The organism is Solicola agrisoli, assembly GCF_049059935.1.
GTDB lineage: Bacteria > Actinomycetota > Actinomycetes > Propionibacteriales > Nocardioidaceae > JAURVT01.
The window spans coordinates 1-56702 of sequence record NZ_JBMGQR010000017.1; the positions used below are offsets into that span (position 1 = coordinate 1).

At 74.3% G+C, this 56702-nt stretch carries 50 protein-coding genes and 2 riboswitches (1 of these 52 running past the window's edge); of the genes, 23 read left to right on the top strand and 27 right to left on the bottom strand.

Annotated elements, in window-relative coordinates:
- Positions 1-131 precede the first annotated feature (131 nt).
- Entirely contained in the window at positions 132-632 is a 501-nt protein-coding gene (locus ACI6PP_RS08520; protein WP_421110789.1) for a DUF4304 domain-containing protein, read from the top strand.
- A 74-nt stretch (positions 633-706) separates the two neighbouring features.
- Here the strand turns inward: ACI6PP_RS08520 and ACI6PP_RS08525 are convergent, their stop codons facing one another.
- Positions 707-1153 (bottom strand): DUF1579 family protein, encoded by a 447-nt coding sequence (locus ACI6PP_RS08525; protein WP_421110790.1) that lies wholly within the window; start codon positions 1151-1153, stop codon positions 707-709.
- Positions 1154-1272: 119 nt separating this feature from the next.
- Here ACI6PP_RS08525 and bglX point away from each other — a divergent pair, with 119 nt between their 5' ends.
- Together bglX and ACI6PP_RS08535 are read left to right on the top strand one after the other, a co-directional pair.
- The gene (gene bglX / locus ACI6PP_RS08530; RefSeq protein ID WP_421110792.1) at positions 1273-3510 is read left to right on the top strand and encodes a beta-glucosidase BglX; all 2238 of its coding nucleotides are present in this window, start codon (positions 1273-1275) and stop codon (positions 3508-3510) included.
- 47 nt (positions 3511-3557) lie between these two features.
- The gene (locus tag ACI6PP_RS08535; protein WP_421110794.1) at positions 3558-4007 is read left to right on the top strand and encodes a hypothetical protein; all 450 of its coding nucleotides are present in this window, start codon (positions 3558-3560) and stop codon (positions 4005-4007) included.
- A gap of 73 nt (positions 4008-4080) precedes the next feature.
- On the opposite strand, the gene ACI6PP_RS08540 is transcribed toward ACI6PP_RS08535, so the two are convergent.
- The 6 genes from ACI6PP_RS08540 to ACI6PP_RS08565 form a co-directional block, all read right to left on the bottom strand.
- A complete protein-coding gene (locus ACI6PP_RS08540; RefSeq protein ID WP_421110796.1) occupies positions 4081-5442 on the bottom strand; it encodes an FAD-dependent oxidoreductase in 1362 nt (453 codons plus the stop codon).
- A gap of 130 nt (positions 5443-5572) precedes the next feature.
- Positions 5573-6346: an ABC transporter permease gene (locus ACI6PP_RS08545; RefSeq protein ID WP_421110798.1), complete on the bottom strand. Its 774-nt coding sequence runs from the start codon at positions 6344-6346 to the stop codon at positions 5573-5575.
- Positions 6343-7248, bottom strand: coding sequence for an ABC transporter ATP-binding protein (locus ACI6PP_RS08550; protein WP_421110800.1), 906 nt, complete (start codon positions 7246-7248; stop codon positions 6343-6345). Before ACI6PP_RS08550 ends, ACI6PP_RS08545 begins: the two co-directional genes overlap by 4 nt.
- Positions 7245-7556 (bottom strand): transcriptional regulator, encoded by a 312-nt coding sequence (locus ACI6PP_RS08555; protein ID WP_421110801.1) that lies wholly within the window; start codon positions 7554-7556, stop codon positions 7245-7247. The genes ACI6PP_RS08550 and ACI6PP_RS08555 overlap by 4 nt, the downstream gene beginning before the upstream one ends.
- Positions 7553-8203 (bottom strand): hypothetical protein, encoded by a 651-nt coding sequence (locus ACI6PP_RS08560; RefSeq protein ID WP_421110803.1) that lies wholly within the window; start codon positions 8201-8203, stop codon positions 7553-7555. The genes ACI6PP_RS08555 and ACI6PP_RS08560 overlap by 4 nt, the downstream gene beginning before the upstream one ends.
- Positions 8204-8310: 107 nt before the next feature.
- The gene (locus ACI6PP_RS08565; RefSeq protein ID WP_421110804.1) at positions 8311-9663 is read right to left on the bottom strand and encodes a cation:dicarboxylate symporter family transporter; all 1353 of its coding nucleotides are present in this window, start codon (positions 9661-9663) and stop codon (positions 8311-8313) included.
- Positions 9664-9884: 221 nt separating this feature from the next.
- Between ACI6PP_RS08565 and ACI6PP_RS08570 the strand changes: the two genes are divergently transcribed.
- The 3 genes from ACI6PP_RS08570 to ACI6PP_RS08580 all read left to right on the top strand — a co-directional run bounded on the left by ACI6PP_RS08570 (position 9885) and on the right by ACI6PP_RS08580 (position 15391).
- On the top strand, positions 9885-12512 hold the full coding sequence (locus ACI6PP_RS08570; RefSeq protein WP_421110806.1) for an ATP-dependent Clp protease ATP-binding subunit: 2628 nt from the start codon (positions 9885-9887) through the stop codon (positions 12510-12512).
- Between the two features lie 68 nt (positions 12513-12580).
- Complete coding sequence (locus tag ACI6PP_RS08575; protein ID WP_421110808.1) at positions 12581-13747, top strand: hypothetical protein; 1167 nt, start codon at positions 12581-12583, stop codon at positions 13745-13747.
- A 90-nt stretch (positions 13748-13837) separates the two neighbouring features.
- A complete protein-coding gene (locus ACI6PP_RS08580) occupies positions 13838-15391 on the top strand; it encodes an NAD(P)/FAD-dependent oxidoreductase (protein ID WP_421110810.1) in 1554 nt (517 codons plus the stop codon).
- Positions 15392-15455: 64 nt separating this feature from the next.
- Here ACI6PP_RS08580 and ACI6PP_RS08585 read toward each other — a convergent pair whose 3' ends face one another.
- The gene (locus tag ACI6PP_RS08585; RefSeq protein ID WP_421110812.1) at positions 15456-17375 is read right to left on the bottom strand and encodes an acyl-CoA dehydrogenase family protein; all 1920 of its coding nucleotides are present in this window, start codon (positions 17373-17375) and stop codon (positions 15456-15458) included.
- A gap of 100 nt (positions 17376-17475) precedes the next feature.
- On the opposite strand from ACI6PP_RS08585, the gene ACI6PP_RS08590 reads away from it, so the two are divergent.
- The 4 genes from ACI6PP_RS08590 to ACI6PP_RS08605 all read left to right on the top strand — a co-directional run bounded on the left by ACI6PP_RS08590 (position 17476) and on the right by ACI6PP_RS08605 (position 21954).
- Positions 17476-18303 carry an NAD-dependent protein deacetylase gene (locus ACI6PP_RS08590; RefSeq protein ID WP_421110814.1) on the top strand — a complete coding sequence of 276 codons (828 nt, stop codon included), beginning with the start codon at positions 17476-17478 and terminating at the stop codon, positions 18301-18303.
- A gap of 111 nt (positions 18304-18414) precedes the next feature.
- Positions 18415-18987: a TetR/AcrR family transcriptional regulator gene (locus ACI6PP_RS08595; RefSeq protein WP_421110816.1), complete on the top strand. Its 573-nt coding sequence runs from the start codon at positions 18415-18417 to the stop codon at positions 18985-18987.
- A gap of 43 nt (positions 18988-19030) precedes the next feature.
- The gene (locus tag ACI6PP_RS08600; protein WP_421110818.1) at positions 19031-21325 is read left to right on the top strand and encodes an MMPL family transporter; all 2295 of its coding nucleotides are present in this window, start codon (positions 19031-19033) and stop codon (positions 21323-21325) included.
- Positions 21322-21954 carry a DUF998 domain-containing protein gene (locus ACI6PP_RS08605; protein ID WP_421110819.1) on the top strand — a complete coding sequence of 211 codons (633 nt, stop codon included), beginning with the start codon at positions 21322-21324 and terminating at the stop codon, positions 21952-21954. The genes ACI6PP_RS08600 and ACI6PP_RS08605 overlap by 4 nt, the downstream gene beginning before the upstream one ends.
- Here ACI6PP_RS08605 and ACI6PP_RS08610 read toward each other — a convergent pair.
- Positions 21944-22492 carry a hypothetical protein gene (locus ACI6PP_RS08610; protein ID WP_421110821.1) on the bottom strand — a complete coding sequence of 183 codons (549 nt, stop codon included), beginning with the start codon at positions 22490-22492 and terminating at the stop codon, positions 21944-21946. The genes ACI6PP_RS08605 and ACI6PP_RS08610 overlap by 11 nt on opposite strands.
- A 103-nt stretch (positions 22493-22595) precedes the next feature.
- Positions 22596-24536 carry a PKD domain-containing protein gene (locus ACI6PP_RS08615; RefSeq protein WP_421110823.1) on the bottom strand — a complete coding sequence of 647 codons (1941 nt, stop codon included), beginning with the start codon at positions 24534-24536 and terminating at the stop codon, positions 22596-22598.
- Positions 24537-24720: 184 nt separating this feature from the next.
- On the opposite strand from ACI6PP_RS08615, the gene ACI6PP_RS08620 reads away from it, so the two are divergent.
- Both ACI6PP_RS08620 and ACI6PP_RS08625 read left to right on the top strand, forming a co-directional pair.
- Positions 24721-24846 carry a hypothetical protein gene (locus tag ACI6PP_RS08620; protein WP_421110825.1) on the top strand — a complete coding sequence of 42 codons (126 nt, stop codon included), beginning with the start codon at positions 24721-24723 and terminating at the stop codon, positions 24844-24846.
- A 41-nt stretch (positions 24847-24887) separates the two neighbouring features.
- Positions 24888-25646, top strand: a complete 759-nt coding sequence (locus ACI6PP_RS08625) for a metal-dependent transcriptional regulator (RefSeq protein WP_421110827.1) — start codon at positions 24888-24890, stop codon at positions 25644-25646.
- On the opposite strand, the gene ACI6PP_RS08630 is transcribed toward ACI6PP_RS08625, so the two are convergent.
- The gene (locus ACI6PP_RS08630; protein ID WP_421110829.1) at positions 25558-26049 is read right to left on the bottom strand and encodes a DUF3995 domain-containing protein; all 492 of its coding nucleotides are present in this window, start codon (positions 26047-26049) and stop codon (positions 25558-25560) included. The two genes, ACI6PP_RS08625 and ACI6PP_RS08630, sit on opposite strands and share 89 nt — an antisense overlap.
- Positions 26050-26145: 96 nt before the next feature.
- On the opposite strand from ACI6PP_RS08630, the gene ACI6PP_RS08635 reads away from it, so the two are divergent.
- Positions 26146-27639 carry a cobyric acid synthase gene (locus ACI6PP_RS08635; protein WP_421110896.1) on the top strand — a complete coding sequence of 498 codons (1494 nt, stop codon included), beginning with the start codon at positions 26146-26148 and terminating at the stop codon, positions 27637-27639.
- Positions 27636-28379 carry a cobalt-precorrin-6A reductase gene (locus ACI6PP_RS08640; RefSeq protein WP_421110831.1) on the top strand — a complete coding sequence of 248 codons (744 nt, stop codon included), beginning with the start codon at positions 27636-27638 and terminating at the stop codon, positions 28377-28379. Before ACI6PP_RS08635 ends, ACI6PP_RS08640 begins: the two co-directional genes overlap by 4 nt.
- Positions 28380-28394: 15 nt before the next feature.
- Here the strand turns inward: ACI6PP_RS08640 and ACI6PP_RS08645 are convergent, their stop codons facing one another.
- Positions 28395-29357, bottom strand: a complete 963-nt coding sequence (locus ACI6PP_RS08645; RefSeq protein ID WP_421110833.1) for a cobalamin biosynthesis protein — start codon at positions 29355-29357, stop codon at positions 28395-28397.
- A 56-nt stretch (positions 29358-29413) separates the two neighbouring features.
- Here ACI6PP_RS08645 and cobU point away from each other — a divergent pair, with 56 nt between their 5' ends.
- Positions 29414-29947 (top strand): bifunctional adenosylcobinamide kinase/adenosylcobinamide-phosphate guanylyltransferase, encoded by a 534-nt coding sequence (cobU, locus tag ACI6PP_RS08650; protein WP_421110835.1) that lies wholly within the window; start codon positions 29414-29416, stop codon positions 29945-29947.
- Positions 29948-30206: 259 nt separating this feature from the next.
- On the opposite strand, the gene ACI6PP_RS08655 is transcribed toward cobU, so the two are convergent.
- The 9 genes from ACI6PP_RS08655 to bluB form a co-directional block, all read right to left on the bottom strand.
- Positions 30207-31088 carry an adenosylcobinamide-GDP ribazoletransferase gene (locus tag ACI6PP_RS08655; RefSeq protein ID WP_421110837.1) on the bottom strand — a complete coding sequence of 294 codons (882 nt, stop codon included), beginning with the start codon at positions 31086-31088 and terminating at the stop codon, positions 30207-30209.
- Positions 31085-32140 carry a nicotinate-nucleotide--dimethylbenzimidazole phosphoribosyltransferase gene (cobT, locus tag ACI6PP_RS08660; RefSeq protein WP_421110839.1) on the bottom strand — a complete coding sequence of 352 codons (1056 nt, stop codon included), beginning with the start codon at positions 32138-32140 and terminating at the stop codon, positions 31085-31087. Before cobT ends, ACI6PP_RS08655 begins: the two co-directional genes overlap by 4 nt.
- A complete protein-coding gene (locus tag ACI6PP_RS08665; protein WP_421110841.1) occupies positions 32137-33000 on the bottom strand; it encodes a CbtA family protein in 864 nt (287 codons plus the stop codon). Before ACI6PP_RS08665 ends, cobT begins: the two co-directional genes overlap by 4 nt.
- A gap of 34 nt (positions 33001-33034) precedes the next feature.
- Entirely contained in the window at positions 33035-33259 is a 225-nt protein-coding gene (locus tag ACI6PP_RS08670) for a CbtB domain-containing protein (protein ID WP_421110843.1), read from the bottom strand.
- A gap of 222 nt (positions 33260-33481) precedes the next feature.
- Positions 33482-34570 (bottom strand): uroporphyrinogen-III C-methyltransferase, encoded by a 1089-nt coding sequence (gene cobA, locus ACI6PP_RS08675; RefSeq protein ID WP_421110845.1) that lies wholly within the window; start codon positions 34568-34570, stop codon positions 33482-33484.
- On the bottom strand, positions 34563-37064 hold the full coding sequence (locus tag ACI6PP_RS08680) for a bifunctional hydrogenobyrinic acid a,c-diamide synthase/histidinol phosphate aminotransferase CobBC (protein WP_421110847.1): 2502 nt from the start codon (positions 37062-37064) through the stop codon (positions 34563-34565). Before ACI6PP_RS08680 ends, cobA begins: the two co-directional genes overlap by 8 nt.
- A complete protein-coding gene (cobO, locus tag ACI6PP_RS08685) occupies positions 37058-37672 on the bottom strand; it encodes a cob(I)yrinic acid a,c-diamide adenosyltransferase (RefSeq protein ID WP_421110849.1) in 615 nt (204 codons plus the stop codon). The genes ACI6PP_RS08680 and cobO overlap by 7 nt, the downstream gene beginning before the upstream one ends.
- On the bottom strand, positions 37672-39747 hold the full coding sequence (locus ACI6PP_RS08690; protein ID WP_421110851.1) for a VWA domain-containing protein: 2076 nt from the start codon (positions 39745-39747) through the stop codon (positions 37672-37674). Before ACI6PP_RS08690 ends, cobO begins: the two co-directional genes overlap by 1 nt.
- On the bottom strand, positions 39744-40406 hold the full coding sequence (gene bluB / locus ACI6PP_RS08695) for a 5,6-dimethylbenzimidazole synthase (RefSeq protein ID WP_421110853.1): 663 nt from the start codon (positions 40404-40406) through the stop codon (positions 39744-39746). The genes ACI6PP_RS08690 and bluB overlap by 4 nt, the downstream gene beginning before the upstream one ends.
- A 46-nt stretch (positions 40407-40452) precedes the next feature.
- A riboswitch (cobalamin riboswitch) is annotated at positions 40453-40611 on the bottom strand.
- Between the two features lie 79 nt (positions 40612-40690).
- Here bluB and cbiE point away from each other — a divergent pair.
- From cbiE to ACI6PP_RS08715, 4 genes are all read left to right on the top strand, one after another.
- Positions 40691-41899 (top strand): precorrin-6y C5,15-methyltransferase (decarboxylating) subunit CbiE, encoded by a 1209-nt coding sequence (gene cbiE / locus ACI6PP_RS08700; protein ID WP_421110855.1) that lies wholly within the window; start codon positions 40691-40693, stop codon positions 41897-41899.
- Positions 41896-42663, top strand: coding sequence for a precorrin-4 C(11)-methyltransferase (cobM, locus tag ACI6PP_RS08705; protein WP_421110857.1), 768 nt, complete (start codon positions 41896-41898; stop codon positions 42661-42663). Before cbiE ends, cobM begins: the two co-directional genes overlap by 4 nt.
- 138 nt (positions 42664-42801) lie before the next feature.
- Positions 42802-43356 (top strand): hypothetical protein, encoded by a 555-nt coding sequence (locus ACI6PP_RS08710; protein WP_421110859.1) that lies wholly within the window; start codon positions 42802-42804, stop codon positions 43354-43356.
- Positions 43357-43437: 81 nt separating this feature from the next.
- Positions 43438-43872, top strand: coding sequence for an OsmC family peroxiredoxin (locus ACI6PP_RS08715; RefSeq protein ID WP_421110861.1), 435 nt, complete (start codon positions 43438-43440; stop codon positions 43870-43872).
- Here the strand turns inward: ACI6PP_RS08715 and ACI6PP_RS08720 are convergent.
- From ACI6PP_RS08720 to ACI6PP_RS08730, 3 genes are read right to left on the bottom strand one after another with little or no spacing between them, the layout of a single operon-like run.
- On the bottom strand, positions 43869-45401 hold the full coding sequence (locus ACI6PP_RS08720) for a precorrin-2 C(20)-methyltransferase (RefSeq protein WP_421110863.1): 1533 nt from the start codon (positions 45399-45401) through the stop codon (positions 43869-43871). The genes ACI6PP_RS08715 and ACI6PP_RS08720 overlap by 4 nt on opposite strands.
- Positions 45398-46144 (bottom strand): precorrin-8X methylmutase, encoded by a 747-nt coding sequence (locus ACI6PP_RS08725; RefSeq protein WP_476712927.1) that lies wholly within the window; start codon positions 46142-46144, stop codon positions 45398-45400. The genes ACI6PP_RS08720 and ACI6PP_RS08725 overlap by 4 nt, the downstream gene beginning before the upstream one ends.
- Entirely contained in the window at positions 46141-47043 is a 903-nt protein-coding gene (locus tag ACI6PP_RS08730; protein ID WP_421110865.1) for a nitrite reductase, read from the bottom strand. Before ACI6PP_RS08730 ends, ACI6PP_RS08725 begins: the two co-directional genes overlap by 4 nt.
- A gap of 81 nt (positions 47044-47124) precedes the next feature.
- Here ACI6PP_RS08730 and ACI6PP_RS08735 point away from each other — a divergent pair, with 81 nt between their 5' ends.
- Together ACI6PP_RS08735 and ACI6PP_RS08740 are read left to right on the top strand one after the other, a co-directional pair.
- Positions 47125-47736, top strand: a complete 612-nt coding sequence (locus ACI6PP_RS08735) for a CDP-alcohol phosphatidyltransferase family protein (protein ID WP_421110867.1) — start codon at positions 47125-47127, stop codon at positions 47734-47736.
- A 3-nt stretch (positions 47737-47739) separates the two neighbouring features.
- Positions 47740-48231 (top strand): hypothetical protein, encoded by a 492-nt coding sequence (locus ACI6PP_RS08740; RefSeq protein WP_421110869.1) that lies wholly within the window; start codon positions 47740-47742, stop codon positions 48229-48231.
- A gap of 84 nt (positions 48232-48315) precedes the next feature.
- On the opposite strand, the gene ACI6PP_RS08745 is transcribed toward ACI6PP_RS08740, so the two are convergent.
- The 3 genes from ACI6PP_RS08745 to ACI6PP_RS08755 form a co-directional block, all read right to left on the bottom strand.
- Complete coding sequence (locus ACI6PP_RS08745) at positions 48316-49353, bottom strand: ABC transporter substrate-binding protein (protein WP_421110871.1); 1038 nt, start codon at positions 49351-49353, stop codon at positions 48316-48318.
- A gap of 69 nt (positions 49354-49422) precedes the next feature.
- Positions 49423-50745 (bottom strand): haloacid dehalogenase-like hydrolase, encoded by a 1323-nt coding sequence (locus ACI6PP_RS08750; RefSeq protein WP_421110873.1) that lies wholly within the window; start codon positions 50743-50745, stop codon positions 49423-49425.
- A gap of 83 nt (positions 50746-50828) precedes the next feature.
- Positions 50829-51812, bottom strand: a complete 984-nt coding sequence (locus ACI6PP_RS08755; RefSeq protein WP_421110874.1) for an ArsR/SmtB family transcription factor — start codon at positions 51810-51812, stop codon at positions 50829-50831.
- Between the two features lie 58 nt (positions 51813-51870).
- On the opposite strand from ACI6PP_RS08755, the gene ACI6PP_RS08760 reads away from it, so the two are divergent.
- Both ACI6PP_RS08760 and cobN read left to right on the top strand, forming a co-directional pair.
- A complete protein-coding gene (locus ACI6PP_RS08760; protein WP_421110876.1) occupies positions 51871-53079 on the top strand; it encodes an MFS transporter in 1209 nt (402 codons plus the stop codon).
- Between the two features lie 22 nt (positions 53080-53101).
- A riboswitch (cobalamin riboswitch) is annotated at positions 53102-53178 on the top strand.
- A gap of 58 nt (positions 53179-53236) precedes the next feature.
- A protein-coding gene (cobN, locus tag ACI6PP_RS08765) for a cobaltochelatase subunit CobN (RefSeq protein ID WP_421110877.1) crosses the window boundary here: on the top strand, positions 53237-56702 show its 5' portion. The gene runs 176 nt beyond the window's last position; 3466 of the gene's 3642 nt are visible here — the first part of the coding sequence; it begins with the start codon at positions 53237-53239; the stop codon falls past the right edge of the window.

A 56702-nucleotide genomic window follows, 5' to 3' on the forward strand; every position in this document is an offset into this window, starting at 1 on the left:
GTCGCCAGTCACGACCTGCCCACCGACCTGCTCAACCGCCGTGGGATCAACCACACGCTCGCCGGCGCCTCACAGGGTCATGACCCTGTGAGGCACCGACAACTCTCGGCACGCGGTGCCAGACTCCCCCCATGACGCTCAAGGACGCGCTGCGCGAGGGCGTCAAGGCCGAGCTGGCGCCGATGCTCCGGGGTCACGGCTTCCGCGGGACGCTGCCCACGTGGCGGTTGCGCAACGACGCAGGCGACTGGGCGATCGTCAACCTTCAGTCGTCCCAGTGGAACAGCGCCGACGGCCTCACGTTGGTGCTCAACATTGCCGTCGCGCCCGCCGCGTGGCTCCGATGGTTGAAGGATCCCGGTCGTGCGGCGTCGCGGCCCACGGCGTCGGACGGCGTCTACCAGGAACGGCTGTACCCGACCGGCGCAGCCGACGACGACGACGTCTGGTGGTCGGTCACGAGCGAGGGGGGCGCCGTCGCAGCCGTCCGCGACATGACCGAGCGGCTCCGCGTCGAGGGAGTGCCCAGGCTCGTCCGTCTGCTGGACCACGCTGAGCTGGTCGCCGAGCTCCGGGAGCAGGGCCATCACCCCGACGGCTACGTCGGCGGCTGGCTGCGCTCGCTCGATTGAACCCACCATCTGGCGAGCAACGGCCCGTCCGGCCGGCTCGAACGGGCCGCAGGTCGCCGAATCGTGGGACGCGGTCACCCCAGGCGGGTGAAGGACATGTCCATCCACCGGGTCCAGGTGCCCGACCGCTCCTGCTCCCAGACGGCCGTCATGGAGCCGCCGTCCGCCGCGGGACGCAGGAGGCTGCGGACGGCGTCGCCGACGGCCAGGAGGGTCCCGTCGTCGAGACGCGTCAGCGTCATGGTGCCGAAGTCGCCGGACGCGTCGAAGGCGCGCATCAGCCAGCCCCCGGACGCGGGGTCGCGGTCGCCGATCAGCTCCAGGGCCTCGGCGTGGTCGTCGCCCATCATCACGTCGACCTCGTGCACCAGCCAGGCGCCGCCGGTGAGCCACCGGTAGGTGTCGGTGCCGCGGATCTGCGCGACGACGTCGCCGCCGGCGTCCAGCACCGTGCCCGAGGTGCGCCAGCGACCCACCAGCGGTGCCAGGGCGCGGACGTGCGGCTGGGGGAGCGGGCTCATGGTCTCGTCCTTCCGGGGGTTGCGGGTCAGGGGTGGTTTGTGCCGTCTGCGTCGAGGGTAGAGAGTGCGACGGGTGTGACCTGAGCCACACCGCACCACCTCGCCCCCGGAGGAACGCCATGACCACCACCCCCACCACCGACGGCCTCACCCGCCGCCGCCTGATCGGCACCGCCGGTACCGCCGCCGTCGCCGGAGCCGCCACGACCCTCGTGCCCGGAGCGGCCACCGCCACCGAGCGCACCGCCTCGCGCGACCGGCGCGTCGAGCAGCTGCTGCGGCGGATGACCCAGCAGGAGAAGATCGGCCAGCTGCGCCTGGCCAACACCGTCGAGTCCGCCGAGGAGGCGCTCACCACCACCGGCCTCGGCGGCATCTTCTCGGTCGTCGGCGCGAAGGCGATCAACGCGATCCAGCGCAAGGCCGTCGAGGGCACCCGGCTGAAGATCCCGCTCATCGTCGGGCTCGACGTCATCCACGGCTACACGACCAACTTCCCGATCCCGCTCGGCCAGGCCGCCGCGTTCGACTCCGACGTCGCCGCGGACGACGCGCGCGTCTCGGCCGCCGAGGCGCGCCGCAGCGGCATCCACTGGACGTTCGCGCCGATGATGGACGTCTGCCACGAGCCGCGCTGGGGTCGCATCGCCGAGGGCAACGGCGAGGACCCATACCTGACGACGGTGCTCGCCGCCGTCAAGACCCGGGCGTACCAGGGCAGCAGCCTCGCCGGCGCCACCACGCTCGCCGCGTGCGCCAAGCACTTCGTCGCCTACGGCGCCCCCGAGGGCGGCCGCGACTACAACACCGTCGACGTGTCGATCCAGCGCCTGCACAACCTGTACCTGCCGCCGTTCAAGGCCGCGGTCGAGGCCGGCGTCGCCACGGTGATGACGAGCTTCAACACCGTCGCCGGCGTGCCCGCCCACGGCAACGCCGAGATCGTGCGCGGCATCCTGAAGAACCGCTACCGCTTCGACGGGTTCGTGGTCAGCGACTACACCGGCGTGCAGGAGCTGATCCCGCACGGCCAGGCCGCCGACGGACGCGACGCCGCCCGCGAGGGCATCCGCGCCGGCGTCGACATGGAGATGACGAGCACCACCTACGTCGAGAACGCCGCCGCCCTGCTGCGCTCCGGCGCGATCACCCAGCGCCAGGTGGACGACGCCGTCCGCCGCATCCTGCGCGTCAAGCTCGACCTCGGGCTGTTCGAGAACCCCTACGTCGACGAGGCGCGAGAGGTCACCGCGCCGACGGCCGCCACGCGTCGCGCCGCCCGCGCGGCAGCCGACCGCAGCCTGGTGCTGCTCCGCAACGAGGACGCCACCCTGCCGCTGCCCCGCACGGGACGCATCGCCGTGATCGGCCCGCTGGCCACCGCGACGTACGACCTCAACGGCACCTGGGCCGGTCTCGGCACCGGCGCGTCCACCACCCCGCCCACCACCGTCCTGGCCGCGATCGACGCGCTCGCCACGGGCACCGTCGTCCACGAGCCCGGGTGCGCGGTGACGGGCTCGGACACCTCGGGCATCGCCGCGGCCGTCGCAGCCGCGCGCGCCGCGGACGTCGCGGTGCTCGTGCTGGGCGAGAGCGCCGACCTGAGCGGCGAGGCGTCGGCCCGCAGCGACATCGGGCTGCCGGGCGTCCAGCAGCGGCTCGCCGACGCCGTCGCGGAGGCGCAGCCCAACAGCGTCGCGGTGCTCGTCAACGGGCGTCCGCTGACGCTGACGGCGCTCGCCGCCGCGGTGCCCGCGATCCTCGAGGCGTGGGCGCCCGGGCTCGAGGGCGGCACCGCGATCGCCGACGCCCTGTTCGGGGTGACGAACCCCGGCGGCAAGCTGCCCGTCAGCTTCCCGCGGGCGGTCGGACAGGTGCCGATCTACTACAACCACGAGAACACCGGACGTCCGTACGACCCCGACAACAAGTACACGTCCAAGTACCTCGACCTCGCCGACGGCCCGCTGTACGTCTTCGGCCACGGCCTGTCGTACACGACGTTCGCGGTGTCGGGGGTGCGGCTGTCGCGCGCGACGATGGCGCGCCGCGGCGGCTCGGTCAGCGTCAGCGCGGTGGTGCGCAACACGGGCACCCGCGCCGGCGACGAGGTGGTGCAGCTCTACCTGCGCGACCCCGTCGCGAGCACCGTGCAGCCGGTCCGTCGCCTGCGCGGGTTCGAGCGGGTCACGCTGGAGCCGGGGGAGCGACGCCGCGTCACCTTCGAGCTGACGCCCGCCGACGTCGGCTTCTACGACCGCGACGCGAAGTTCGTGATCGAGCGCGGCGAGGTGGAGGTCTACGTCGGCACGTCGTCCGAGGCGCCGCTCGCCGGCAGCTTCACGGTGCGGTGACGGTGCGCTGACGCCGCGCGTGGGGGCGGGCACGGCACCATGGGGTCGTGCCCGCCCCCCGCGCCGTCCTGGTCCCCGCTGCCGTCCTCGCGCTCGCGCTCGCCGGGTGCGGCGGCGGTGACGACGCCGCGCCCGCGCCGACCGACCCGAGCACGACGGTGACCGCCGAGCCGACCGCCACCGCGTCGCCCTCGGCGGCGGGCGCGGCCGGCATCCCCGGCGTGGCCGCGGACGCCGACGTCTCCGACCTGCTCTGCGCGCGCGACGGGTCGGGTGCCTGGACCGCCACCGGGGCCATCACCAACCCCACGTCGGCGCCCGCGGACTACCGGATCACCGTGGTGGTGGGTGCGCCGGACGGCGGCCAGAAGCCCGGACGACGACTCGTCCTGCCGCAGCTGCAGCCGGGCAAGGCGACGGCGTTCACCGTCGACGCCGTGCCGGTGGGAGAGTCGGCCACCCCCACCTGCCGCGTGCAGGTGGTCCGCCTGCGCTGACCCCCCCGCCGAGCTGTCGGTGCGTCATGATGCCGGGGCATCACCACGCACCGACAGGTCGGCGGGGAGGGGGTCAGCCGCGGCTGATGCGCACCAGGTCGTCGCGGTCGACGACCTTGACGCGGCCGCGACCGGCGGTCTCGCCGAGCGACACCTCGTGGGCGTCGAGGGCCTGCCAGCCCTCCCACGTCGTGTACGCGACGCCGATCTCGTCGAGGTGGTCGGTGAAGCTCTCGCGGTCGGGACGCTCGGCCGGGGTGAGGCGGTCGACGTCCGACAGCAGCATCTCGACGGTCTGGGCGGCGTCGGACTTGGTGTGGCCGATCAGGCCGACGGGTCCGCGCTTGATCCAGCCGGTGACGTACGCGCCGGGCAGCGCGCCGCCGTCGAGGTCGATGACGCGGCCGCCGTCGTTGGGCACGACGCCCTGGGCGTGGTCGAACGGCAGGCCCGCGAGGGTGTCGGACAGGTAGCCGACGGCGCGGTAGACGGCCTGGACGTCCCAGTCCTGGTGGACGCCGGTGCCGCGCGCGTTGCCGGTGCCGTCGAGCTCGGTGACCTCGGTGCGCAGGCCGCCGACCTTGCCGGTGCCGTCGTCGAGGATCTCGACGGGCGCCTGGCACAGGTGCAGGTGGATGCGGTGCTTCTTGCCCTTGGGCTCGGCGGCGACGTAGTTCTGCAGCACGTCGACGACGAGCTTGACCGACTTGCTCGCGCGGATCGCGTCCATCGAGCCCTCGTCGAGCTCGAAGCCCTCGGGGTGCACGATGACGTCGATGTTCTCCGAGTGCCCGAGCTCGCGGAGCTCCATCGGGGTGAACTTGACCTGCGCGGGGCCGCGGCGGGCGAAGACGTGGACGTCCTGCGCGCGGTTGGCGCGGATGCCGGCCTCGACGTTGGCCGGGATCTCGGTGACGAGCAGCTCGTCGGCGGTCTTGGCCAGGATGCGGGCGACGTCGAGGGCGACGTTGCCGGCGCCGAGGACGGCGACCGACTCGGCCTCGAGCGGCCAGTCGCGCGGCACGTCGGGGTGGCCGTCGTACCAGGACACGAAGTCGGCGGCGCCGTAGGACCCGTCGAGGTCGATGCCCGGCAGGTCCAGGTCGCGGTCCTTGTTGGCGCCGGTGGCGAAGACGACCGCGTCGTAGAACGGGCGCAGGTCGTCGAGCTTGAGGTCGGTGCCGAACCCGACGTTGCCGAGGAAGCGGATGTCGTCGTTGGACAGCACGCGGGTGAGCGCCTTGACGATCTCCTTGATCCGCGGGTGGTCCGGCGCGACGCCGTAGCGGATCAGGCCGAAGGGGGTGGGGTCCTTGTCGAGCAGGTCGACGGACACCCCGACCCCCGCCTCGGCGGCGTTCTTGGTCAGGATGTCGGACGCGTAGATGCCGGCCGGGCCTGCACCGACGACGGCGACCCGCAGCTGCCTGGTCATGGACGAACCTCTCCTGGACGACTCGTGAAAGATTTCACGTGACTACTTAGGCCAGGCTAATCCCGATCGCCGCGCGACCCCAGGCGGTCTCACGTCACGGACGTGTGAGTCGCCTCACCGCATCGAGGGCTCAGTGGAAGCGACGACCCTCGTCGCGGCGGTAGGCCCAGACGGCCAGGGCGAACGCGCCGGCCGTCCACACGGCCCAGACCACGACGGTCCGCCAGGTGGCCTCGCCGCCGACCAGCGCCCACACCACGCCGTCGCGCCCGGCGCGGCTGGGCAGCGCCAGCGACACCGCGTCGAGCCAGCCGGGGAACATCTGCGGCGGCAGGAAGATGCCTCCCGCGAACGCCATCGGGAACAGCACCACCTGCGCGATCGGCAGGGCGGCCTTGGCCGTCAGCAGGTAGCCGATGCCGAACCCGAGGAACAGGAACGGCAGCCCGGCCAGCACCAGCGCGACGACGCCGGCGCCGAGCCGCGCGGGCGTCACGGTGGCGCTGGTGGCCAGCCAGCCGATGAGCACCACCGGGACCAGCGCGAGCACGACGAACGTCATGCCGGTGGCGATGCGCCCGACCAGCTGCGGCACGGCGCCGGCGGGCAGCGAGCGCAGGTACCCGTCGAACGGGCGCTCACGGTCCTCGGCGACCCCCACCCCGTAGGTGAACATGCAGGTCGACATCACGGCGAAGACGCTGAGCTGGCCGATCGCGGCGGTCGCGACCAGCGGGTCGGACGCGACGGAGTCCTGCGGCACCACGAAGAAGACGAGGGCGAGCGCGGGGAACAGGCAGTTGCCCACCACCGCGATGGGCACCCGGAGCACCTCGGTCAGCTGGTAGCGGGTGTGCAGCCAGGCCAGCCTCAGGGCGGACGGGGCGGCGGCGGTGGTGCTCATGCGTGGGCCTCCTCGGCCGGGGCGGCGGACTGGTGACGGGTGAGCTGGGTGAAGGCGTCCTCGAGCGACGCGCCCTGCACGCGCAGGTGGCTGAACTCGACGCCGGACGCGACGAGCGACCGGACGAACGCGTCGGCGTCGGGCGTCAGCACCTCGACGCGGTCGCCGGTCCAGTGGCAGTCGGTGACGCCGGCGAGGTCGCCCACGGCGCGGTCGGGGCTGTGCATCGTCACGCGGTCGACGTCGACGTGGGCGATCACGGCGTCGACGGTGTCGTCGACGAGGACGCGCCCCTCGGCCACGACGACGACGCGCTCGGCGAGCTGCTGGACCTCCTCGAGGTAGTGGCTCGTCAGGACGACGGTGCCGCCGTCGGCGCAGTAGCCGCGCACCGCCGCCCACAGGGCGGTGCGGGCGTCGACGTCCAGGCCGGTGGTGGGCTCGTCGAGCAGCACCAGCCGGGGCCGTCCGACCATCGACAGCGCGACGGCGAGGCGTCGCTGCTGGCCGCCGGACAGCCCGCCGCACTGGCGGCGCGCGAGGTCGGCGAGGTCGAACCGCTCGAGCAGCTCGTCGGTGGCGAACGGGTCGGGGTAGTGGCCGCCGACGAACGCGACGACCTCGGCCACGCGCAGGGTCGGCGGCAGCCCGGTGTCCTGCGGCGTCACGCCGAGGTGCACGCGGGTGGACGCCTGGCGGGGGTCGCCGTCGAACACCCGGACCGTGCCGGAGGACGGGGCGCGCTGGCCGGTGACCAGGCTGAGCATCGTGGACTTGCCGGCGCCGTTGGGTCCGAGGACCCCGACGAGCTCGCCGGGGGCGACGTCGAGGCTGACGTCGTCGAGGGCGAGCACGTCGCCGAAGCGACGGGTGACGTGGTCGAGGTGGACGGCCGAGGTCATGAGGTCTGCTCCTGACGGGTCGGGTCGAGCATGGCGCGCAGGGTCGCGAGGTAGTCGTCGTAGGCGCGCCGGCCGGGCTCGGTCAGCCCCACGTAGGTGACGGGGGTGCGTCCGCGGTGGGTCTTGGACTGGGCGACGTAGCCCGCGTCCTCGAGCTTGCGCAGGTGAGTCGACAGGTTTCCGGCGGTCATCTCGAGCACCTGCTGGAGCCGGGGGAAGGTGATCTCCTCGCCCGCCGCCATCGCGGCGAGGGTGGCCATCACCCGCAGCCGGGACTGCGCGTGGATCACCGGGTCGAGGTCGCTCACGCCCGTCGCCCCCGCAGGACCTGCTCCGCGGCCGCACCGACGAGGAAGCCGCCGCCGCCGGCCAGGGCCATCACCAGGTAGAGGTCGGGGACGCCCACGAACGCGGCCGCCGCCGTCACCAGGCAGATCCAGGCGCCGAGGGCGAACTGCGTCCGCTCCTGCCAGGCCGCGCCCTGGCCGAGGTAGAGGACGCCGACCACCAGGCACGGGATCGTGTTCGCGAGCACGCCGGCCATCGGGCCGTCGGCGACCTCGCTGCGCATGACCGCCGCCATCACCGCGAACACCGTCACGAAGGCGACGGCCCACCCGAGCCCGAGCATCGCGCCGATTCGGGACGACTCGCCCCGCACGCCGGCGGTGCGGCGCGAGATGTGGACGACCGTCGTCACGAGGGCTGCGGCGAGCAGGACGCCGAACACCGCGAACCCGAGCCCCGACGGCGACGGTCCGGCCGCCGTCTCGCGGGTCGTCGCGTGGAGGGCGAGGTAGCCGACGAGCCAGGCGACGCCCCAAGCCGCGAAGATGACGCGCCCGTCCACCTCGACCGCGTCGCGGACGCGCGCACGCTGGGCCTCGATCAGCGCGAGCGACTCGGCTGGGTCGAGCCCCTGCTCGTCGGGGGTGGTGGTGGGGTGCGGGTCCATGGCTGCCTCCTGGCAAATCACTTTGTGCTGCAAACCACTCTGCAGGCACAGCAGACGGCCGTCAACCCCCGTGGGGGTCGACGGCCGTCGGTGGTGCGATCGAGGCGCTAGTGCACGCTCTCGGCCTCGCCGCGGGCGAAGGCCTCCTCGTCGAACGGGAGCTCGCCGGCGAGCACGCGGTGGACGCGCTCGTGGTCGACCTGGTGCGTCCAGGTGCCGATCAGGACGGTGGCGACGGCGTTGCCCGCGTAGTTGGTCAGGGCCCGCGCCTCGGACATGAACCGGTCGATGCCGACGATGAGGCCGACGCCGTCCAAGAGGTCGGGGCGGTGCGACGCCAGGCCGCCGGCGAGGGTCGCCAGGCCCGCGCCGGTGACACCGGCTGCGCCCTTGGACGCGATGATCATGAAGACCAGCAGACCGACCTGCTCGCCGATCGAGAACGGCTTGTCGAGCGCCTCGGCGATGAACAGCGAGGCCATCGTCAGGTAGATCGCGGTGCCGTCGAGGTTGAACGAGTACCCGGTGGGCACCGTGACCCCGACGACCGGGCGCGCGACGCCCAGGTGCTCCATCTTGCCGATCAGGCGGGGCAGGGCCGACTCCGACGACGACGTCGACACGATGAGCAGGAACTCGCGCCCGAGGTACTTGAGCAGCATCAGGACGTTGACGCGCGCCACGAGCCACAGCAGCGTCCCGAGCACGATCACCACGAACAGGAAGCACGTGATGTAGAAGGCGATCATCAGCTTGAGCAGGCCGAGCAGGGCCGAGCCTCCCGTCGCCCCGACGACGGCCGCGATCGCGCCGAACGCGCCGACCGGGGCGGCCCACATGATCATCGCGAGCACCTTGAACACGATCTTCTGCAGGTGTCCGATGCCGCGCAGGATCGGCTGGCCAGCCTCGCCCATGCTCTGCAGCCCGAACCCGACGAGCAGCGCGACGAACAGGGCCTGCAGCACCGAGCCCTCGGTCAGCGACGAGACGATCGTCGTCGGGATGATGCTGAGCAGGAAGCCGCTGAGCCCCTCGGCCTCGGCCGGCGCCTGGTCGCGTCCGGCCTGCGCGATGGAGTCGGTGATGTTGAGGCCGTCGCCCGGCTGGATCAGGTTGCCGACGACCAGGCCGATGACCAGCGCCACGGTGGACATCGTGATGAAGTACCCGAGCGCGAGCCCGCCCACCTTGCCGACGCTGGCGGCCTCGCGCACCGAGCCGATGCCGAGCACGATGGTGCAGAAGATGACCGGGCCGATCATCATCTTGATCAGGTTGACGAACGCGTCGCCGATCGGCTTGAGCGCGACGGCGTCCTCGCCGAGGACGAAGCCGGTGAGGATGCCGAGCGCCACCGCGACGATGACGGCGATGTAGAGCCAGTGGGTGCGGTCGCGCTTCTTGGTGGCCGGAGGCGGCTCGTCGCCGGCGGCGCTCCTGCTGTCGGGCTCGGGCATGGTGGGCCTCCTGCGTCGGGGTGGGTGGCCCGCGTCACGCTAGCGCCGACGGTTGGGTGGCGCACGCAACCCCCGGCCCGCCCACGACGCCGGGGTCGGGATCACGGTGAGAATCTGCACCTTGAGCGGAATCGACTCAACCCTGCACTGGTTGAACCAGAGGAACCGTCAGAACATTGGGGGGAACCCGTTCCCTCCGCACGCCCCAGGGGGTCACACACATGGACGCAAGCAAGCTCACCACCCGCACCCGCCAGGCCGTCGAGGCCGCGATCTCGGCGGCTGCGACGGCCGGCAACCCGAACGTGGAGCCGGTCCACGTCCTGCAGGCGCTGCTCGCCCAGGACGGCGGCACCGCCGTGCCGCTGCTGACCGCGGCCGGCGTCGACGCCGCGCAGGTCGTGGAGGACGCCGCGAAGTCCGCCGCCACGCTGCCCGCCGCCCAGGGCCGGGCCGTCCAGGCGCCTTCGTGGTCGCGCTCGACGCTCGAGGCGTTCCAGCGCGCGCAGGACCTCGCCGCCGAGATGGGCGACGAGTTCGTCGCCTCCGAGCACGTGCTCGTGGGGCTCGCCACCGTCGACTCGCCGGTCCGCGACCTGCTCGTCGGGGCGGGCGCGACGCCCGACGCGCTGCGCGAGGCCTTCGGCACCGTGCGCGGGGCCGGCAAGGTCACCAGCCCGGACGCCGAGGACGCCTACCAGGCGCTGGAGAAGTACGGCGTCGACCTCACCGAGGTGGCCCGCGAGGGCGGCCTCGACCCGGTGATCGGCCGCGACACCGAGATCCGGCGCGTGGTGCAGGTGCTCAGCCGCCGCACCAAGAACAACCCCGTGCTGATCGGCGACCCCGGCGTCGGCAAGACCGCCGTCGTCGAGGGACTGGCCCAGCGCATCGTCGACGGCGACGTGCCCGAGTCGCTGCGCGGACGCCGGTTGATCTCGCTCGACCTCGCGGCGATGGTCGCGGGCGCCAAGTACCGCGGCGAGTTCGAGGAGCGGCTCAAGGCCGTGCTCGCCGAGATCAAGGACTCCGACGGCCAGGTCATCACCTTCATCGACGAGCTGCACACCGTCGTGGGTGCCGGTGCCTCCGGCGACGGCTCGATGGACGCCGGCAACATGCTCAAGCCGCTGCTCGCCCGCGGCGAGCTGCGGATGATCGGCGCCACCACGCTCGACGAGTACCGCGAGAACGTCGAGAAGGACCCCGCGCTCGAGCGTCGCTTCCAGCAGGTGCTGGTGGGCGAGCCGAGCGTCGAGGACACCGTCGCGATCCTGCGCGGTCTCAAGGAGAAGTACGAGGCGCACCACAAGGTCGAGATCGCGGACGCCGCGCTGGTCGCCGCGGCCACGCTGTCCGACCGCTACATCCCCGGACGCCAGCTGCCCGACAAGGCCATCGACCTGATCGACGAGGCCAGCAGCCGCCTGCGCATGGAGATCGACTCCAGCCCCGTCGAGATCGACGAGCTGCGCCGCGCCGCCGACCGGATGCGGATGGAGGAGATGCACCTCGACCGCGAGCAGGACGACGCCAGCCGCGAGCGCCTCGCCAAGCTGCGCTCGGACCTCGCCGACGCCGAGGAGCGCCTGCGCGGCCTGGAGGCGCGCTGGGAGGACGAGCGCCGCAGCCTGAACGCCGTCGGCGAGATCAAGGAGCGGATCGACGGACTGCGGATAGAGCTCGACAGGACCGAGCGCGAGTCCATGGTGTTGCCCGAAGGGGAGAGCAAGCACCGCCTTCTGGCGCGACGACTGGAAATTGAGCGCGAAGTGGCCCAGCTTCAGACGCGTTCGGCAGAAGCCCAGGCCGCCGAGGCCGCCGCCAGCGGCGACCGCATGGTGGCCGAGGAGGTCGGCCCCGATGACGTCGCCGAGGTGGTGGCCGCCTGGACGGGCATCCCCACGGGCCGTCTGCTCGAGGGCGAGACCGGCAAGCTGCTGCGGATGGAGGACGAGCTCGGCCGTCGCCTGATCGGGCAGAAGGCCGCCGTCACGGCCGTGTCGGACGCCGTCCGTCGCGCGCGGGCCGGGATCTCCGACCCCGACCGCCCCACCGGCTCGTTCCTGTTCCTCGGACCCACCGGCGTGGGCAAGACCGAGCTGGCCAAGGCGCTCGCGGACTTCCTGTTCGACGACGAGCGCGCGATCGTCCGCATCGACATGAGCGAGTACGCCGAGAAGCACTCGACCGCCCGCCTGGTCGGCGCGCCCCCCGGGTACGTCGGCCACGACGAGGGCGGCCAGCTCACCGAGGCGGTGCGGCGGCGTCCGTACAGCGTCGTGCTGCTCGACGAGGTCGAGAAGGCGCACCCCGAGGTGTTCGACGTGCTCCTGCAGGTGCTCGACGACGGACGCCTGACCGACGGCCAGGGCCGCACGGTCGACTTCCGCAGCACGATCATCGTGCTGACGTCGAACCTCGGATCGGCGTTCCTGGCCGACCCCACGCTCGACCGGGACGCCAAGGACGCCGCGGTGATGGGCGTGGTGCGCTCGTCGTTCAAGCCCGAGTTCCTCAACCGGCTCGACGAGGTCGTCATGTTCGACCCGCTCGGCACCGAGGAGCTGACGCGCGTCGTCGACCTGCAGGTCGCGTCGCTCGCGTCGCGCCTGGAGGCCCGGAGGATCGGGCTCGAGGTGACCGAGGCCGCCAAGGAGTGGCTCGCCGTCACCGGGTTCGACCCCGCCTACGGCGCTCGTCCGCTGCGCCGACTGGTGCAGCAGGCGATCGGCGACCGGCTGGCCCGCTCGATCCTGTCGGGCGAGGTGCGCGACGGCGACGCCGTCCGGGTGGACGTCGACCACGCCGAGGGCGCCGACGGCCTCACGGTGACGCCCGTCGACTGACCTGCCGGCCCGACCCGGGTCCGCGCCTGCCCGTCCGGCAGGCGCGGACCGGGTGGGAGACTGGTGGCATGGCCGACCGGACGACCACCCCGCCCCGACCCCGCCGGGTCACCGTCGCCTGCCTGATCGCAGGGGCGGCGGCCGCCTGGGTCCTCGTGCAGGCGATGGTGCTGATGGCGAGCCAGGGCTCGCTCGAGCAGCAGGAGTGGATCGCCTCGCAGCTGCGCGAGAGCGGCCTGGACGGTCAGGTCACCGTGGCCGAGGCGCTGCCGTGGCTGCGCTGGATCCTGATGGGCGCGGCGGCGTTCTCCGTCGTCGTCATCGTGTTCTCGGTCTTCACCGCGCGCGGCCACCTCGCGTCCCGGATCGGCCTGACGATCGTCGGCGTGCTCGCCGCGCTGGCGTTCGTCCTGCTGCTCAGCTTCGGCGGCGTGCTCCCCGCGGCGCTGATGACGTACGGCGTGGCGTCGCTGTGGTCGCCGGAGGGCCGCGCCTGGTTCGCCGCCGTGCGCGCCCAGGAGCGGGGCGAGCCCCTGCCCGCCGCCGGACGGCCCGACCCGTTCGCGGCCGCGCCGCGCGAGACCGACGCCCCGCGCGCGGACGACACGCCCCGCGACCTCGCCTCGTCGCCGTCCCCGCCCGTCACCTGGCCCACCGCCCGTCCGCAGGCCGACCGGCCGCCCGCCCAGGACGCAGGGCCGCGGCCCGGCGAGCGCCCGTTCGCGGCCGGGCCGCAGACCCCGCAGGGGTGGGGGCAGCCGACGGGCCACCAGCCCTGGCAGCAGCCCCACCAGCGGCCGGCCACCACGTCCACCCCGCGGTCGGTGAACGTCGCGGTGGTCCTCGCGTCGGTGATGAGCGGGCTGATGGTGCTCCTGCTCGGGGCCAACGCGCTGATCTACCTCGCCTCGCCCGAGCAGTACCGCGAGATCGTCTCCAGCCAGTCCGCGATGACCGAGCTGACCGCCCAGACCGGCCTGGAGCTCGTCGAGCTGACCCGCATCATGTTCGTCGCGACGTCGGTGGGCACGCTGCTGGCGGTCGTCAGCCTGGTGTCGGCGCTGCTGCTCCTCGCCCGGATGAAGGCGGCGCGCGTCGTGCTGACCATCCTCTCGGCGGCCACCTTCGCGGTCTCCCTGGCCGCGTTCCCGCTCGGCCTGGTGTGGGCGGCGGGGGCCGCGGCCACCATCGTGCTGATCTGGCGCGCCGACGCCAACGCCTGGTTCCGGGGCTGACTCCCGCCCGGGGCGTGAGACACGCCACGGAGCCGTCCGGAGTTGCCGTGTGATGTGCGCGGGGGCGGGCGACGCGAGTAGTTTGCTGGTATGAGCCTTGCGAACCGTCAGCCTGGTACCCGGCCGCACGTCGTCGTCGTCGGCGGCGGCTTCGGCGGTCTGTCGGCCGTGCGCAACCTCCGCAAGGCCGACGTCGACGTCACGCTGATCGACCGCCACACCTACAACACGTTCCAGCCGCTGCTCTACCAGGTCGCGACCGCCAGCCTGAACCCCGGCGACATCACGTGGTTCCTGCGGGCGGTGCGCTCGGACCAGGACAACGTCCGGTACCTCAAGGGCACCGTGCTGTCGATGGACCACGACGCGCGCACCATCCGCCTCGACGGCGGCCAGCTGGTCTCGTACGACTACCTGGTGATCGCCGCCGGCGTCACCACGAACTACTTCGGCGTCAAGGGCGCCGAGGAGAACTCGATGCCGCTGTACAAGCGCTCGCAGGCGCTCGCGGTGCGCGACAAGTTCTTCGCCAACCTTGAGGACGCGGCCGTCAACGGCCAGGACCGCGACCTGCGCATCGTCGTCGTGGGCGGTGGCGCCACCGGCGTCGAGACCGCCGGCGCGTTCGCCGAGCTGCGCAACAAGGACATGGCCACCACGTACCCCGAGCTCGACCGCAAGCGCACGCACATCACGCTCGTCGAGCAGGCGCCGTTCGTCCTCGCGCCCTTCGCGCCCAAGCTGCGCGACTACGCCAAGAAGTCGCTCGAGAAGCGCGACGTCGACCTCCGCCTCAACACCGGTGTCAAGGAGGTCCGTCCCGACGGCGTCGTCGTGGGCGACGACGAGTTCCTGCCCGCGGGCATCGTCATCTGGGCCACGGGCGTCACCGCGCACCCCGTCGTCAAGGACTGGGGCGTGCCGCAGGGCCGCGGCGGCCGGATCATGGTCGACGACCACCTGCGCGTCCAGGGCTTCCCGCGCGTCTTCGCCGTCGGCGACATCGGCGTCGAGGACGGCGACCGCGCCCTCCCGCAGCTGGCCCAGCCGGCGCTGCAGGGCGGCAAGTACGTCGCCAAGCTGATCAAGTCCGAGCTCAAGGGCCAGGACCACAAGCCGTTCAAGTACGGCGACAAGGGCACGATGGCCACCATCGGACGCAGCTCGGCCGTGGCCGACATCGCGCACGGCCCCCGCCTCACCGGCTTCCTGGCGTGGATGATCTGGATGGCGATCCACATCCTCACGCTGCTGGGCAACCGCAACCGGCTGAACACCCTGATCAACCTCACGGTCAAGTACCTGACGCCGAGCACCAACGCGATCGTCGGCGAGACGCCGCCCGTCGCGCTGCGTCGCCGCGAGCCCGGCCCGGCCCTCACCGGCGGCGAGGCCGGCGAGCTGGACGAGCCCGCGCGCGAGCGCGACGGCGGTGAGCGCGGCGCGGTCGCGGCCGACGACGCGCACCCCGACCACGCGGGCGAGCCCACCCCCGAGGCCGGCGAGGGCGACCAGGACGTCCGCGTGCCGGACGGCGTCCACCCGGAGGGCACCACCGAGCCCGACCCGCAGTTCGATCCCCAGCTCGACCTGGGTGCCGACTCCGACGAGTCGCGCACCGGCGCGTCCACCGGCCACTCCTGACGCACCACGCACGACGGCCCCCGACCTCTCGCGAGATCGGGGGCCGTCGTGCGTGCCCTGCCGGTCAGTCCTGGTGCAGCATGGCGGCGCCGAGCATGCCCTCGGGGACGCCGAGCCCCTCGACGAGCGTCAGCGCGTGCGGGCGCAGCTCCTGGCAGAGCCGGTTGACCAGGGTCGGGATCTCCTTGGCGCGCGAGACCGTCAGGCGCTTGTGCTCGATGAACCACGCGCGGTCGGCCTCGAGCACCGACAGCGCGTAGAGGTCGCAGACCCTCTCCAGCAGGGCCTTGGCCTCGGGGTCGGCGGTGGCCTCGATGCCGGCGACGAACGCCTCCAGCACGACGCGGTCGACGTGCGCGCGACCGACGGCGACGACGTGGTCCTGGGCGGCGTTGAAGATCGCGAACGCGTCGGCGCCGTCCTTGCGGGCGCGCTGCAGGCGCCGCGCGGCCGTCTCGAGCAGGTGCTTCTCGCGCTCCTCGAACAGCCCGATCTGGGTGCCGCGCGACAGCAGGTCGGCGTCGTCGCCGAGCGGCGAGGCGTCGACGAGGCGCTGGATCAGGCTCTGCGCCGCGGTGCGCTCGACGACGACGTCGGCCACCGTCCTGGTCGCGAAGCGGACCATGCCGAGCGGGTCGAGCCCGCCGACCTCGCTCGCGTAGGCGGTGAGCAGCTCCTTGGCCACCAGCTGGGTGAGGACGTGGTTGTCGCCCTCGAACGTGGTGAAGACGTCGGTGTCGGCCTTGAGCAGCACGAGCCGGTTCTCGGCGAGGTAGCCGGCGCCGCCGCAGGCCTCGCGGGCCTCCTGGATGGCGGTGGTGGCGTGCCAGGTGTTGGCCGCCTTGAGCCCGGCGGCGCGCCCCTCGAGCTCGCGCTGCGCATGCTCGTCGGGGTCGTCGGCGCTCTGGACGTCGTGCATCGCCGCGACCAGCTCGTTCTGGGCGAACTGGAGGGCGTACGACTTCGCGACGAGCGGGAACAGCCGACGCTGGTGCAGCAGGTAGTCCATGAGCAGGACCTCGTCATCGCTGCCCGGGGCGCCGAACTGGCGGCGCTGCAGGGCGTAGCGGACGGCGATCGACAGACCGACGCGGGCGGCCGCACCTCCGGCGCCGCCGACGCTCACGCGTCCGCGGATCAGGGTGCCGAGCATGGTGAAGAAGCGTCGGCCGACGTTCTCGATCGACGAGGAGTAGGTGCCGTCGGGGGCCACGTCGGCGTACCGGTTGAGCAGGTTCTCGCGCGGCACGCGCACCTGCTCGAAGACGATGCGGCCGTTGTCGACGCCCGCGAGGCCGGCCTTGGGCCCGCAGTCGGACGTCGTCACGCCGGGGAGGTCGTGGCCCTCGTCGTCGCGGATGGGCACCACGAAGCAGTGCACGCCGTGCGTCTCGCCCCCGGTGACGAGCTGGGCGAAGACCGCGGCGATCGTCGCGTGCTGCCCGGCGCCGCCGATGTAGTCCTTGCGCGCGGACGCGGTGGGCGTCTGCAGCACGAACTCCTCGGTGGCGGGGTCGTACGTCGCGGTGGTCTCGAGCTCCTGGACGTTGCTGCCGTGCCCGGTCTCGGTCATCGCGAAGCAGCCGAGCAGGTCGAGGTCGATGAGCGGCTTGATGTACGCACGGTGGTGACGCTCGGTGCCGAGGTTCTCGATCGCGCCGCCGAACAGGCCCCACTGCACGCCGGCCTTGACCATCAGCGAGAGGTCGGCGTACGCGAGCATCTCGAACGCGGTGACCGACGCGCCCACGTCGCCGCTGCCGCCGTGGTCGACCGCGAAGCCCATCGCGGGCGTGCCGGTCTCGACGAGCAGCTTCATCTGCTCGAGCACCTTGGCGCGGGCGGTGGGGGAGTCCAGGAGGGGGTCGGTGAGCAGCGCCGCCTCGGCGAGCTCCTGACGCGACTGCGCCTTGATGTCGTGCCAACGTCCGTCGAGCGCGTCACGGACGCGCAGCCCGATCGGCTGGTCCTGCGTGGTGTCCATGACCGCGATGTTACTCCGGGGTAGCTCGATGTGCCGTCGATCGTGTCACGTCCCACGCCGCACTCGGTGGGGGTGGTGCGGGCGACCTAGGCTGGACGGCGTGAGCACCACGACGTCCGCGGGAGCGACGGTCGACGACGCCTGCGAGCTGCTCGCCGGGCGGCGGCTGTTCGTGCTGACGGGGGCAGGGGTCTCGACGGACTCCGGCATCCCCGACTACCGCGGCCCGGGGTCGGTGCCGCGCACGCCGATGACCTACCAGGAGCTGCTCACCGGACGCGCCGCGCAGCAGCGCTACTGGGCGCGCGCCCACGTCGGGTGGGCCCGGATGCGGGCCGCGGCGCCCAACGAGTCGCACCACGCGCTGCGCGCGATGGAGGTCGACGGACGTCTGGCCGGTCTGGTCACGCAGAACGTCGACGGCCTGCACGAGGCGGCCGGTCACGACGACCTCGTCGCGCTGCACGGGCGCATCCACGAGGTGGTCTGCCTGCGCTGCGACGAGGTGACGTCGCGCCGGTCCCTGCACGAGCGGCTCACCCACCTGAACCCCGGCTGGTCCGAGCAGGACGCCGCGGTGGCGCCCGACGGCGACGCCGTCCTCGAGGACACCGCGGGCTTCGTCCTCGCCGACTGCCTGCGCTGCGGGGGCGCGCTCAAGCCGCACGTCGTGTTCTTCGGCGAGAACGTCCCCAAGCCCCGCGTGCAGCGCGCCTTCGACATGCTCGAGGCGTCGGACGCGGTCCTCGTCGCGGGCTCGTCGCTGCAGGTGATGTCGGGCCTGCGCTTCGTCCGGCGCGCGGCCAAGGACGGCACGCCGGTCGTCATCGTCAACCGCGGTGCCACCCGCGGCGACGACCTCGCGACGCTCCACGTCGACGCCGGCTGCAGCGACGCGCTGACGACGCTCGCCACCGCCCTGCACTGAGCCGCGGCCGCCCCTGCGGCGGACGTCACACCCCTCCACCTGGCAACCACCTGGGGATCGGCGTAGCGTATCCATCGAAACGAAACCGTTTCGTTCAGTTGGAGGGACGCGATGACGAGCAGGATGTCGACCGAGCGGGTCGCCGAGCTGCACGCCGCGGTCCTCGCGATCCTCGCCGAGGACGGCTACGACCGGTTGACGATGGACCGGGTCGCCGCCGACGCCCGCACCAGCAAGGCCACGCTCTACCGCCAGTGGGGCGACAAGGAGACGCTGGTCGTCGACGCCCTCGGCACCCTGCTGCCGGTCGAGCCCGAGGTGCCCGACACCGGCTCGGTGCGCGGCGACCTCGAGGCGCTGATGTGCGACCACGCCGACAAGCCCGACATCGAGATGACGATCGTCGGCGCCATCGTGCACGCCTGCCGCACCAACCCCGACCTCGCCGCGGGAGTCCGCGACAACGTCGTCGCCGCCCAGCGCGCCACCTTCGACACCATCGTCGAGCGGGGCGTGCAGCGCGGGGAGATCGAGCCCGACCGCCCCGCGATCGAGTTCGTGCTCCCGCTGCTCATCGGCCCCGCCCTGCTGCGCGAGGTCATCGACGGCGAGCCGTCCGACCCCGTCTACATGCTCCGCTTCGTCGACGCCGTGCTGCTGCCGGCGCTCGGCATCACCTCCTGACCCGCACCACCCCACGCACCACCCGCACCGTCGAAGGATCCTCATGGCCTGGTACCTCTACCGGCTCGGACGCTGGTCGTTCCGCAGCCGCAAGCTCGTGCTCTCGCTCTGGCTCGCCCTGCTCGTGCTCGCCGGAGCCGGCGCCGCGACGCTCTCGGGCCCGACGTCCGACCAGTTCAGCGTGCCCGGCATCGAGTCGGTCAAGGCGTTCGACCTGATCAAGGAGCGCACGCCCCAGGCCGCGCCCGACGGCGCCACCGCGCGCGTCGTGTTCGAGGCGCCCGCGGGCCAGAGCGTCACCGAGGGGGCTAACAAGGCGGCGATCGACGCCACGCTGAAGAGCCTGGAGTCGCCCGACGCCACGATCACCAGCCCCGAGGCGGGCGGCACGATCTCCGAGAACGGCCGCGTCGCCTACGCCACCATCTCCTACGCCGAGCAGGCGACGTCGCTGAGCTCGGCGGTGAAGTCGTCGCTCGAGGACGCCCCGCAGATCGGCGAGGACGCGGGCCTGCGCGTCGAGGTCGGCGGCGACGCGCTCACCGAGCTGCCCGAGACCGGCAGCAGCGAGGCCATCGGCGTCGGCCTGGCCCTGGTCATCCTCGTCATCACCTTCGGCTCGCTGGTGGCCGCCGGCATGCCGCTCGTCACCGCCCTGGTGGGCGTGGGCATCGGCGTCGCGGGCATCACCACGCTCACCGGGTTCATGGACCTCGGCTCGACGACGCCCATCCTCGCCACGATGCTCGGCCTGGCGGTCGGCATCGACTACGCGCTGTTCATCGTCTCGCGCTACCGGCACGAGATCCGCACCGGACGAGAGCCCGAGGACGCGATCGGACGCGCCGTCGGCACCGCCGGCTCCGCGGTGGTCTTCGCAGGCCTGACGGTGATCATCGCCCTGCTCGGCCTGTCGATCGTCGGCATCTCGTTCCTCACCGAGATGGGCATCGCCGCCGCCGCGACGGTCTTCGTGGCCGTGCTCATCGCCCTGACGCTGCTGCCCGCGCTCGCCGGGTTCGCCGGGAAGCGGATCCTCTCGGGCCGCATCCCCGGCCTGCGCGGCCGCGACCCCGAGGACGGCTCGGGCAAGCCCACCGCCGGACGTCGCTGGGTCGACTTCGTGACCAAGCGCAAGCTCCCGGTCTTCCTGGTCGGCATCGTCGCGGCCGGCGTGGTCGCCGTCCCCGCGCTGTCGCTGCAGCTCGCGCTGCCCGACGACGGCACCGCCCCCGCGGAGAGCTCGGCCCGTCAGGCCTACGACCTGATCTCGGAGAACTTCGGGCCCGGGGCGAACGGCCCCCTGCTCGCGGTGGTCGACACCAAGGGTGCCGACGACCCGGCAGCCGCCGTCCAGGACGTGACCGACCGGATCGGTGCCATCAAGACCGACATCGCGACCGTCGTCCCGGCGTCGCCGGCCGACCCGTCCGACACCGAGGCCGTCCAGGCCTACGAGGGCCAGCTGCAGCAGGCGCAGTACGCGATCGTCACCGTCATCCCCAAGAGCGGGCCGTCGGACGCCGACACCCAGCAGCTCGTCGACACGATCCGCGCGGACGTGCGCGGCGTCGAGGCGCAGACGGGCGCCGAGGTGCTCGTCACGGGCCAGACGGCCGTGGGCGTCGACGTCTCGGAGTCGCTGCAGGACGCGTTCCCGCGGTACCTGCTGGTGGTCGTCGGGCTCGCCTTCATCCTGCTGATGACCGTCTTCCGCTCGATCCTCGTGCCGCTCAAGGCCGTGCTCGGCTTCCTGGTGACGGTCGTGGTGTCCCTGGGCGCCACCACCGCGGTGTTCCAGTGGGGCTGGCTGTCGGGCGTGCTCGGCGTCGACAACCCCGGTCCGGTGATCAGCCTGCTGCCGCTGCTGCTCACAGGCATTCTGTTCGGCCTCGCGATGGACTACGAGGTGTTCCTGGTCTCGCGCATGCGCGAGGAGTACGTGCACGGACGGCCCGCGCAGGAGGCCGTCACCCACGGCTTCCAGTACGGCGCCCGCGTCGTGACGGCCGCCGCGGCGATCATGGTCGGCGTCTTCGGCAGCTTCGCCTTCAGCGACCAGGCCATCGTCAAGTCGATCGGCTTCGGTCTCGCGATCGGCATCCTGGCCGACGCGTTCCTGGTGCGCATGACGCTGGTGCCCGCCGTGATGGCGATGATCGGCGACAAGGCCTGGTGGCTGCCGCGCTGGCTCGACAGGATCCTGCCGAACCTCGACATCGAGGGCGAGCGGCTGCTGAAGCACCTCGAGCCCGAGGCCGACCGGGACAAGCCGGACGGCCCGCCCCACGGTCCGCACGGCACGCACGAGGCGACGTCGGGCGCCCACGCCAGGTGACCACCGCACCTGCGGCCGGTCGCGGCCGCCTCCTCACGGGGGCGGCCGTGCTCGTTCTCGTCGCGCAGTACGCCGTGGCCGAGGTGGTCGCGGCCCTGGCCTGGACGGGCGGCCGCTACGACTGGGCCGACGACTACGTCAGCGACCTCGGCGCCGTGCCCTGCCGACCGGGCGGCTGCTCGAGCCTGTGGTGGCTGTTCGACGCGTCCCTGGTGCTGCACGCCTCGCTCGTGCTGACGGCCGCGCTGCTGCTGTCGCCGCTCGTCGGACGCGGGCGGCGTGCCGTCCTCGCGCTGTTCGTCGTCACCGCGCTCGGCAACGCGCTCGTCGGGTTGTTCCCGCTTGGCGCCGACGGCGGCGACACCACCCACTACGTCGGCGCCGTGCTCGCGATCGGCGGGGCGAGCCTCGCGGTGGGGCTGGTCGGCGTGCTCTGCGTGCGCCGTCCGGGACGCCGGGCCTACGGGTGGGTGACGCTCGCCTGCGCCGCCACCGGTCTCGCCGGCATCGTCGCCCTGGGCCTGGACGCCCCTCCCGGTCTCGGCGAGCGCGTCGCGATCTGGCCGATCGTCGCCTGGTACGTCGGCACGGGCGTGCTGCTCCTGCGCGGGAGGCGGGTCAACGCCTGAGTCGGGCGTCCTCGACGAAGGCGCGAGCCGGACGGGCCCAGAGCAACGCGGCCGCGGCGATCGTCACGACGCCCGTGACTCCCGCGGTCACGAACGTCCACGGCGAGTACTGCGGCATCGGCGCCGCGAATCCTGCCGCGGACCCCGAGACCATCACGACCAGCGGCAGCGTGACGGCCGACGAGGCCGCCAGGGCGGCCAGGATCGTCGCGACGGCACGCGGCCACGCCTGGCCGTCGGCGGTGGCCCAGGCCGCGACGCCCCACACGGTCGCGTTCGCCACCGCCGAGAGACCGATGGCCACCTGCATCCCGCGGAACGCCACGTCCAGGACGGCCAGGAACGCGGCGCGTGCCTCCTCGCTGCTGAGGTCGGGTCCGGTGACCAGGGTCGGCCCGAACCACGAGTCCGCGGTGGCGACGGTGACCGCTGCGCCGGTCAGCCCCACCGCCACCTGCAGCAGCATCAGGCCCGCGGCGACCGTGACCACCGTCGGGCGACCCGACGGGGCGTCCGAGCCCGGTGTCGTGCGCGTCATCGTCGTCCCCCGAGTCCGTGCCGCGCCTCTCCCGTGGACGCGGACCGGTGCGCACACCGTAGTGGCGGGGCGCGGGTCGCGCGCGCCGGCGAGGAAGGCCCGCCTAGGGTGCGGCGACCAGCACGTCGTCGAGCGACAGGACGAGCGGGGCGTTCGTGGCCGAGCTCGACAGGTAGCTGCTGACGCCCACGGCACCGGGTGCCTGCAGGGCCGCCGTGGAGTCGGTGGCGGTGCGCTGCCAGGCGGTCGGCTCGGTGGTGCCGGCCTTCCACACCCGGGCCTGCAGCGTGGTGGGGCTCGTGCCGGTCACCCGCAGCCGCACGAGCAGGCGGTCGCCGGGGGCGTAGGTGACCCCTGTCGACACCGGGGTCGCGAGGACGGTCGTGGTCGACCCGACGACGCGCACGAGCCGCACCGTGACCGCGCCGTTGGCCGTCACGACGACGGGAGCCGCGTAGGTGCCGCCGGCGTTCCGGCGACCGACCACGTCGGTGTACAGGCCCGAGCCCGTGACGGCCTTGTCGGTCGACAGGCTGAGCGAGAGGTCGGCGGTCGTGGTGGAGACCTGGTTCAGCATGCCGGACAGCGTGAGGCCCGGCGTGGGGAACGTGAGCCGCCCGGCGCCGCCGGACACCGCGTAGCGCGACGCCGTGCCCGAGACCGTCCACGCGCCTCCGACGTCGGCGGTGCCGAGACCGTTCGCGACCGTGCGCCCGAAGCCGTCCTGCGCGATCGGGGTCGCTCCGGCGGCGACGGTCACCGTGCGGGTGGTCGTGCCGGTGGCCCCGTCGTCGTCGGTGACGGTGAGCCGCGCGGTGTACGTCCCCGCACCCGCGTAGGTGTGGGAGGGCATGGCGCCCGTGCCGCTGTCGCCGTCACCGAAGTCCCAGGCGTAGGAGGCGATCGTCCCGTCGGTGTCGCTCGACCCGCGACCGTCGAAGGTGCAGTCGAGCGCGGCGCACGACGAGGTGAAGGACGCCGCCGGCGGCTGGTTGGTCGGTGTCGCGTCCTGGTCGATGGTGAAGGCGTCGGCGAAGGTCCCGCCGGCGGCCCGGTCGAAGGAGGCCGAGAGCCTCGTGGCCGTGGCCCGGACGAGCAGGTTGCCCCACGTCGGGTCGGCGTTGAGCGCCGAGTAGGTGGCGAAGTAGGGAGCCTCGGGGTCGTCGGGGTTCGCGTCACGGTAGGTCTGCCCGCCGGTGCCGACGGTCGCGATGACGGTGCCGGCACCCTTGCGGAGCGCCGACCCCGCGTCGGCCACGCAGGCCGGCGTGTAGGTGGCCGGGACGATGGCCGTGCATCCCGTGCCGAGCGCGAGCTGCTTGGTGCGCTGGTACATGTGCTCGTGGCCGTTGAGGACGAGGTCGACCTTCTTCTGCACCAGCAGGTTGGTGATGTCGGGGCCGGCCGGGCACGCGTAGACGCCGATCGTCAGGCACGGCATGTGGGTGCCGACCACGACCCACGGCACCTGCGCGGCGCGCGCGCCGTCGATGGCCGCGGCGGTCCAGGCGTACTCGGGGGTGCCGCTGGCGTAGGTCTGCAGGCCGCTGGGATAGGTGATGCCGGGCGAGATCATCACGAACCGCACCACGGGGTCCTCGCGCGGGACGTCGACGTAGTACTGACGGCCGTAGGTGCCGACCGCGCCGGGGAGCTGGTTGGGCAGGCAGGCCGAGAAGTCGTTGATGTTGCCGTTCTGGCCGTTGGACTCGTGGTTGCCCGACACCAGCTCGAAGGCGAAGCCCTGCCCCACGCGGGCCTTCACGAAGTCGCACCACTGCTGCTCGGCGCCGGTGGCGCCGTAGGACAGGTCGCCGACCGCGAGGTGCAGGTCGGGTGCGAGCTCGCGCACCCGGTTCAGCGTCGCCGAGGAGTTCGTCCCCGCAGCGATGTCGCCCGACGCGGTGAACGAGACGGTGCCTGCGACGGCCGCGGCGTCGACGGCGGCGGGCGCGGCGGTGCGTCCGAGGTCGGCGGTGGCGAGGCCGCCCGCCGTCAGCAGCAGCGCGGTGAGGGCGGTGGCGGTGCGGCGCAGGTTCGGCATGACGGTGGCTCCTCGGGAATGGTGTGACCCACGTCACGCTAGGACCGAGCGGGGTCCCGTGGCGCCGATCGGGGGCGATCTCGTCCGTCCGTGCGCAGAGACCGTCCAGGTGGACGATCGTCCCGGCGAGGTTCGTGGCACGAGACGCGTGCGTGTGAGCCGTCCGTGTGGTACAAAGTGAGGCATGACCAACTTGAGCCTGCACCTCCCCGCCGAGACCTCCCCGGTCGCCGTCGGCGTGGTGCGTCTGCTGGCCTTCCTGGTCGCGTTCGTCGGCGCCGTCGCGCTGCTCGCCGCCCTCGCCGGCTGAGCGCATCGCCTGAGGTCACCCTCAGCGCCTAGGCTGGGGTCGTGACCATCGAACGCCCCGGTGCGGCCACCGAGGACTACCTGAAGACGATCTTCGCCCTGACCGAGTGGGACCCCGACGCCACCGTCACGACGGCAGCCGTCGCCGCCGGTCTCGAGGTGTCGGCGTCGTCGGTCTCGGCGATGGTCCGCAAGATGGGTGGCAACGGCCTGGTCGACCACCGTCGGTACGGCGCGATCGCCCTGACCGAGCGCGGTCGCACCGAGGCCCTGCAGGTCGTGCGACGCCACCGGCTGATCGAGACCTACCTCGTCGAGGCCCTGGGCTACACCTGGGACGAGGTGCACGACGAGGCCGAGGTGCTCGAGCACGCCGTCTCGGGCACGCTCGTCGACCGGATGGACGACGCGCTCGGCCACCCCTGGCGCGACCCGCACGGCGACCCCATCCCGACGCCCGAGGGGACGCTGCACCAGCCCGTCTCGCGCCGCCTGAGCGAGCTCGACGTCGGGGAGCGCGGGTTCGTCGCACGCATCAACGACGACGACCCCGAGCTGCTGCGCCACCTGTCGGGCGAGGCGCTGCACCTCGACGACCAGGTCACCGTCCGTGAGCGGCACCGCTTCCGTGGGTCGGTCACCCTGGAGGTCGGCAGCGACGCCACCGCGCGCGAGCTGTCGCTCGGCGACGACGTGCTCGCCGACGTCTGGGTCACCGACGCCCCGCCCACCCGCCCGCGAGGTGCCGCCCGGGGCTGTGCGTATCCGCGCTGCCGCCACCTCGAGCTGGCCGCAGGCTGAGCAGCAGCGCCGCACCCCACAGCGCGAACCACGGGTCCCACAGCAGCGTGTGCCAGGCGATCGCCCGCAGGTCGGCGTCCGGCGCCGACGGCACGACGCCCGTCAGCACGCCCGCGCCGACGAGGGCCACCACGGTGCCGTAGGCGAGCAGCACCCAGCCGGCGAGCAGCGCCGGCGGTCGCGCCCAGCGGTGCGGCACGAGCGGCAGCAGCGCCACCGCGGCCTTGACGCCCGCCGCGCCCAGCGTGACCAGCGAGGCGGTGAGCCCGCTCGTCGCGCCCGCCGGACCGCCGACGGTGTCGACCAGCCAGGTCGCTCCCAGCGCCCACGAGAGGCTCAGCGCGGCCGATGCGAGGCCGAGCGCGACCGCTGCGCGTCGGGCGTGCTGCCGGAGGTCCGTCATGGGTCCAGCCTGGCCACCGCGGCGCCGTCCGTCGTCCGGGTCGACCCCTGACCGGACCCTGGGACGGCCTAGCCTGGACCCGTGGCCGGGACCCTGATGATCGCCGGGGCGAGCTCGGACGCCGGCAAGAGCATCGTCACCACGGCGCTGTGCCGGGTGCTCGCCCGCCGCGGGGTGTCGGTGGCGCCGTTCAAGGCGCAGAACATGTCGAACAACTCGATGGTGACGCCCGGCGGCACCGAGATCGGCCGCGCCCAGTGGGTGCAGGCCGTGGCCGCTCGCGCCGTCCCCGAGGCCGCGATGAACCCGGTGCTGCTCAAGCCCGGCAGCGACCGCCGCAGCCACGTCGTCGTCATGGGCGAACCGGCGGGCGTGCTCGAGTCCGGTGAGTACGCCGGCGGACGGGCCGCGCTGGCCGAGGCGGCGTTCGCGGCGTTCGACGACCTCCGCAGCCGCTTCGACGTCGTCGTCTGCGAGGGAGCCGGCAGCCCGGCCGAGATCAACCTCCGGCGCTGGGACTACGTCAACATGGGGCTGGCCCGCCACGGCGACGTCCCGGTGCTGCTCGTCGCCGACATCGACCGCGGCGGCGTGCTCGCCCAGCTGTACGGGACGCTCGCGCTCCTCGAGCCCGCCGACCAGGCGTTGCTGGCGGCGTTCTGCGTCAACAAGTTCCGTGGTGACGTCGACCTGCTGCGCCCGGGCCTGGACACCGTCGAGCAGCTGACCGGGCGGCCCGTCGTCGGCGTGCTGCCCTGGGAGACCGGCCTGTGGCTCGACTCCGAGGACGCGCTCGACCTGCAGAGCCGGCCCGTCCCCACCGGCGGCGACCGGCGCGGACGACTGGCGGCGGCCGTCGTCGCGTTTCCGCGGATCAGCAACTTCACCGACGTGGACGCGCTGACGCTGGAGCCGTCGGTGGACGTGACGTTCGCCCGCGACCCTGCCGCGCTCGCGGGAGCCGACGTCGTCGTGCTGCCGGGCACGCGCGCGACGATCGCCGACCTCACGTGGATGCGCGAGCGCGGCCTGGACCGCGCCGTCCTCGACCACGCGGCCCGCGGTGGCGCGGTGCTCGGAGTGTGCGGCGGCTGCCAGGTGCTCGGCCGCCGGGTGGAGGACCCCGACGGTGTCGAGGGTGCTCCCGGGGCCTCCGTGGAGGGGCTCGGGCTGCTCGACCTCGTCACCGTCTTCGGTCGCGAGAAGGTGCTCGGCCTGCCCACGGGCCACGGGCTCGGCGCGCCGGTCGGCGGGTACGAGATCCACCACGGACGGGTGACGCGCGGGCCGTCGGCCGAGGAGCTGCCCGGCGGCGCACGGTCCGGCGGTGTCTTCGGCACGATGTGGCACGGGAGCCTGGAGAGCGACGAGTTCCGTCGCGCGTGGCTGCGGGAGGTGGCGGCGCACGTCGGGCGCGACGACTTCGCCCCCGACCCGTCGCTGCGGTTCGAGGACCACCGGCAGGGCCGCGTCGACGCCCTCGCCGACGCCCTCGAGGAGCACGTCGACGTGGACGCGCTGCTGCGGCTCGTCGAGCAGGGCGCCCCGGTGCTGCCCGTGCTGCGTCCCGTGCTCGAGCCGCCGACGTGACCGTCCTGGTGCTCGGCGGCACCGGCGAGGCGCGGGCCCTGGCCTCCGCCCTGGTCGCCGCCGACGTCGACGTCGTGTCGTCCCTGGCCGGACGCGTCGCACGTCCCGCCCTGCCCGAGGGGCGCACGCGCGTCGGTGGGTTCGGTGGCGTCGAGGGCCTGTCCGGCTGGCTGTCGGCGCACCGGGTCGCCGTCGTCGTCGACGCCACGCACCCGTTCGCGGCGAGGATCTCGGCGAACGCGGTGGCCGCGTGCGCGGCGACGGGCGTGCCGTTGCTGCGGCTCGCGCGCCCCGGGTGGGGGGCGCGTCCCGACGCCGGAGCGTGGCACTGGGTGGACGACACCGCCGCGGCCGCCTCCGTCGCCGCGCGGCTGGGGGGAGGGGTGCTGCTGACGACGGGCCGGCAGGGGCTCGAGGCGTTCGTCCCCGCGCTGCGCGACGCCGCCGTGGTGGCGCGCGTCGTCGACCCGCCGGAGGTCGAGCTGCCGCCGTCGTGGACGGTGCTGCAGGACCGCGGGCCGTACACGGTCGAGGGCGAGACGGCGCTGCTGCGCGCGCGCCACGTGCGGGTGCTCGTCACCAAGGACTCCGGCGGCTCCCTCACCAGCGCCAAGCTCGACGCGGCCGCGGCCCTGGGGGTCGAGGTGGTGGTGGTGCGCCGTCCCGACCGCTCCGGCGCCCCGTCCGTCGCGACCGTCGACGAGGCCGTGGCCTGGGCCCTGACGGGAGTCTCTGGATAGTGGTGCGTCTCTGGATCAGGGTCGCCGGGGCGACCACGATCCAGAGTCTCGCGTGCTGAGGGTCGCGACGACGGCCGCCGCGACCGTCGCGCCCACCCCGACCGCCGCGGCGAGACGCGTCGCGCGCCGCACGTCGGCCACGCCGGGGGAGGGGCCGTCGCCGAGCGTACCGCGGTCCTCGGCCACGCCGCCGTAGACGTTGCTGCCGCCGAGCGTGCGTCCGAGCGCGCCGGCGAACGCCGCCTCGACCGGGCCGGCGTTGGGGCTGGGGTGCTGAGGCGCGTCGCGGCGCCAGGCGCGCACGGCGTCCGACGGGTGCCCGCCGACGAGCGGGGCGCAGGCCGCGGCGAGCAGCGCCGAGACGCGGGCGGGCACGAGGTTGAGCAGGTCGTCCAGCCGTGCCGACGCCCAGCCGAAGTGCAGGTACCGCTCCGAGCGGTGGCCGACCATCGCGTCGAGCGTGTTGGCCGCGCGGTAGGCGAGCAGCCCGGGCACGCCCGCGACGGCCCCGGCGAGCAGTGGCGCGACGACCGCGTCCGAGGTGTTCTCGGCGACCGACTCGACGGTGGCGCGCGCGACGTCGTCGGGCCCGAGGCGGGACGGGTCGCGTCCGACGAGGTGCGTCACCTGCTCGCGCGCGGCGGCGAGGTCGCCGGCGTCGAGGTGGCGTCCGACGGCGACGGCCTCGCGCTCCAGGGAGCGTCCACCGAGCACCGTCCAGGTGGCCGCGGCGGTGACGATCGCGCGGGCGACGGGGTGCGCCCCGGTGGCCCGTTCGGCGGCCAGGCCGAGTGCCGCGGCAGCGCCGACGAGCGTCGCGGCATGGACGACGCCGTGCGCGCGGTCGTCGGCCCAGGTGCGCCGCTCCAGCGCGGCGGCGGCGGTGCCGAAGCCGGCGACGGGGTGAAACCGGCGGGGGTCCCCGAGCGCGCGGTCGAGGACGAACCCGAGGACGAGCCCGGCGGCGCGGGGTTGCATAGGCTGCACCCTACGGATGGTCCGCCCGGCCGGGCGGCGACGGGAGGGACCTGACGATGACCGCACGTCGCGTGCTCGTGACGGGGGGCGTGCGCTCGGGCAAGTCGCGCCACGCCGAGGGGCTGTTCGACGCCGAGGAGCCCGTCGTCTACGTGGCACCCGGGCCGTCGCCCGAGGGCGACCCCGAGTGGGGCGAGCGGGTCGCGGCGCACCGGGCGCGACGTCCGTCGGCCTGGACGACCGTCGAGACCACCGACGTCGCCGCGGCCGTCCGCGACCATCCCGGCCCGCTGCTCCTGGACTGCCTCGGCACCTGGGTGACGGCCGTCCTGGACGAGCTCGACGCGTGGGAGGCGCCGCGCGACGCGTGGGCCGGCGCCGTCGACGCGCGCGTCGAGGACCTCGCGCTGGCGTGGTCGCAGGCGCCGGGCGTCGTGGTGGCGGTGACCAACGAGGTCGGCATGGGCGTCGTCCCCGCCCACCGCTCCGGCCGCGTCTTCCGCGACGTCCTCGGCCAGGTCAACCAGCGCGTCGCCGCCGCGTCCGACGAGGTCGCCCTCGTCGTCGCTGGCCGCGTCCTCCACCTCTGACCGGTGGGACCAAACACCACGTTCACGTGGTGATTGGTCCAGACCATGGGAGATCTCCCGTGCATCGGATCAGTTACCACGTGAACGTGGTGTTTGGTCCATCCGCGCGGTGCGACCGTACCCCCATGACGATCGGCGCCGTCCCCGATCGTCACCGGGTCGGAAGTTTCCCAGGTATACCTGGGAATCCGTCCGAGCACCTGGAGAATTCTCCGTGCCTGGCGCAGTTTCCCAGGTATACCTGGGAAATTGCGGACGGTCAGACGAGCAGGGCGACGAGGATGGCGGCGAGGCAGAGCTCGACCGCGGCGCCGCAGACGTCGCCCGTCACGCCGCCCACGGCTCGCACGGCACGACGCACCAGCAACGCCACCACGACGACGCCGACCGCCGCACACACCAGGCCCGACCACCCGTCGAAGGCGAGCAGGTCGAGGATCAACCGGAAGGTGGACGGCTCGTAGTAGCTCAGGGCGGCCGGAACGGTCCGGGACCCGCCGAAACCCATGTCCTCACCCGGCGGGACGAGCGAATGGGCGAGAGCCAGTGCCGCGCCCACCGCGACCCACACGGTCAGCGAGACGGTCCGCGGCACGGTGCCCGCCACCGCCGCACCGAGGCCCGACCCGCGAGCAGCGGGCACGCCACGGACGCAGACGACCGCCAGCGCGGCCCGCGAGACGCAGACCGCGACCCCGACGACCAGCCATCCACTCACCAGCTGCACCAGGACGCTGAGCGCCGCCACCTGCACCCCGAGCACGAGCACGAGCGCAGCGGCTCCGACGGGGCCGACGTCGCCGGTGCGCATGATCGCGAGCCGGCCCTCGGCGTCCTTGGGGGCGGCGAGGCCGTCGGCGGTGTCGGCGAGGCCGTCGAGGTGCATGCCGCGGTTGGCCAGCGCGAGCACGGCGACGACGAGCACCGCCACCACCGCGCCGGGCAGCGACAGCCACGTCCCCGCCCACGCGACCGCCCCGGCGAGCACGCCCAGGGGCAGCGCGGCCAGCGGGGCGACGGACATCGCGACGGCGGCGCGCGGACGGTCGACGCGCGACGGCGGCGTCACGGGCAGGGCGGTGAGCGTGCCCAGCGAGAGCCGGAGCCCGTCGAGCCAGACCGGCGACGGCTGGTCGGTCACTGCCCGAGGACGTCCGCGAGCAGTGCCGTCTGCGCCAGCAGGAGGGTGGACGACCGCAGCAGCGGGAGCGCGGCGAGGGCTCCGCTGCCCTCGCCCAGACGCAGCCCGAGGTCGAGCAACGGCACCAGGCCGAGCTTGTCGAGCGCGAGCGACTGCGCGGGCTCGGTGGAGCGGTGGCCCGCGGCCAGCCACGCGACGGTGCCCGGCGCGACCCGCTCGGCGACCAGCGCGCACGCCACCGACACCACCCCGTCGAGCAGCACCGGGACGCGCAGGCGGGCGGCGGTGACGAGGAACGCGACCGTCGCCGCGAGGTCGGCGCTGCCGAGCGCGGTGAGCAGGTCGATCGGGTCGTCCACGCGGTCGCCGGCCCGCTCGAGCGCGCGCTGGACGACGTCGAGCTTGCGGACGAGCCCGTCGGCGTCGACGCCCGTCCCGCGGCCGACGACGTCCTCGGCGGGCAGGCCGAGCGCACCGGCGACGAGCGCCGCGACGGGGGTGGTGTTGCCGATGCCCATGTCGCCGACGACGAGCAGGTCGGCGCCCGCCTCGACCTCCTCGGCCGCGATCGCCGCACCGGCGGCCAGCGCGGCAGCAGTCTCCTCGACCGTCAGGGCGTCCTCGAGGTGGATGGCGCCGGACGAGCGCCGCACCCGGTGCGCGCGCACCTCGTCGGGCACCCCGTCGAGCGCGTCGTCCACGGCGATGTCGAGCACGCGCAGGTGCACGCCGTGCTGACGGGCGAGGACGGCGGCGCCGGCGCTCCCGTCGACGAAGGCCCGCACCATCAGGCCGGTGACGGCGCTCGGGTAGGCCGAGACGCCGTGGGCCGAGACGCCGTGGTCACCGGCGAGGACGACGAGCCGCACCGCGTCGAACGACCGCGGCGGGCAGGCGCCCTGCACCGCGGACGACCACACGGCCGCCTCCCCGAGACGTCCGAGGGCGCCGGCGGGGGTGGCCAGCCCCGCGAGCCGCTCGCGCGCCGCGGCGGCGACCGTCGCGTCGGGCGCCGGGACGGGCGTGCCGGGGGCGAGCCTCGGGACGCTCACCGTCCGGCGCCGACGAGCTCGGCGCGGTCGCGTCGTTCGCCGGCCTTGCGCCAGTCGCGGTCGAGCAGCCCGGCGAGCACCAGCCCGAGGACGCCCCACAGCGCGGCCTGCGTCATCAGGGACGCGAGCCTGAACTCCCACAGCAGCGACGCCGGGAAGGTGTCGGGCACCTCCTGGTGGGTGCGCAGCAGGACGCCCGCGAGCACGACCACGACGACGTAGCCGAGCGCGGCCACGGCGATGCCGGTGAAGGCGCCGCGACGCGCGGCGATCGCGCGGGCGACCGCGACGGCGGCGACCACGGCGACCACCGAGACCACGACCATCGAGAAGTAGTCGGCGGTGCGGGCGCCGATGGTGTCGCCACTGCCCACGGCGGGCGGGTTCGGCGGGTACTTCGTGTACGGCACGAGGTAGTAGGCCAGGAAGCCGAGCCCGGTGACGACGCCCGCCGAGGCCGCGGGGCCGAAGCGGCCGAGCCGCCCGGTCGCGAACGCGGTGACGACGCCGACGACGCCGCCGAGGGCGGTGCCGAAGACGACGGTCGCCGTCAGCAGGCCGCCGGTGGCCTGCTCGCCGCGGCTGACGACCGCGTCGTCACCGTGCGAGTGGCCCGCGGTGGCCGCCCCCTCGTCGTGGGAGTGGGCCTCGGTGCCCTCGGCGTGGCTGTGCGCCTCGGTCTCGGCGGGAGCCGCGGCCGAGCCGGACTCCTCGATCTGGATGGCGGAGTCGACGGGCGGCTCGCCCACGACGTACGCGACGGCGAAGGCGGCGAACCCCGCGAGCAGGCCCGCGACGAGACCGCGGACCAGGAAGGTGCGCACCGCCAGCGGGGCGCGCGGGATGGCAGACGTGGTCATGGGTGTCCCCTGAGGCTGCTCGGCGCGCGGCGGATCAGTGGCAGGGGAAGCCGAGCAGGTGCCGGCCGTCGTGCGTCCACTCGTGGATCGCGGTGCCGGAGAACAGCGAGGTCGCGCCCTGCTCGGCGCCGACGAAGTACACCGCGAGGACGGCGACGAGCGCGAGGAGCAGGAGCCAGGGCAGGACCTGGCGGCCGGAGATCGCCGGGACGACGACCTCGGACGAGGGGCTGACGGCGGGGGCGTTGCTGGGGGCCATGGGCTGGACCTTCCTTCACGGGATGTTGCGTCCCTGTGGGGTGGAGGACTCCGTGTGGAGCCCGGGCACCGAGGCGGGGTCTGACTCGACCGCGGAGCGGCCATCGCAGTAGCGCAACTGTGCCGGGTTCTCACCGGCTTCCCGTGACTCAGGTGTCAGCGCACTGTAGCCCCATGGCTCGGGCGATGTCACGGCGTCCCGGCATGCGGCTCCGGGCGCGGCTCACGCCAGCGGGTCGAAGGCCGCCACGGCGCCCACGACGGTGATCGCCGGCGCCCGCAGACCCTCGGCGGCCGCGGCATCGGCGAGCGTCGTCAGCGTGGCCCGGACGACGTGCTGCGACGGCAGGGACGCGTCGGCCACCATGGCGGCCGGGGTGTCGGCCGGCATGCCGCCGGCGACGAGGGCCGCGGCGATCGCGGGCAGGTTGGCGACGGCCATCAGCAGCACCAGGTCGGTGCCGGCGCGGGCCAGGTGGCCGTAGTCGACGGTGCAGCGCTCGTCGTCGGGGGGCACGTGGCCGGACACGACGGTGAAGCCCTGGTTCAGGCCGCGGTGCGTGACGGGGATGCCGCCGAGCGCCGGGCCGGCCAGCGCCGAGCTGATGCCGGGGATGACGCGGGTGGCGATGCCTGCCGCGGCGCACGCCTGCAGCTCCTCGCCGCCGCGACCGAAGACGAAGTTGTCGCCGCCCTTCAGCCGCACGACCCGTCGGCCCGCGCGCGCGTGCTCGACCAGGATCTCGTTGATCCGCTCCTGCGCGGTGAACTCCCCGCGCGGGATCTTGGCGACGTCGACGACCTCGGCGCCGTCCTTGAGCCCGGTGAGCGCGGCCAGCGGGGCGAGGCGGTCGCAGACGACGACGTCCGCGGCACGCAGCGCCTCCAGGCCCGCGACGGTCAGCAGCCCGGGGTCGCCGGGGCCGCCGCCGACGAGGACGACCTCGCCCGCCGCGCCGGGGGCGTCGACGAGGCCGTCGGCGGACGGCGCGTCGGCGGTGACGCAGAGCAGGCCCGCGTCCTCGGCGTCCTTGGCCACCTGGGCGTCGACGGCGGGGTCGCCCGAGGCGGCGACGACGAGTCGTGCGCCCTCGAGGTCGGCGGGGCTGTACCCGCGGTGGCGCCAGGCGACGACGCCGCGGTCGGCGAGGTCGGCGATCGCCGCGACGGCCTCGGTGGCGACGACGGTGACGCGCGCGTGGGCGTCGCGCAGCGCGGCGACGTGGCCGATGGCCTGGGCGCCGGCGCCGACCACGACGACGGGTCGGTCCTGCAGCGCGAGGCCGACGACGTAGCGGCGGGGCTCAGCCATGGGACGGCTCCTTGACGACGGTCGGCGACTCCACGCCGGTGCGGACGAGCGCGGCGAGCAGCTCGCGGGTGGTGGCGGGGTCGCGGACGGCGATGCGCACCCACTCCGGCCCGAGCCCCGGGAAGGAGTCTCCCCGACGCAGCGCGTGGCCCTCGGCCCGCACCCGCTCGCGGACGCCCTCGCCGACGCGCACGAGCACGAACGGCGTGGCGGGGGAGCCGGCGACGGGGAGCCCGAGGTCGGCCAGGCCCTGCACGAGGACGGCGCGGTGGCGGGCCACCAGGACGGCCCGGCGCTCGGCCTCGGCGACGGCGGTGCCGGTCGAGCAGGCGAGCATCGTCGCGGCGGCGCTGGACGAGACGGACCACGGCGGCTGCTGGGCGGCGAGCTCGGCGACCAGGCCCGCCTCGCCGACGACGTAGCCGGCGCGCACGCCGGGCACCGACCAGGTCTTGGTGAGGCTGCGGACGACGAGCAGCCCGGGCACCACCTGCGCGGTGAGCGACTGGCGCTCGCCGCTGACGGCGTCCATGAACGCCTCGTCGACGACGACCACACGTCCCGGTCGCAGCAGCTGCCGGATCGTGGCGGCGGTGTGCAGGGCGCCGGTGGGGTTGGTCGGGTTGCCCACCATCACCAGGTCGGCGTCCTCGGGCACGTCGTCAGGGTGCAGCGCGAACCCGCCCTCGGGCCGGCACAGCACGTGGCGGACGTCGTGCCCCGCGGCGCGCAGCGCGGCCTCGGGCTCGGTGAACTGCGGGTGCACGACCACGGGCGCCCGCCACGGACGCATCCGCGCCACGAGCGTGAACGCCTCGGCGCCGCCCGCCGTGGGCAGCACCTCGTCGGGGTGGCGGACGTGGCGGTCGGCGATCGCCTGACGGGCCTGCGACGCGTCGGGGTACTCGTGCGTGTCGCGGATGCTGTCGGCCAGGGCGCGCTCCAGCCAGTCCGGACGCGGCAGGCGCTGGACGTTGACCGCGAAGTCCGTCAGCCCGGAGCCCTGGTCGGAGTCGCCGTGGTGGTGCAGGTCGGGCCCGACGCGCGCCGGTGCGGGACGGGGCGCGACGGTCGACGTCGCGACGCGTCCGTCGGCGACGGCGGCGTGGACGGCGTCGGCGAACCGGGTGGCCGAGCGGGGGTGGCCGGCCCAGTGGGTGTGCAGGTAGGCCGCGTGCAGCGTGGGGCTGCCGGTGCCGGCGGGGTCGGCGCTGAACCCGTGCTGCCTGCCGTCGACGATCCACGCGGCGCTCGCGCCGTCGGCGGAGTCGTGGGGCGGGTCGACGGTCGTGCGGTGGAACTCGTGGCCGGTGATGCGTCCGCCCGCGGGGGCGAGCAGCGTGTCGGCCGGTGCGACGGCGGTGCGGTAGCCGAGCGTCAGGCGCGGCGTCATCACGGCGGTGGCGTCGATCGCGCCCACCATGGACGCGCCGTCGACCGAGCGCGTCAGGTACAGCAGGCCGGCGCACTCGCCGACCGTGGGCACGCCGCGACGCACGGCCTCGCGCAGTGCGTGGCGCAGCGGCTCGTTGGCGCTGAGCCCGGCGGCGTGCACCTCGGGGAAGCCACCGCCCAGGTAGATGCCCGCGGTGCCGGGGGGCAGGGCCTCGTCGGTGGTGGGGTCGACGTACGCGGTGCGCAGGCCGGCGGCGTGCAGCAGCTCGGTGGTCTCGGCGTAGCGGAACGTGAACGCGCGACCGCCGGCCACCGCGACGAGCGGTGCCTCGCCGCCGGAGGTCTGCTCGCGTCCGACGGCCTCGGCGGCCGACCACGGCTCGGCGTCGAGGTCGGGGGCGGAGCGGGCGATGCGCAGCACCTCGGCGAGGTCGACGTGCTCGGCCACCTGGGCGGCGAGCCGGTCGAGGGCCGCGGCGGCGTCGCCGCGCTCGGCGGCGGGCACCAGACCGAGGTGGCGCGACGGCGCGCTGACGCCGTCGTCGCGCGCGAGCACGCCGAGCACCGGGACGCCGGTGGCCTCGAGCGCCGAGACCACCTCGGCACCGTGGCGGGGCGAGCCGACCTTGTTGAGGATGACGCCCGCGATGCGCACGCGCGGGTCGAACGTCGCCATGCCGTGCACGACCGCGGCGATCGAGCGCGACGCCGACGACACGTCGACGACCAGGACCACCGGCGCCTGGATGAGCCCGGCGACGTGGGCGGTGGACGCGAACCCCTCGCGTCCGAGCGCGCCGTCGAACAGGCCCATGACGCCCTCGACCACGGCGACGTCGGCCTGCCTGGGCGTCGCGGCGCCGTGGAGCAGCAGCGGGACGAGCCGCTGCTCGCCCACCATGTGCGGGTCGAGGTTGCGGCCGGGACGGCCGGTGGCGAGCGCGTGGTAGCCGGGGTCGATGTAGTCCGGGCCCACCTTGTGGCCGCTGACCTCGTGGCCGGCGCGGCGCAGCGCGGCCATCAGCCCGGTGGCGACGGTGGTCTTGCCGTGGCCCGACGCGGGCGCGGCGACGACGACACGGGGGAGCGGGGTCACCACTCGATCCCCCGCTGGCCCTTCTGGCCCTGCTCGAAGGGGTGCTTGACCTGCGTCATCTCGGTGACGAGGTCGGCGAGCTCGACGATCTTGGGGTCGGCCCGGCGTCCGGTGATGACGACGTGCTGCTGCCCGGGGCGGTTCGCGAGCGTCTCGACCACGTCGTCGACGTCGATCCAGCCCCAGTTGATCGGGTAGGTGAACTCGTCGAGCACGTACATCCGGTGCGTCTCGGCGGCGAGGCGGCGCTTGATCTCCTGCCAGCCCGCGAGCGCGTCGGCGGCGTGGTCGGTCTCGTCGCCGTCCTTGCGCGACCACGACCACCCGGCGCCCATCTTGTGCCACTCCATCGGCCCGCCGACGCCCTCGCGCTCGTGCAGGTCGGCGAGGGTCTCGACGGCGGTCTGCTCGCCGATGCGCCACTTGGCGGACTTGACGAACTGGAACACCCCGACCGGCCAGCCCTGGTTCCAGTGGCGCAGCGCGAGGCCGAACGCGGCGGTGCTCTTGCCCTTGCCGTCGCCGGTGTGGACGATCACGAGCGGCCGGTTGCGGCGCTGCTTGGTGGTGAGGCCGTCGTCCGGGACGGTGGTGGGGACTCCCTGGGGCATCAGGCGGCCCTTCCTGCGACGGCGTCGGCGCCCTGGCGGACGACGGCGGCGAGCTGCTCGGCGGCGATCTCGCCGAGGGGGACGTACGCGGCCTGGAGGTGGTCCGACAGCGTCCTGGCCAGCCCCATCCGGAACCGGCCGGTCTCGCAGTCGACGACCATGCTGGCGACGCCCTGCGCGGCAAGGTGGTCGGCCATCTGCCGCGAGCGGCCGACGGCGTCGGCGCCCGCGGTGGCGCGGCCGTCGGTGACCACCACGAGGAGCGGGCGGCGCCGGGGGTCGCGGATGCGCTCCAGGCGCAGAGTCTCGCTGGCGGTCCACAGGCCCTCGGCGAGCGGCGTGCGTCCACCGGCGGGCAGCTCGCGCAGGCGGGCGGCGGCGATCTCGACCGAGCCCGTGGGCGGCAGGTCGAGCGCGGCTCCCTGACCGCGGAACGTCACCAGGCCCACCTTGTCGCGGCGCTGGTACGCGTCGAGCAGCAGCGACAGGACGGCGGTCTTGACCTGCTCCATCCGGCGACGCGCGGCCATCGAGCCGGACGCGTCGACGCACAGCAGCACGAGGTTGGACTCGCGTCCCTCCTTGACCGCCAGGCGCAGGTCACCGCCCCGCAGGGACAGGCCCGGGCCGGAGGCGCCCCGCGAGCGCTGGTGCGGCGCGGCCGCGCGGATCGTCTCGAGCAGGTGGATCGCGCCGGGCTCGCCGTCGGGGCGGCGCGCGCCGACGGTGCGTCCGCTGGTGGTGAGGGCGCGCGAGCGTCGTCCGGCCTCGCCGGCGCCTGCGCCGGGCACCTGGAACAGGCGGGTGCGGTACGCCTCCTGGGGTGCGACGACGCTCGTCGGCGACTGCCCGCCCTGCTGGTCGCCCTGCGGCTCCGGCTCGGGCTCGGGGGCGGGCTCCTGCTCGGCCTCGGCGGTCTGGTTCGGCGGCTGGTCGGTGGGCTCGGTGGTCTCCGGCGGTGCCTCGCCCGGCTGATGCGGGGGAGCGTCGGCCTGCTCGGGCTGGTCGTCGTCGGCGTCGCCGCCGGGCTCGTCGTCCGGCGCGGGCGACGGCGGGTCGGGCTCGGGCTCGTCGTCGCCGAGGATCGCGTCGAGGAGGTCCTCGTCGATGCCCGGGGCGTCGAACGGGTTGCGGCGGCGGCGGTGCGGGATCGCCAGTCGTGCGGCGGCGCGGACGTCGGCGCGGGTGACGGCGAGGCGTCCCTGCCAGGCGGCGTGGGCGACGGCGGTGCGCGCGGTGACGATGTCGGCGCGCATGCCGTCGACCTCGAACGCCGCGCAGACCTCGGCGATCTTGGTGAGCACGTCGAGGCCGAGCTCGACGTCGTCGAGGACCGCCTGCGCCGTGGCGATCCGCTCACCGAGCTCGCGCTCGGCGCCGGCGTAGCGGGCGGTGAAGGCGGTGGGGTCCTGCTCGTAGGCCAGGCGGCGGCGGACGACCTCGACGCGGACCGACGGGTCGCGCGGCGCGGCCACCTCGACGGTGAGGCCGAAGCGGTCGAGCAGCTGCGGGCGCAGCTCGCCCTCCTCGGGGTTCATCGTCCCGACGAGCACGAACTGGGCGGCGTGGCTCACCGAGACGCCGTCGCGCTCGACCGTCGAGCGGCCCATCGCGGCGGCGTCGAGCAGGAGGTCGACGAGGTGGTCGTGCAGCAGGTTGACCTCGTCGACGTAGAGGATCCCGCGGTGCGCGGCGGCGAGCAGGCCGGGCTCGTACTCGCTGACGCCGCTCGTCAGGGCCTTCTCCAGGTGGATCGAGCCGAGCACGCGGTCCTCGGTGGCGCCGACGGGCAGCTCGACGAGGCGCACGGCGCGCGTCGACGTCGGGGCGTCGGCGGCGAACGGGCCGTCGGGGCTGAGGGGCGACGGGTCGGCCGGGTCGCTGGAGAACCGGTCGGCGGTGATCACGTCGATGGGCGGCAGCAGGTCGGGCAGCGCGCGGACCATCGTCGACTTGGCGGTGCCCTTCTCGCCGCGCACGAGCACGCCGCCGATGGCCGGAGAGACGGCCGACAGCGTCAGGGCGAGGGCCATGTCGTCGGCGCCGACGACGGCGGTGAACGGGAAGCGGTTCATCGGGTCGCCTCCGGGCGTCGGGTCCAGCGCTCGGCGTGGACGGCGTGACCCAGCGGACGGCGCTCGCGCCAGCCGTGCCGGAGCAGGTCGGGGGTCTCCTGCAGCTGCTCGACCGGGCCGATGCACAGCCACGCGACGGGGCGGACGTGCGTGGGCAGCCCGACGAGGGAGGACAGGAACGGCTCGCGGTAGAACGACACCCACCCGACGCCGAGGCCCTCGGCGGTGGCGGCGAGCCAGAGGTTCTGGATGGCCAGGCACGTCGAGTACAGGCCGGTGTCGGCGATGGTGTGGCGCCCGAGCGGCGACGGACCGCCGCGCGTGGGGTCGTACGTCACGACGACGCCGGCGCTCGACTCGCGGACGCCCTCGACCTTGATCGGCGCGAACGTGGTGGCGCGGTCGTCGTCGAGCGAGTCGGCGTACGCGGTGCGCTGCTGGACGACGTGGTCGGCGAACGTCCCGCGGGTGGCGGGGTCGCGGACGACGACGAAGTCCCACGGCTGGGTGAGCCCGACGCTCGGCGCCTGGTGGGCAGCGCCGAGGACGCGCATCAGCACGTCGTCGTCGAGCGGCTCGCCGGAGAACTCCGCGCGGACGTCGCGGCGCCTGCCGATGACGTCGTAGAGGTCCGTGGAGAGGTGGGTGGTGCCGATCACTGAACAGGCTCCCGCTGTCGTGGACGGTTCGGTGGCAGCGTCCCGGGGCCGGTCTTCGGACTTCCTGATCGTCACCCACCGACCGCCTTCCCGGGGCTCTCGTCCCAGTGGCTGCGCTCTCGCGCCGGTCGGCGGCTCCCAGGTCACCGCAGCGGGCCTGTGCCGGACTCCCACCGGCTTCCCGATTATCCCCTGACGGGGCACCTCGGTCGTGCTGCCGCCCTCATCGTAGACCCGGGACCGGGGCTGCTCGCGAGCCCGTCCACGGCCTAGGGTTGCGGGCCATGGCCCCGCTCGTGCACGTCGTCGGGATCGGTGCGGACGGCTGGGAGGGCCTGGCGCCGGGTCCGCAGGCACTCGTCCTCCACGCCGACGTGCTGCTCGGCGGCGCCCGGCACCTGGCGCTCGTCCCCGACGTCGCCGGTCAGCGGCGCGAGGCGTGGCCGTCGCCGCTGCGCGAGGGACTCCCCGCGCTGCTCGCCTCGACCGAGGGCAGGGCCGTCGTCGCGCTCGCGTCCGGCGACCCGTTCGTCTCGGGCATCGGCGCGACGCTCGTCGACCTGCTGGGCACCGCCGGCGTCGTCGTGCACCCGCACGTGTCGTCCGCCGCCCTCGCCGGCGCGCGGATGGGCTGGCCGTCAGAGACGTACGACGTGGTGACGCTCGTGGGCCGCGACCCGTCCGTGCTGTCCCGCTGGGTGGCGCCCGGACGCCGGTTGCTGCTGCTGTCGTCCGACGGGTCGACGCCCGCCGTCGTCGCCGACCTGCTGACACGCCTCGGGTACGGCGCCAGCGCGATGACGGTGCTGGGCGACCTCGCCGGGCCCGCGGAGTCGCGCACCGACCACGCCCGCGCCGACGCCCTCGACGGCGACTCACCGCCGCTGAACGTCGTGGCGCTGACGTGCGCGGTGGACGACCCGGCCGTCGTCCACGCGTCCCTGCCCGGCCTGCCCGACGACGCGTTCGAGCACGACGGCCAGCTGACCAAGCGCGACGTCCGCGCGTCCGCCCTGGCCCGGCTCGCCCCGACGCCGGGCGAGCTGCTGTGGGACGTCGGCGCGGGCGCCGGGTCGCTCGGCATCGAGTGGATGCGGGCGCACCCCCGCAACCGGGCCGTCGCCGTCGAGGGCGACCCCGTCCGCGCCGAGCGGATCGCCCGCAACGCGTCGGCGCTCGGCGTCCCCGCGCTGCAGGTGGTGACCGGTCGCGCGCCCGACGCCCTGGCCGGGCTGCCCGCACCCGACGCCGTCTTCGTCGGCGGCGGCGCGACCGTCGACGGGCTGCTCGAGGCGTGCGTCGCGGCGCTGCGTCCGGGCGGTCGGCTGGTGGCGCACGGCGTCACGCTGGAGACCGAGGCGCGGCTGCACCGGGCGTACGTCGAGCACGGCGGGGAGCTGACCCGGCTGTCGGTGGAGCACGCCGACGCGATCGGCGGGTTCACCGGGTGGGCCCCGGCGCGCGCGGTGGTGCAGTGGAGCATGAGGGCGTGACCGTCCACTTCGTCGGCGCGGGCCCCGGGGCCGCCGACCTCCTCACCGTCCGCGCCGCCCGGCTGCTCGGCTCGACGCCCGTCTGCGTCTACGCGGGCACGTACGTCGACCCCGAGGTGCTCGCGCTGTGCCCCGACGACGCCACGCTCGTCGACACCCAGCACCTCGACCTCGACCAGATCACCGCCACGCTGGTCTCGGCTCACGAGGCCGGCCAGGACGTCGTCCGCCTCTGCTCGGGCGACCCGTCGGTCTACTCCGCGATGACCGAGCAGGCCCGCCGCCTCGACCTCGCCGGCGTGCCCTGGGACGTGACGCCCGGCGTCCCCGCCTACGCCGCGGCCGCCGCCCTCGTCGGCGCCGAGCTGACCGTGCCCGAGGTGGCGCAGACCGTCGTCCTCACCCGCACGCAGGCGCGGTCGACGAGGATGCCGGCCACCGAGGCGCTCCCGCAGCTGGCCGCGACCCGCGCCACCCTCGCCCTCCACCTCGCCATCACCCGCATCCGCGTGCTCGTGGACGACCTCGTCCCTGAGTACGGCGCCGACTGCCCCGTCGTCGTGGTGCACCGCGCGTCCCAGCCGGGCGAGCTGGTCCTCGTCGGGACGCTCGCCGACATCGCCGACGCCGTCGAGGAGGCCGGCCTGCGGCAGGCCGCCGTGATCCTGGTGGGTCGCGCGCTGGAGTCCGCGCAGGCCGTCGGCCAGTCCGTCGACGTCCGCGGCTCCCACCTCTACGACCCGGCCCGCCCCCGCCCCTCCTGACCCGGCGGTGGGTACGGCACCACGTCAGCGGCCCAGCGGTGGGTGTGCCCCCAGGATCGGCACGAAAGTGGGGCCATACCCACCGCCGGGCGCCGCGGTTCGGCCGCGGCGCGACCAGGGGTCCGGGAGGATGGACGCATGCCGCCCCGCGCCGTCCGAGCCCTCAAGCTGTTCGTCTGGACGGCGGTGCCGTTCGGCGTGGTGATGGGCCTGGTGTACGCCCTGGTCGACCTCACCGGCAGGGCGCCCGAGAACGCGTGGCGCACCGGCCTCGTCCTCGGCGCCGCGGTCGGCGTCGCGTTCGGGGTCGTGCTGACGGCCGTCACCCTCGTCGCCGACAAGCTGCGCCGCGACGCCACCGGCATCCCCCTCTCGGTGGGCACCCGGCCGACGCACCGGATGCGCGTCGAGCGCCCCGTCGAGCAGGTGGTCCAGCAGGCGCGCAGCGTGCTGTGGCACGTCACCGGCGCGACCGCCGCCGAGGACCCGCGCGCCGGGACGCTGAGCGCGACGACCCGCCCGAGCTGGTGGAGCTGGGGCGACGTCGTCACGGTCACCGTCCACCCCGACGGGCCCCACGCCGCGCTCGTCGAGGTGGCCAGCCGCCCGCGCCTGCGCGCCACGCTCGTCGACTACGGGTCCAATGCGGGCCACGTCCGCCAGGTCGCGCAGGGTCTCGTCCCACCCGCCTGAGGTCCCCGGGTTGCCGCTCCGGGCGCCCGGCGGGACGATCACCACGGAGCCCGCCGGGTCGCGGAGGGCACGAGCAGACAGGTGAGCCCGGTGGCGATGCGCGAGGCACGAGCACGGTGGACCGGATCGCTCCCCGACGGCGAGGGCGCCGTCACGCTGGCGACCTCCGGCGCCGCCGAGCTGGGGTTCAGCCTCGACCGGCGGGCCTCGGACACCCCCGACGGCACCGGCCCCGAGGAGCTCCTCGGCGCGGCCCACGCCGCCTGCTACGCCATGCAGCTGTCGGCGATCCTCACCTTCGGCGGCACCCCGCCGGAGTCGATCGACGTCAGCGCCCAGGTCACCCAGGGCGGCCCCGACGTCGACTTCGGCATCACCGGCATCACGCTGACGGTCCGCGCCGTCGTGCCCGGCCTGGAGGCTGCGGGGATCGGCGAGGCGGCCCGCCAGGCCAAGGAGCAGTGCCCCGTCGGCCGCGCGCTCGGCGGCGTCCCGGTGGAGCTCGAGGTCCTCTAGACCGGGGTCGACCGCGGCGTCCACGCCGCGCCGGTGGGCCCGACGCGCGTGGTGGACGAGCCGACCACGAGCAGGCACTTCATGTCGATGGTCGACGGGTCGAGGTCGCCGAGCGTCGTGACGGTGAGCGACTCCTCGGCGCGGCCCACGTCGCGTCCGACGACCACGACCACGGACGGGTCGTGCACCTCGAGCAGCACGCGCTGCATGTCGGCCACCTGCGTGGTGCGCGAGCGCGACGCGGGGTTGTAGACGGCGAGCGCGAGGTCGGCCTCGGCGACGGCGCGCAGGCGGCGCTCGATCAGCGACCAGGGCTTGAGCCGGTCCGACAGGCTCATCACGGCGAAGTCGCCGCCCACCGGGGCACCAGCACGGGCCGCGACGGCCTGCACCGCCGAGACGCCGGGCAGCACGCGCACGGCCACCGAGGCGTAGCCCGCGTCCTCGGCCACCGCGACGTCGAGCGCCTCGTAGACCGCCGACGCCATGCCGAACACCCCCGCGTCGCCACCGGACACGACGGCCACCCGCTCGCCGGAGCGGGCGAGGTCGAGGGCCAGCCGGGCGCGGTCGACCTCGACGGAGTTGCCCGACGAGTGCCGGACGAGACCCTCGCGCTGCGGCACGCGATCGACGTACGGCGCGTACCCGACGACGTGGCCGACGCCCGCGAGCGCCTCGGTCACCTCGGGCGTCACCCAGCGGTCCGGGCCGGGGCCGAGGCCCACCACGAGCACCTCGGCCGGCTCGGCGCCGGTGGCCGTCTCGGCGTCCGAGGCGTCGGTCTCGTAGCGCGTGCGCTGCGGGGCGGTGTCGCCCGGGACCAGCACGATCGAGAAGTACGGGACGGTGTCGGGGTCGACGTCGGCGGCGCGCCGCGTCACCTCGCGGTCGGTCGACGCGCGCTCCACGTACAGCGCCTCGTCGAGCCGCCCGGCCGCCGCCAGGGCGCGGCGGACAGCGGCGAACGTCCGTCCGAGCTTCATGATGACGGCGCCCTCGGTGTCGGCCAGGCGTCGCGCCAGCTCGGGCTCGGGCAGCGTGCCCGGCAGGATCGTCAGCACGTCGGTCTGGCGCACCAGCGGCGACGCGACGGCCGCCGACGCCGCGGACACCGACGTCACGCCCGGGACGACGTGCGTCTCGTAGCGGTCGGACAGCCGGTCGTGCAGGTACATGTAGGAGCCGTAGAACAGCGGGTCGCCCTCGGCGAGGACGACGACGGTCCGCCCCGCGGCGAGGTGCGTGTCGAGCCGGTCGGCGCACTCGGTGTAGAAGTCGGCCATCGCGCCGGCGTACCCGCCGGGGTGGTCGGTGGTGCCGGTGGTGACGGGGTAGACGAGGTTCTCCTCGACCTGCCCGTCGTGCAGCAGCCCGGCCGCGTCGGCGATGCTCCGCGCGATCGACGAGCGGTGCGTGCCGGAGTGGTAGGCGACGACGTCGGCACCGCGCACCAGCTCGGCGGCGCGCAGCGTCACCAGGCCCGGGTCGCCGGGACCCACCCCGACGCCGAACAGCCGGCCGCTCACTCGCGCTCCTGCGCGATCGCGTTGACGGCGCCCGCGGCCATCGCCGAGCCGCCGCGACGCCCGCGCACCGCGAGGTACGGGACGGCCGGCGCGAAGGCGGCGAGCGCCTCCTTGGACTCCGCGGCGCCGATGAACCCGACGGGCACGCCGATGATCGCCGCAGGACGCGGCGCACCGTCGGCGAGCAGCTCGAGCAGGTGGAACAGCGCGGTGGGGGCGTTGCCGATCGCGACGACGGCCCCCTCGAGCCGGTCGGCCCACAGCGACACGGCGGCGGCGGACCGCGTCGTGCCCCAGGCGCGGGCGAGGTCGGGGACGCGCTCGTCGCGCAGCGTGCAGACGACGTCGTTGTCGAGCGGGAGCCGGGCGCGGGTGACGCCCGAGGCGACCATGTTGGCGTCGGTGAGGACGGGCGCGCCGGACTGCAGGGCGTCGCGGGCGGCGGGCACCAGGTCGGGGTGGACCAGCAGGTCGGGCGCGAGGTCCACCTGGCCGCACGCGTGGATCATCCGGACGGCGACCTTCTCGGCCGACGCGGGCACGCCCGACAGGTCGGACTCGGCGCGGATCATCGCGAACGACGCCTCGTAGATGTCGGCGCCGTGCGGCACGTAGTCGTAGCGGCGGGTCGGACGGACCGGCTCGACGCCGGGCGTCGCGCCCGTGGGCACGGCGCCGACGGGCGCCGCCCCGGTCATCGCCGTCTCGGCCGGCGTGGGGTGGTCGGTGGTGGAGCGGGTCACCGCAGGTCCTCCAGCGCGTCGCGCGCGGTCTCGGGCTCGGGCAGGGACGGCAGGACGAGCCCGCGGTCGGGGGTCAGGACGACCTCGACGCCCGCGACGGACGCCACGCGGCGGGCCGCGTCGGACGTCAGCGCGGCGCCGGGGACGCCCAGGCAGAGGTAGTGGCCGCCGTCGTCCTGGGGGTGCAGGCCGGTCTCGACAGGATCGCGGCCGGCCGGGCGGTCCCAGGCGGGACGGTCGCCGACCAGCTCGCGGCCGCGCTCGGGCAGCTCGGCGACGTGCCACGGGGCGTCGTCGCCGTCGCCGCGGGCGGCGAGGAACGCGTGGGCGAGCCCGACGAGCGTCTCGACCACCGCCGTCAGCCGGACGGTGCCCGCGTCGAGGTCGCCGACGACGACGCGGGCGGTGGTCGCGTCGAGCACGACGGCGGTGAGGTCGGCGCCGTCGACGGCGACGTCGAGGCGTCCGTCGTCGAGCGCGAGCAGGAACTTGCCGGGCAGGCCGGCCAGGGCGGGCGTGGCGAGCAGGCGTGCGTCGAGGTCGGCGAGCGTGTGGCGCAGGTCGACCAGCCCGCCGCGGTAGCCCGTCAGCGGGGAGCAGGCGAGGTTGCGGACGAGGTCGTGCGCCGGTGACGGCAGCAGGCCGGCGTCGCGCAGCGCGTCGACGAACGTCGCGACGGGGGCGCCGTCGTCGTCGGTGTGGACGCCGCGCAGCTGGACGTTGGCGCGCGACGTCAGGTGCAGGTACCCGTCGGCGTGCACCTCGGCGAGCTCGGCGAGCGCCTCGAGCTGGGCGACCGAGAGCCGTCCGCCGGGAAGCCGGAGGCGCACGAGGGCGCCGTCGTCGGCGGGCCAGGGTCGGAGCACGCCCGGGCACCGGTCGGTCCTCGTCCGCAGCACGTCGTCATGGTCGCACAGCCGTTCGAGGCCTCCCGGCGTGCTCCTCGGCGGCCCGGGCGGGGTGCGGTCTACCGTGGCGGCATGACCTCCAGCGCCACCACGGCACGACCCCGTCTCACGTGGGGTGGCGCGCCGGTCAACACCGCGGCCAACTACATCACCGGCGTGCGCACCGTCGCCGCGATCACCATCGGCTTCGCCGGGATCATGCAGGAGTCGTGGGTGCTGCTCGCGGTCGCCTACGCGGTGTACTGGGTGGGCGACTCGCTCGACGGCAACGTCGCCCGCTGGTTCGGGCACGAGACGCGCCTCGGCGCCGTCTTCGACATCCTCAGCGACCGCGCGTGCTGCGCCGTGCTGATCTCCGGCCTGCTGATGCTGCGGCCCGAGCTCGCGCCCGCGCTGCTCATCTACTTCCTGCAGTTCATGGTGCTCGACTCGGTGCTGTCGCTGTGCTTCCTGCGCTGGCCGATCGTCAGCCCGAACTACTTCTACGAGGTCGACCGCACCATCTGGCGCTGGAACTGGTCGGTGCCGATCAAGACGATCAACACGATGGCGCTCGTGCTGGCCGTCGCCGCGGGCTCGCTGCCCGTCGCGCTGGCCATCGCGATCGTCCAGCTCGCGATCAAGATCTGGACGGCCCGGGCGGTGCTGCGGCTCGTCACCGCCGAGGACGCCGCGGCCGCGTAGACCGTGCTGGAGTGGCTCGGCGTCGTCGCGGCGTCCGTCGGCACCGGTGTGCTGTCGGCGCTGGTGCCCGTCGTCAACGCCGAGGCCGCGCTGGCCGTGACGGCCGCCGCGTCGCCCGCCGCGCTGGCCTACGTCGCCGCGGTGTTCGTCGGCGTGGGGCAGACCATCGGCAAGATCATCCTGTTCGAGGCCGCGCGCCGGGGCCGGGAGTGGCGCAAGGACAAGCCGAAGAAGCCCCGCGAGGAGCTGCCCCGCTGGCGACGGAGGCTGGCCGAGTGGAGCGACCGCTGCCTGGCCGCCATGCACGGACGCTGGCGCTCCAACGGCGTCGTCCTGCTGTCGGCGTCCGTCGGCATCCCGCCGCTGCTGGCCGTCGCCGTCCTCGCCGGGGCGGCGCGCAACCGTCGCCTCGACTTCGCGATCTGCTGCCTGGTGGGCCGCATCGCCCGCTTCCTGGTGGTCGTCTACCCGTTCGTCCTCGCCCACCGCAGCTGAGTCGTCCCCCTCGTCCCGGGAGTTGTCGGTGCCTCAAGGGGCTGTAGGCCCCTGAGGCACCGACAACTCCTGGGTCGGACGGGGTCAGCCCTGCAGCTCCTGCGGCGACTCGCCCGCGACGGCCTTCTCGAGCAGCGGGGGCAGGCGGTCGGCGACGTACGCAAGGGACAGGGGGGTCATGAAGTAGATGGCGCCGGCGAGGGTCGCGTCGGTGTAGACGGCGCGCTTCTCCGCCACGGCGGGCAGCGACGCGTAGGTCTCCAGCGACCTCAGCGCCGTGAAGTTGTCCTGCTCCTCGGTGGCGAACAGGACGACGTCGGCCTCGATCTCGTCGAGGTTCTCCGCCGAGATCTGCGCCTGCTCACCGGCGGCGGGGGAGTACTCCTCCAGGCCCGCGGTGATGGTGAAGCCCATCATCGTGAGGAAGTCGGTGCTCAGGCCGTTCTGGTAGACGTACAGCACCCCCTCGTACGGCGCGCCCTGGGCGAACGTCGCGGTCTTGCCGTCCCAGTCCGGGTGGGCCTTCGCGATCTCGGCGTACTGCGCCTTCACGTCGGCGACGAGCTTCTCGCCCTCGGCCTTCCTGCCGAGCGCGGTGGCCACCAGGACCGTCTGGTCGTCCCACGGCGAGAAGTACTGCGGGGTGCCCTTGGCGCCGGCGAGGGTCGGCGCGATCGCGGCGAGCTTGTCGTAGTCGGCCTCCTCGAGGCCGCCGTTGACGGCCACGATCAGGTCGGGCTCCAGCGACGCGATCTTCTCGAACTGCAGGCCGTCGGTCTGGCTGAGGACGGTCGGCTTCGCCCCGTCGAGCAGCTCGGTCGCCCAGGGCCAGACCGCATCGGGCTGCTCGCCGTACCACTCGGTCGTGGCGATCGGGACGACGCCGAGCTGCAGCAGGACGTCCTGCTCGGTCAGGCCGGCGACGACGACGCGCCGGGGCTCCGAGGGGATCGTGATGGTGCCGAACTTGTGGGTGATCTCGACGGGGAAGGTGCCGTCGGACGTCGCGGCGGGCGAGGCGTCGTCGGACGAGCCGCTCGCGCCGCACGCGGTGAGCGCGAGGGCGGCGGCACCCGCGAGCAGGGCACGGCGGGACAGGGCGGCGGACGGGGGGACGGGCACGACGGACTCCTGGGCGGTCAGTAAGGGTTGCCTGACCTTACTAGGAGTCGAGGTGTCGCTGTCCAGCCGTCAGCCGAAGACGGTGTCCCGCTGGTCGGGGATGATCCGGCCGTCCAGTCCGCGCACGGGCCCGAGCGAGCCGTCGCGCCTCTCCCGCCCCGTGGTGGAGCAGGGGTAGCGGCCGGGCATCTGCGGCAGCGGCTGGATGAACATCGGCGTGACGAGCCACTTCCCGTCCTGGTTCGCGTACGCCTGGCACATGATCTCGGCGCCGTTGCGGTTGAGGACGACGTGCGCGCGGGTGGCGTCGGCGACCATCGTGACGTCGGTGGACGCGTCGCCCGCCGCGATCACCGGCCGCACCCTCGCCGGGGCCAGACGCAGTGCTGCGCGTCCCTGGATGCCGCGGATCTCCTGGTTGATCCAGCACCGCTTGCCCTCGACGAACGGCATGATCTGGTCGCTGCCGTCGGCGTACCCGCCGCAGCCCAGCAGGTGGCCGACGACCCGGCCGTCCTTCACCTGGGTCCGGATGCCGACGACGTGCTTGCGCGGCACGCCGATGCCAGGTCCCCACACGTCCGCCCAGAGCTCGGGCGACGCCGAGATCACCCACGGCTCGATGCCGGCCCGCTTCAGGGTGCGGACGAGGTCCTTCATCGGCCGGTAGTACCGGGTCCACTTGATCTGGGTGGTGCTGCCGACGCGCCAGGTGTCGCCGACCTTCGCCCGGAGCGCGACGCGTCGCGCGTCCGCGGCGATCTTGCGCACCTGCGCGGGCGTGCGTCCGGCCATCAGCTGAGCCATCCAGGCGTAGCCGGCGTTCATCCGGCGGTGGTCGTAGTCGCCGGCGAACCCGGGCTGACCGCCGGTGGTCTCCTGGTCGAGCCGCATCGAGAGGATCTCGTCGGCGCAGGCCACGGACTGCGCGTCCTTCTTCCCCGTCGACAGCCGCCTGCCCGGCTTCGCGATCGGGCCGCACGCGGTGCGCAGGGCCTTCGCCGCGGCCGGGGTCATCCAGCGGCTGGTGGTGCTCCAGTCCTTGCCGGCGGGCTGGCGCAGCAGCGACCTCCGCAGCAGCCAGAACGTCGTCTGGTCGCTGATGTCGTTCTTCATCATCGTGTTGTCCCAGTCGAAGACCGCGACGGGACGCACCCCGCGTCCCGGCGATCCCTTGCACCTCCCGACGCGGTCGATCACCTTCTGCAGGCGCTTGCCCGTGGTGCCGTACCACTGGTCGGTCAGGCGCAGCTGCGGGCAGCGGGCCGAGGCGCGGGCGGACGACGACGCGCGCGTCGTCGTGCTCGTGGCGCTCGCCGGCAGCGAGGTGGTGGCCACGGCGGTGACGAGCGCCAGGCCGATCGTGGCAGCGGACAGGAGGCGACGGTTCATGGGACCTGGTGACCCTTCGGCAGGCGGGTCGGGCGGGTGCGGCCCGGCCCTGCGACAGTGCCAGGGTGTGACGCAGGTCGCAACTACCCGTTGCCGCCCGACGCGACGAGCCCGTCGCCGAGCGCGGTGCGCCAGTACAGGACCTCGCGGCCCGACCGCCGCCGGACGACGAGCCCGGCGCCGAGGAGGACGCCGAGGTGGCCGCTCGTCGACGCCAGCGACAGGCCGGTGAGGGCGGCGAGCTGGCTCGTGCTGTGCGGCGCGTCGAGGAGCGACAGGACGAGCGCCCGGTTCGCGCCGAGCAACGGCGTGAGGCCGCGGGGGCCGGACGGCGCCACGTCCGCGAGCCGCCCCGCGAGCGGGTAGTAGACGGCATAGGTCGGGGGCTCGCCGTCGTCCCAGCCGACCCACCGGCCGTCGCTGGTCGGCACGAGCAGCAGGCGGGCGCCCTCGGGGAGGGTGCGGGTCGGGCGGTCGTACCGGTTGATCCGGAGCATCCCGCCGCCTTCCCACTCCCGGTCGGGGCCGAGGTCGCGCAGCACCGACGCCCAGCCGTGGCCCGCGAGCTGGGCGGTCCGCGCGACGACGTCGGCGCGCAGCAGCCGTCGCCGTCGCGGCCAGTCGCTCGCGACGGTGTGGTCCCACAGCCACCGGGCGAGCCCGTGCGCCACCCCGCCGAGCCCCGGGCCGTGCAGCGACGCGGGCAGCTCCCGGCGGGTCGTCTCCCGCAGGTCGTCGCGCAGGGCGTCGTCGGAGGTCCCGAGCAGGGGCTCGAGCTCGTCGTCGATCGTCGGGTCGGGGGACGTCGGCGGGCGCGCGAGGTAGTCCGCGATCCATCCCGTGAGCCCCGGCGAGGACGGACGGAAGCTCGACCGGGCGAGGTCGTGCGCCACCGGGTTCTCCTCGAGCCACCCGTCGAAGGCCGCACCGTGCGCCGCGGCGAAGGCGCGCTGCTCGGGACCTCGTGGGTGGGTGAGGGAGGCGAGCGCGCAGACCACCTCGGCGAGCGGGGAGACGGCGAACCGGCTCTGCGCCAGCACGTCGGCCGGCACCTGCCAGTAGCCCATGTTTCGCCTCCACCCGAAACATTAGACGGTGTAAGTCGGCGCGGCCCAGGATCGTCCGGTGAGGACCTACCGCGAGCTGTTCTCGGTGCGTGAGTTCCGCGTGATCTTCGGGTCGACGTCCCTCAACGTGGCCGCGGCGTCGGCGGGCAGCCTGGCCCTGGGCACGCTCGCGTACGCCGAGACCGGGTCGCCGCTGGTCACCGCGTTCGTGATGTTCGGCGGCCCGCTGGTGCGTGTGCTGGCCGCGCCGCTGCTGCTCTCGTTGGCCGACCTGTGGCGTCCGCGCTCGGCGATCACGTTCTCCTCGGCCGTCAACACCGCCGCGTTCGCCGCCCAGGCGATCCCCGGACTCCCGTTCGCCGCGCGGGTCGTGCTGCTGGTGGTGCCGTGGGTGGTCCTGTCGGCGGTCGGCGGCAGCGCCATCGCGCTCGTGGCCGACGTCCTGCCCGACGGGTCGTTCGTGTTCGGCCGGGCGACGCTCAACATCTCGATCGGCGTCATGCAGGTGGTCGGGTTCGCCACGGGCGGGGTCCTGCTGGGCGGGTTGTCGACGAGCGAGCTGTTCCTCGCCGCGGCGGGGTGCGCCGCGCTCGCCGTCGTCCTGGTACGACTCGGTCTGCGCGACCGACCGCCACGCGCCACCGGGCGGGCCGTGCGGCGGAGCCGGGCGGTCAACCGGCTCGTCCTCGGCTCGCCGGTGCTGCGGCCGGTGCTGCTCGCGCTGTGGGTGCCCAACGGCCTCGTCGTCGGCTGCGAGGCACTGATCGTGCCGTACGCCGGCACCGGCGCGGGCTACCTGTTCTCGGCCACCGCGCTCGGCATGCTCACCGGCGACGTCGTGATGGGACGGCTGGTGCCGCCCCACGTCCGTGACCGTCTCGTCGAGCCGGCACGCCTGCTGCTGGCCCTGCCCTGGCTGCTGTTCCTCCTGCAGCCGCCGCTGCCCGTCGCGTGCGGGCTCGCGGCGCTCGCGTCCGTCGGGTACTGCGCCGGCCTGCCGCTGCAGGAGCGGCTGGTGACGCGCACCGCCGCCGACGTCCGCGGTCACGTGCTGGGGCTGAACGGCCTCGGCCTGATGGCGATGCAGGGCGTGGGCGCGCTGCTCGCCGGCGGCGTGGCCACGCTGCTCGGGGCCGACGCGCACGCGGCGGGCCTCGCGATCGGGGTGATGGCCGCGGCGTCCGTCGTCGTCACCGTGTCGCTCGTGCCGGGGCTCCGTCGGAGCCGGCAGGACCAGCCGGTCGTCGTCCACCGCCTGACGACGTAGGCTGCGAGGCACGTCGTGTCCCCAGGAACCCGGTGCGAGTCCGGGGCGGTTCCGCCACTGTGACGCCGTCGCCACCGGCGACGGACCAGCCAGACACTGAACGCGACGTCTCCCACCGTCGACGGGGCGCGAACCCCGGCAAGGAGCACATCGCCCCATGGCACGCATCGCCCTGCTGTCCACGTCCGACACCGACCTGCTGGCCGCCCGCGCCAGCGGCGCCGACTGGCTGCTCGCCAACCCCGGCCGTCCGGGTCACCAGGAGATGGCCGCCGCCATCGAGGCCGCCGACGTCGTCGTCGCCCGCATCCTCGGCACGCCGGACGACCTCTGCTCGGGCTTCGCGCGCATCCGCGCGACCGGCAAGCCGATGGTCGTCGTCGGCGGCGAGCAGCAGCCGTCCGCCGAGCTGATGGAGCAGTCGACGGTGCCGATCGGCGTCGCCGCCGAGGCGCACCGCTACCTGGCCGAGAGCGGCCCGGGCAACCTCGCGCAGCTGCACCGGTTCGTCTCCGACACCGTGCTGCTCACCGGAGAGGGCTTCGACCCGCCGGCCACCATGCCCACCTGGGGCTGGCTCGACCGCCCCGACGTCGACGACGCCGACCGCCGCGCCCGCATCGGCGTGCTGTTCTACCGCGCCCACGCCACCAGCGGCAACGACGCGTTCGCGCACTCCCTGGCCGACGCGATCGACGCGACGGGCGACGCCGTCGGCCTGCCGCTGCACTCGTCCTCGCTGCGCACCGCGAGCCCCGACCTGCTCGAGGCCCTCGGCACGCTCGACGCGCTCGTCGTCACCGTGCTCGCGGCAGGCGGCTCGCGTCCGGCCACCGCCAGCGCCGGCGAGGAGGACGAGGCGTGGGACGTCGGCGCCATGGCCGCGCTCGACATCCCGATCCTGCAGGGCCTGTGCCTGACCTGGTCGCGCGAGGAGTGGGCCGAGTCCGACGACGGCCTCTCGCCGCTCGACTCGGCCAACCAGATCGCCATCCCGGAGTTCGACGGCCGCATCATCACCGTGCCGTTCAGCTTCAAGGAGACCGACGAGGACGGCCTGCCGCACTACGTGGCCGATGCCGAGCGCTGCGAGCGCCTCGCCGGCATCGCCGCCTCGCACGCCCGCCTGCGCAAGGTGCCCGCCTCGGAGCGCAAGGTCGCGCTGATGCTGTCGGCGTACCCCACCAAGCACGCCCGCATCGGCAACGCGGTCGGCCTCGACACCCCCGTCAGCGCCATCCGCCTGATGCGCCGCATGCGCGACGCCGGCTACGACCTCGGCGGCCCCGGCGAGCTGCCCGGCCTCGACCCGCTGCCCGTCGTCGAGGGCGAGGAGCCCGACACGACGTCCGGCAACGCCCTCATCCACGCGCTCATCGCGGCCGGCGGCCAGGACGAGGAGTGGCTGACGCACGCCCAGCTCTCCACGAGCACCGTGCGCATCCCGGCCGCGGACTACCGCCGCTGGATCGCGCACCTGCCCGCCGAGCTGACGGACGCGATGGAGGAGGCCTGGGGCCCCGCCCCCGGCAAGCTCTTCGTCAACGACGACGACGAGATCGTCATCGCGACGCTCCGCGCCGGCAACGTCGTCGTCCTCATCCAGCCGCCCCGCGGCTTCGGCGAGAACCCCGTCGCGATCTACCACGACCCCGACATGGCGCCCTCGCACCACTACCTCGCTGCCTACCGCTGGCTCGAGGAGTCGTTCGGCGCGCACGCCGTCGTGCACCTCGGCAAGCACGGCTCGATGGAGTGGCTGCCGGGCAAGAACGCCGCGCTCTCGGCGTCGTGCGCCACCGACGCCGCCATCGGCGACATGCCGCTGATCTACCCCTTCCTCGTCAACGACCCGGGCGAGGGCGCCCAGGCCAAGCGACGCGCGCACGCCACCGTCGTCGACCACCTGGTGCCGCCCATGGCGCGCGCCGAGACGTACGGCGACATCGCCCGCCTCGAGCAGCTGCTCGACGAGCACGCCAACATCGCCGCGATGGACCCGGCCAAGCTGCCGGCCGTCCGCCAGCAGATCTGGACGCTCATCCAGGCGGCCAAGCTCGACCACGACCTCGGCCTGGACGACCGTCCGCACGACGCCGAGTTCGACGACTTCATCCTGCACATCGACGGCTGGCTCTGCGAGATCAAGGACATGCAGATCCGCGACGGCCTGCACGTGCTCGGCGCCCCGCCCGCGGGCGAGGCGCGCGTCAACCTGGTGCTCGCCATCCTGCGCGCGTCGCAGGTGTGGAGCGGCCAGGCCGGCGCGCTGCCGGGCCTGCGCTCGGCGCTCGGCCTCAAGGAGAACGACACCGGCGAGGGCCTGCACGCCATCGACGCGATCGAGGAGCGGGCCCGCGGCCTCGTCCAGGGCATGGAGGACGCCGGCTGGACGGTGCCCGCCGCGGCCACCGTCGTCGCCGAGCGTCTCGGCCAGGCCGACCCCGTCGTCCAGCAGGTGCTCGAGTTCGCCGCCCGCGAGGTCGTCCCGCGCCTCGAGCGCACCACCGACGAGCTCGACAACGTGCTGCACGCTCTCGACGGCGGCTTCATCCCCGCCGGCCCCTCCGGGTCGCCGCTGCGCGGCCTGGTCAACGTGCTGCCGACGGGTCGCAACTTCTACACCGTCGACCCCAAGGCCGTGCCGTCGCGCCTGGCCTACGACACCGGCGCGGCCATGGCCGCCTCGCTCGTGCAGCGCTTCGTCGAGGAGACCGGCGCCCACCCGCGCTCGGTGGGCCTGTCGGTCTGGGGCACCTCGGCGATGCGCACCAGCGGCGACGACGTCGGCGAGGTGCTGGCGCTGCTCGGCGTCCAGCCGGTCTGGGACGAGGCGTCGCGACGCGTCACCGACCTGCAGGTGGTGCCGCTGGAGGACCTCGGTCGTCCGCGCATCGACGTCACCGTGCGCATCTCGGGCTTCTTCCGCGACGCGTTCCCGCACGTCGTCACGATGCTCGACGACGCGGTGCGGCTCGTCGCGTCGCTCGACGAGCCCGAGGACCAGAACTACGTCCGCGCCCACGCGCAGGCCGACCTCGCCGAGCACGGCGACGAGCGCCGCGCCACCACCCGCGTCTTCGGGTCAAAGCCCGGCGCGTACGGCGCGGGCATCCTGCCGCTGATGGAGTCGGGCAACTGGCGCGACGACGCCGACCTCGCCGAGGTCTACACGGCGTGGGGCGGCTTCGCGTACGGCCGCGACCTCGACGGCGTCGCCGCGTCGGACGACATGCGCTCGAACTACCGGCGGATCGCGGTGGCGGCCAAGAACACCGACACCCGTGAGCACGACATCATCGACTCCGACGACTACTTCCAGTACCACGGCGGCATGGTCGCCACGGTGCGCGCGCTGACGGGCACCGCGCCCAAGGCGTACATCGGCGACTCGACCACCCCGGACGCGGTGCGCACCCGCACGCTGGAGCAGGAGACGTCGCGCATCTTCCGCGCCCGCGTGGTCAACCCGCGCTGGATCGCCGCCATGCGCAAGCACGGCTACAAGGGCGCGTTCGAGCTGGCCGCGACCGTCGACTACATGTTCGGCTACGACGCCACCACCGGCGTCGTCGGCGACCACATGTACGAGCAGCTCGCGCAGACGTACGCGCTGGACGAGA

Excerpts from the sequence above, each read along its gene's own strand:
- ACI6PP_RS08520 (WP_421110789.1), top strand. The coding sequence starts at position 132 with ATGACGCTCAAGGACGCGCTGCGCGAGGGCGTCAAGGCCGAGCTGGCG.
- ACI6PP_RS08525 (WP_421110790.1), bottom strand. The coding sequence starts at position 1,153 with ATGAGCCCGCTCCCCCAGCCGCACGTCCGCGCCCTGGCACCGCTGGTG.
- bglX (WP_421110792.1), top strand. The coding sequence starts at position 1,273 with ATGACCACCACCCCCACCACCGACGGCCTCACCCGCCGCCGCCTGATC.
- ACI6PP_RS08540 (WP_421110796.1), bottom strand. The coding sequence starts at position 5,442 with ATGACCAGGCAGCTGCGGGTCGCCGTCGTCGGTGCAGGCCCGGCCGGC.
- ACI6PP_RS08545 (WP_421110798.1), bottom strand. The coding sequence starts at position 6,346 with ATGAGCACCACCGCCGCCGCCCCGTCCGCCCTGAGGCTGGCCTGGCTG.
- ACI6PP_RS08550 (WP_421110800.1), bottom strand. The coding sequence starts at position 7,248 with ATGACCTCGGCCGTCCACCTCGACCACGTCACCCGTCGCTTCGGCGAC.
- ACI6PP_RS08560 (WP_421110803.1), bottom strand. The coding sequence starts at position 8,203 with ATGGACCCGCACCCCACCACCACCCCCGACGAGCAGGGGCTCGACCCA.
- ACI6PP_RS08565 (WP_421110804.1), bottom strand. The coding sequence starts at position 9,663 with ATGCCCGAGCCCGACAGCAGGAGCGCCGCCGGCGACGAGCCGCCTCCG.
- ACI6PP_RS08570 (WP_421110806.1), top strand. The coding sequence starts at position 9,885 with ATGGACGCAAGCAAGCTCACCACCCGCACCCGCCAGGCCGTCGAGGCC.
- ACI6PP_RS08575 (WP_421110808.1), top strand. The coding sequence starts at position 12,581 with ATGGCCGACCGGACGACCACCCCGCCCCGACCCCGCCGGGTCACCGTC.
- ACI6PP_RS08580 (WP_421110810.1), top strand. The coding sequence starts at position 13,838 with ATGAGCCTTGCGAACCGTCAGCCTGGTACCCGGCCGCACGTCGTCGTC.
- ACI6PP_RS08585 (WP_421110812.1), bottom strand. The coding sequence starts at position 17,375 with ATGGACACCACGCAGGACCAGCCGATCGGGCTGCGCGTCCGTGACGCG.
- ACI6PP_RS08595 (WP_421110816.1), top strand. The coding sequence starts at position 18,415 with ATGACGAGCAGGATGTCGACCGAGCGGGTCGCCGAGCTGCACGCCGCG.
- ACI6PP_RS08600 (WP_421110818.1), top strand. The coding sequence starts at position 19,031 with ATGGCCTGGTACCTCTACCGGCTCGGACGCTGGTCGTTCCGCAGCCGC.
- ACI6PP_RS08610 (WP_421110821.1), bottom strand. The coding sequence starts at position 22,492 with ATGACGCGCACGACACCGGGCTCGGACGCCCCGTCGGGTCGCCCGACG.
- ACI6PP_RS08615 (WP_421110823.1), bottom strand. The coding sequence starts at position 24,536 with ATGCCGAACCTGCGCCGCACCGCCACCGCCCTCACCGCGCTGCTGCTG.
- ACI6PP_RS08620 (WP_421110825.1), top strand. The coding sequence starts at position 24,721 with ATGACCAACTTGAGCCTGCACCTCCCCGCCGAGACCTCCCCGGTCGCC.
- ACI6PP_RS08630 (WP_421110829.1), bottom strand. The coding sequence starts at position 26,049 with ATGACGGACCTCCGGCAGCACGCCCGACGCGCAGCGGTCGCGCTCGGC.
- ACI6PP_RS08635 (WP_421110896.1), top strand. The coding sequence starts at position 26,146 with ATGATCGCCGGGGCGAGCTCGGACGCCGGCAAGAGCATCGTCACCACG.
- ACI6PP_RS08645 (WP_421110833.1), bottom strand. The coding sequence starts at position 29,357 with ATGCAACCCCGCGCCGCCGGGCTCGTCCTCGGGTTCGTCCTCGACCGC.
- cobU (WP_421110835.1), top strand. The coding sequence starts at position 29,414 with ATGACCGCACGTCGCGTGCTCGTGACGGGGGGCGTGCGCTCGGGCAAG.
- ACI6PP_RS08665 (WP_421110841.1), bottom strand. The coding sequence starts at position 33,000 with ATGACCACGTCTGCCATCCCGCGCGCCCCGCTGGCGGTGCGCACCTTC.
- ACI6PP_RS08670 (WP_421110843.1), bottom strand. The coding sequence starts at position 33,259 with ATGGCCCCCAGCAACGCCCCCGCCGTCAGCCCCTCGTCCGAGGTCGTC.
- cobA (WP_421110845.1), bottom strand. The coding sequence starts at position 34,570 with ATGGCTGAGCCCCGCCGCTACGTCGTCGGCCTCGCGCTGCAGGACCGA.
- cobO (WP_421110849.1), bottom strand. The coding sequence starts at position 37,672 with ATGCCCCAGGGAGTCCCCACCACCGTCCCGGACGACGGCCTCACCACC.
- ACI6PP_RS08690 (WP_421110851.1), bottom strand. The coding sequence starts at position 39,747 with ATGAACCGCTTCCCGTTCACCGCCGTCGTCGGCGCCGACGACATGGCC.
- cbiE (WP_421110855.1), top strand. The coding sequence starts at position 40,691 with ATGGCCCCGCTCGTGCACGTCGTCGGGATCGGTGCGGACGGCTGGGAG.
- ACI6PP_RS08710 (WP_421110859.1), top strand. The coding sequence starts at position 42,802 with ATGCCGCCCCGCGCCGTCCGAGCCCTCAAGCTGTTCGTCTGGACGGCG.
- ACI6PP_RS08735 (WP_421110867.1), top strand. The coding sequence starts at position 47,125 with ATGACCTCCAGCGCCACCACGGCACGACCCCGTCTCACGTGGGGTGGC.
- ACI6PP_RS08750 (WP_421110873.1), bottom strand. The coding sequence starts at position 50,745 with ATGAACCGTCGCCTCCTGTCCGCTGCCACGATCGGCCTGGCGCTCGTC.
- ACI6PP_RS08755 (WP_421110874.1), bottom strand. The coding sequence starts at position 51,812 with ATGGGCTACTGGCAGGTGCCGGCCGACGTGCTGGCGCAGAGCCGGTTC.